The sequence below is a fragment of the Promicromonospora sp. NPDC059942 genome, from assembly GCF_042731755.1.
GTDB lineage: Bacteria > Actinomycetota > Actinomycetes > Actinomycetales > Cellulomonadaceae > Promicromonospora.
This window is the reverse complement of record NZ_JBHWLR010000011.1, coordinates 1-57,337: the sequence shown is the minus strand read 5'-3', so window position 1 is coordinate 57,337 and position 57,337 is coordinate 1. Positions and strand designations below refer to the sequence as shown.

Genomic DNA, 57,337 nt, shown 5'->3' with positions numbered 1-57,337 from the left:
CCTCACGGACGAGCTTGTCGGGCGCGCGCACCTCCTGGAGCAGCAGCACGTCGGGAGTGCGGGTGGCGATCCAGGACTCGATGCCGCGGCGGACGGCGGCACGGATCCCGTTGACATTGGCGGTGGCGACGATCAGGGGCACCGGGAGAGCCTAACGGCCACCTCTGACAGCGGCGGATCACGACACAGCCCTCGCCTTCTCATGCGACATGCAATATATTGCATTCACGATGCGTTACGCGGGGGGAGATCGAAGGCGCCAGACCTTCGACGCAGCAGGACCGATCCGAGAGCGAGCACATCATGAACACCACCGCCACGAAGCAGACCGTCGTCCTGGTCCACGGCGCGTACGCCGACTCGTCGAGCTGGAACGGCTCGATCACGGCGCTTCGGCAGGCCGGACACCGCGTGATCGCGGTCGCCAACCCGCTCCGCGAGCTGGAGCAGGACGCGCAGTACCTGCGTGACGTGCTCAAGACGATCGACGGGCCCGTCGTCATCGCCGGCCACTCCTACGGCGGGCACGTGATGAGCCACGCGGCCGAGGGCAACCCGGACGTGACCGCCCTGGTCTACGTCGCGAGCTTCCTCGCGGAGCCCGGGGAGAGCCTGGTCGACCTCGTCGAGAAGTTTCCCGGGGCCAAGCTCGGCGGCGCGGCGCAGCCGTTCCCGTACACCACGCCCGAGGGCAGGCAGGGCACGGACCTCTACATCGACCCGGCGCAGTTCCACGAGCTGTTCGCGGGTGACGTCGACGCGACCACGGCGGAGCACATGGCGGCCACCCAGCGTCCGCTCGGGCTCGCCGCGTTCGAGGCGCCGGCCAGCACCGCCGCGTGGAGGTCGATCCCGTCGTGGGTGCTCTCGGCCACGAAGGACCTCGCCGTCCCCGCCGAGCTCTCGCGCTTCATGGCCGAGCGCGCGGGCGCCACGCTCGTCGAGGTCGACGCCTCGCACGCCGTGACGGTCTCCCGGCCGGAGTCCGTGACGAACGTGATCCTCGAGGCCGCGCGGTCCACCGCGCGCTGACTTCGGCCCGCCGAGCACCACCATGGACACGATCGCCCTCTTCGGCATCCCCCTCTGGGCGGAGCTCGCGGCGGTGGCGCTGGGCGCGCTCCAGGGCGCGCTCTTCGCCGGCGCCCTGACCGACCGCCGCATCGACGTGCTGGGCACCGTGCTCGTCGGCATCGGGGTGGCGCTCGGCGGCAGCCTGCTGCGGGACATCCTGCTCGGCGAGCCGCCCACGGTGATCTACGGACCCTGGTACCTGCTCGTCGCGACGGTCACGGCGCTGGCCGGGCTGTCGCTGCAGCGGTTGTTCGCCCGCCTCGACCCCGTCATCCTGGCGCTCGACGCCGTCGTCATCGGCCTGTTCGGCGCGATCGGCACCTCGAAGGCCCTGGCGCTCGGGGTGCCCGCCTTCCCGGCGGTGTTCGTCGGCGCGGCGGCGGCCGTCGGCGGCTCCGTGCTCCGCGACGTGACCCTCAACCTGCCGGTCGCCCTGCTGCACGTCGGGTCGCTCTACGCGGTCGCGGCCGCGGGCGGCGCCGCACTGCTCGTGGCATTCGTGGCCCTGGGGGTCCCCCTCCTCTGGGCGGCAGTCGCCGGCGTGGTGCTCACCACGCTGGTGCGGCTGCTCGCCGTGCGGTACGGCTGGAGGTTCCCCGAGCAACAGGCCCTGACCGTGCGACGCCGGCCGCGCTGAGCGGGCTACGCGCCGTCGTGCGCCGCCTGCAGCGCGGCGACGTCGATCTTGCCCATCGTGAGCATCGCGTTCATCGTGGCGATCTCGGCCGGCGTCGCGTACGAGCCGCTGAGCCGTTCGAGCTCCTTGGGGATCACCTGCCACGACACCCCGAACTTGTCCGTGCACCAGCCGCACGCGCCGGGCTCGCCGCCGTCGGCCGTGAGCAGGTCCCAGTAGTGGTCGACCTCCTCCTGGCCCTCGACGGACAGGTAGAACGAGAACGCCTCGTCGAGGGTGCGGTGCGGCCCTGCGTTCAGCCCGATCACGGGCTGGCCGGCCACCGTGAACTCCACGACGAAGTCCGTTCCTGCCTCGGCTCCCGGAGCGTTCTCCGGCGCCTTCACCACGCGCTCGACCGACGAGCCCGGGATGTGCTCGGCGTAGAACGCGGCGGCCTCGCCGGCCTTGTTGTTCCCGAACCAGAGATGGGTCCGCACGCTCACCATGATGTCCTCCTGAGTCGCTCGGGGCCGCGGCGGCCCCGTCATCAACTCTTCAGACGCCGCGGCACCTCGCAACTCATCGGGTGAGACCAGGGTCAGTGCGTCAGCACCCCGCCGTGCGGCATCTCCCACGCCTCGGCGAGACGGGACGGCCGGATCGCCGACCCGGCGCCGAAGAACTCGCAGAACTTCATGATCAGCGGGTCCCAGCCCACCGGGTCGACGTGGTGGGTGCCCGGCAGGACGAGCTCCTCGGCGACATGACTGCGCAGCACGCGGACGTGGAACACGGTGGCCCCGGAACCGGAGGTACCCAGCGGGGACTCCTGCTCGACGGAGCACTCGAGCTGGACCGGGCACTCCGCGACCCGCGGCGGCCGGACCAGGTCGGACGGCAGCCCGCTCAGGCCGGCCCGGTCGAACTTGTCCGGGACGAACTCGTACCCCATCGCCGCCTTGCGCGGCGGCACGTCAGGTCTGCCGGTGGTGAGCGCCAGCCGGTCCACGGCGTCGACCAGGCCCGACGGCACCAGGTTCAGGACGCACTCGCGCTCGCGCCGGAGGTTCGCCGAGGTCTGGGCGGAGTCGCCGAGACCCAGCGCGCAGTGGTCGCCGAGCCACCAGGCGGACGACATGGGCGCGAGGTTGGCGGAACCGTCGGGGTTCCGCGTCGAGAGGAGCACGACGGGCGTGCCGAAGTACTTGACCTTGAGGTCGATGGTCCTGTGCATGACCTCAGCGTCTCCTCGCCCGGCCCGCCGGGTCTGGCGGCTTTCGGCCGTCGCGCCCCTCCATGACCACGCCGAACGTAGGAGTAGTCGCTCTCTCGGTGCTGAGAGAGCGACTACTCCTACGTTCGACGGCGGGCAGTCAGGCGAGCGTCACGCCAGCGAGCGCTCCGCCGACTCCACCACGTTCGCCAGCAGCATCGCCCGCGTCATGGGGCCGACGCCGCCCGGGTTGGGCGACACCCAGCCCGCGATCTCGGCGGCCTCGGGCGAGACGTCGCCGACGACCCGCGACTTGCCCGTCTCCGGGTTGATCTCGCGGGAGACGCCGACGTCGATGAGCACGGCGCCCGGCTTGACCATGTCGCCGGTCACGATGCCCTTGACGCCCGCGGCGGCCACGACGACGTCGGCCCGCCGCACCAGGGCGGCGAGGTCCTGCGTGCCCGTGTGCGTCAGGGTGACCGTCGCGTTGACGGCGCGCCGCGTGAGCAGCAGGCCGATCGGGCGGCCCACGGTGACGCCGCGGCCCAGGACCACGATCTCCTTGCCGGCGAGCTTGATGCCGTGCCGCTCCATCAGCTCGATGATGCCGTGCGGCGTGCAGGGCAGCGAGGACGTGACGTCCTCGTTGACCCGCAGCACCAGGCGCCCCAGGTTGGTGGGGTGCAGGCCGTCGGCGTCCTTGTCGGGGTCGACGAGCTCCAGCACGCGGTTGGTGTCGATGCCCTTCGGCAGCGGGAGCTGGACGATGTACCCGGTGCAGGCCGGGTCCTCGTTCAGCCGCCGGACCGCGGCCTCGATCTCCTCCTGCGTCGCGGTCTCCGGGAGGTCCTCCCGGATCGACGCGATGCCGACCTCGGCGCAGTCGCGGTGCTTGCCCGCCACGTACCACTGTGAGCCGGGGTCCTCGCCGACCAGCAGCGTGCCGAGCCCCGGCACGACGCCGCGCTCGCGCAGCGCCGTGACGCGGTCCTTGAGCTCCGCCTTGATGGCGGCCGCCGTGGCCTTCCCGTCCAGGATCTGTGCGGTCATCGGCTCAGAGCCCCGGGTAGAGCGGGAACGCGGCGGTGAGCTTCTCGACCCGCGCCGAGAGGGCGTCGACGTCGGTCGCGGCGCCGTCCTTCAGGGCCGTCGCGATGATGTCGGCGACCTCGGTGAACTCGGCGTCGCCGAACCCGCGGGTGGCGAGCGCCGGCGTGCCGATCCGCAGGCCCGAGGTGACGCGCGGGGGGCGCGGGTCGAACGGGACGGCGTTGCGGTTGACGGTGATCCCGGCGTCGTGCAGGAGGTCCTCGGCCTGCTGGCCGTCGAGCTGCGAGTTGCGCAGGTCCACGAGCACCAGGTGCACGTCGGTGCCGCCCGTCAGCACGGACGCGCCGGCCGCGGCGACGTCGGGCTGCGAGAGGCGCTCGGCGATGATCGACGCGCCGCGGAGCGTGCGCTCCTGGCGGTCCTTGAAGGACTCGGTCGCGGCGACCTTGAACGAGACGGCCTTGGCGGCGATCACGTGCATGAGCGGGCCGCCCTGCTGGCCCGGGAACACCGCGGAGTCGATCTTCTTGGCGTACTCCTGCTTGGACAGGATGAAGCCGGAGCGCGGCCCGCCGATCGTCTTGTGCACGGTCGAGGAGACGACGTCGGCGTGCGGCACCGGCGACGGGTGCAGCCCCGCGGCGACGAGCCCGGCGAAGTGCGCCATGTCGACCCAGAGCTTGGCGCCGACCTCGTCCGCGACCTCGCGGAACGCGGCGAAGTCGAGGTGGCGCGGGTAGGCCGACCAGCCGGCGATGATGACGTCGGGGCGGTGCTCCAGCGCCTTCTTGCGCACCTCGTCCATCTCGATGCGGTAGGACTGCGGGTCCACGCCGTAGGCGCCGACGTCGTACAGCTTGCCGCTGAAGTTGATCTTCATGCCGTGCGTGAGGTGGCCGCCGTGGGCCAGCTCGAGGCCGAGGATCTTGTCGCCCGCGTTGATCAGGGCGTGCAGCACCGCGGCGTTGGCCTGGGCGCCGGAGTGCGGCTGGACGTTGGCGTGCTCGGCGCCGAACAGGTCCTTGGCGCGGGCGATCGCCAGGTTCTCGGCGATGTCCACCTGCTCGCAGCCGCCGTAGTAGCGGCGGCCCGGGTAGCCCTCGGCGTACTTGTTGGTCAGGACCGAGCCCTGGGCCTCCAGGACGGCGCGCGGCACGAAGTTCTCGGACGCGATCATCTCGAGCGTGTCACGCTGGCGGGCCAGCTCTCCGTCCAGGACGGCGGCGATCTCGGGGTCGAGCTCGGCGAGCGGGGTGGCGAGCGGGTCGGGGGTCGATGCGCTCATGGCTCCTCGATTCATGCGGGACGGGGAATGGTCGGACGGCGGTGGAGGGCACACGCGCCGTGACACGACTGGCCCGGGCGTGCACCTCTCACAAGGTGACCCAGGGCCCAGGCGAACGACCCGTCGTCGGCATGACTCGTCGCTCCCCGGTGGTGATCCACCTGACGCCAGTCGCGACCCGAAGATCGTAGCAGCGGCGGCCGGAGCCCGTACCGTGCGGCCAGCACACGCCCGCCGCGTGCCCACAGCGCGCCCGCCCGACACCCGTCCGACACCCGGCCGCAGGCCAGGAACCGCAGGATTGCAGCGAAAGTACCTGAGACCCTTTTGCGATTCATCCCGACGTCGCTACTGTGCCGCCATGCCCTCCCCCGTGTCACCGGACGCAGGCGTTCCGGAGCACCAGCCAGACCCGCGCCGCAGCTCCGGCCAGTTCGAACCGGTCCAGCGTTCCAGTCAGTTCCAGCCCGCCCAGCGTTCCGGCCAGTTCCAGCCGCGGACCGGCCAGTTCCCGGCCCGGTCCGGCGCGACGCCGCTGCCGCCCGGCCGGACCCAGCCGCCCGGCCCGGACCTGCCGTCCGGCGGGACCGGCGAGGCCGACGGCAAGGGCGGCCGGCGCAAGGGCGGCGGGCGGCGGGACTGGATCTGGTCCGCCGTCGCCTTCCTCGTCGCCGTCGGCGTGATCATCGCCGTGGGCATCCACTTCTTCGGGCCGGACGGCACGGACGACGTCGCCGCCGCATGGGCGGTCGACGCGTGCGCCGGACCGAACCCCTCGCCCTCGGGCACGGACGGGGCCGACGCCTACCGCCCCCTGCCGTGCGACGACGCCGACGCCACGGTCTCGATCCTCGAGATCCAGGACGCCGTGTCGTTGGCGCAGCTGCACTGCCCGGCCGGCACCGACGTCGTCTTCCAGAAGGACGGCCAGGCCGGCGGCGAGACCCAGGCGGTGTGCGCGCGCAACCTGGCCGACGACCACCCCGGGGACCCGGGCAAGGGCGGCGGACAGCTCGTGAGCGGCGACTGCGTGGACGGCGACGGCGGCGAGCTCGCCTGCTCGTCGGACGGCGCGCGCAAGGTCACGGCCCTCATCGTCAGCGGGATGGAGTGCCCCGAGGGCACCCAGGACAAGCTCGAGCTCGGGTACGACGCGACCCGCAGCTTCGAGACGGTCTGCCTCGCCGGCTGACCTCTCACCTGCGGCGTCATCCAGCGCTCACCCAGCCGAAACCAGCATTCATCGGGCATTGGCTAGATTTGCGACATGGGGCACCGGCGGCAGACCGTCTTCGAGCGTAACGTTCCGGCCAGGTCTGTCGTCGACCATGCCCTGGCCAGGACACGGCAAGCCGTGTTCTGGCAGGACGACCTGGGCGAGCCCGTCGCCTACCCCGCGCTGTCGGCCCCGGTGCGGGCCGACGTCGCCGTCGTCGGCGCCGGGTACGCCGGCTTGTGGGCGGCGCTGCTGGCCAGGCAGCGGCACCCCGGGGCGCGCGTGGTGCTGATCGAGGGCAGGTCCGTCGGCTGGGCCGCGTCCGGCCGCGACGGCGGGTTCTGCGGGACGCGGCTCACGTACGGCGCCCGGCCCGACGCCGACGAGCGCGCCGCGCTGACCCGGCTCGGCCATGAGCACCTGGCGGCCGTCGGCTCCGCCGTGACGGGACTCGGCCTGGACTGCCCGTGGGAGCGCACCGGCGTGGTCGACCTGGCCGTCGAGCCCCACCACATCGACAGGCTGCAGGAGGCCGCGAGCGCCGCCGCCCGGATCGGCGCACCGCACACCTTCCTCGACCGGGCCAAGGTGCGTGCCGAGATCGCCAGCCCCACCTACGAGGCCGGCCTGGTCCGCCCCGACGACGTCGTGCTCACGCACCCCGCACGGCTGGCCGCCGGGCTGGCGCGGGCGGCGAGCGCGCTCGGCGTCGAGATCTTCGAGCAGACGCGGGTCACCCGGCTGGTACCGCCGGGGCGGGGCGGGGGCGGCGACGTCGTCCTGCGCACCACCTCGCCCGCGGGCGAGGCCGCCGTGCGCGCGGACCGCGTGGTGCTCGGGACGGGCGCGTTCCCGTCCCTGCTGCGGCGCTACCGCCGGCACACCGTGCCGGTGTACGAGTACGCGATAGCGACGGAGCCCCTGTCCGCCGAGCTGCTGGGCGCCATCGGCTGGCGCGGCCGGCAGGGGCTGCGGGACCTGGCCCGCCGGGCCCACCGCTACCGGCTCACGGCCGACGACCGGATCGTGTTCGGCGGGCACGACGTCGTCTACCACCCCGGCGGGCACCTGCGCCGCGCCTACGAGAACCGGCCCGAGGCCTCCCGGCGCCTCGCCGAGCATCTCCTGACGACGTTCCCCCAGCTCGAGGGCGTCCGTCTGACGCACCGGTGGGGCGGCGCGGCCGGTACCCCCAACGGGGCCGGACCGTTCCTCGGCCAGGCCGCCGGCGGCCGCGTGCAGCACGTGGCGGGACTCGCCGGGCTCGGCGTCGTCGCGACGCACTTCGCGGCGGAGCTCGCGCTGGACCGCTTCGACGTGCTCGACGGCGGGGCGGAGACCGAGCGCACCGCGCTCCGCACGCTGCGGCAGGTCCCGGCCCCGCACCCGCCGGAGCCGCTCCGGTCGCCGGCCGCACTTGGCCTGGGCCGCGATACCTGATTGGCTGCGGCGAACGCCCGACGTCGAAGGAGCACGAAGTGACCAAGCCCCCGGTCCCGGAGCACATCGCGAAGGTCCTCGAACGCCCGAACCACGCGGTCATGGCGACCGTCCGGCCCGACGGCGCGCCCGTGTCGGTGGCTACCTGGTACCTGTACGAGGACGGCCGGGTGCTGCTGAACCTCGACGGCACGCGCAAGCGCCTGGACCACCTGCGCGCGGACCCGAGGGTCTCGCTCACGGTGCTCGACGGCGAGAGCTGGTACCGGCACGTGAGCATCCAGGGCACCGTGACGATCACGCCCGACGAGGGCCTGGTCGGCATCGACCGGCTCTCCGTGCACTACGGCGGCAAGCCCTACCCGAACCGCGAGAACCCCAGGTTCGACGCGTGGATGGACATCGAGTCCTTCCACGCGTGGGGCTTCTGAGCTACTTCTCCTGCGGCACCGGCTGCGCGCCCGCGGCGCCCAGCACCCGGCGCAGGTAGGTGTAGGTCAGGTCGCCCGCGGCCTTGTCGTACTGCTCCTCGTACCCGTGCTTCGTGTACAGCGCGAGGTTCTGCTTGGAGTCCTTGCCGGTGAAGACCCAGATCTCCGTGGTCTGCTCCGGCAGGTACGGGAGCACGGCGAACAGCATCTCGGTGCCGATGCCGCGCGCCTGCTTGTCCGGGGCCACGGCGAGCCGGCCGAGGGTCGCCTTCTCGCCCTCGATCTCGACGCGCACCGAGCCGATCATCCGGTGGCCCTCCCACGCGCCGATCGTCACCACGTCGTCGCGCGCCAGGTCTTCCCGCAGCTCGGCGAGGGTCTGGGTCAGCGGGGGGATGTTCGGGTCGTCGTACAGCTGGGCCTCGGTGACGAACGCCGCGCGGCGCAGCGTGAGGAGCTCGCCCGCATGGTCGTCCTCGACCAGGGCGATCGTCGTGGTGGAGTTGCTCATGGGTCCATCGTGTCAGAGGTGACACGCCCGAGTCGACGGCGACCACGGTCCGGGCGGCCGTGTCGGTGACCCCGCGTAGGTTCGGGGTCATGGAGCGCATCGAGGTGCGGCCCGCCGTCGGGCGGTACGACGACTTCTACGAGGTGGTGGGCGTCAAGAAGCCCGGCGGCAAGGGCTGCTGGTGCATGGCCTACCGGGACAGCCGCGTGGCGCAGGAGGACCGGCCGGGCTACATGCGGGACCAGTGCGCCACCGAGCCCGGCCCGGGCGTCCTGGTGTACGTGGACGACGTCGTCGCGGGCTGGTGCTCGGTCGCGCCCCGGTCCACGTACCGGCGACTGATGAACACCCGCACCATCCCCTTCGTCGACGACCGCGACGCCTGGGTCGCGGTGTGCTTCGTGGTCCGGGCCGGGTACCGGAAGCGGGGGCTCATGCACCACCTGCTGGCCGGGGCCGTCGAGCACGCCCGGGCCCACGGCGCCGAGGTGGTCGAGGGCTACCCGGTCGACGTCGGCAAGGAGCGGGTCGACGTGATCAGCGGGTACGTCGGCACGGTGCGCATGTTCGAGGCGGCGGGCTTCGAGCGGGCGGCCGAGACGGGCGGGGTGAGCGGCGGCCGACGGCGCTGGGTGATGCGCCGCGAGCTCTCGCGGGACGGCATCCCGCCCGTGGCGCCGGCGGGTTAGCCTGACCGCGTGAACGACGCGACCGCTGCCACCCACTGGATCCTGACCCTGTCCTGCCCGGACCAGCCGGGAATCGTGCACGCGGTGGCCGGCATGCTCGCGGAGCACGGCGGCAACATCACGGAGTCGCAGCAGTTCGGCGACCCGGCGTCGGGCCTCTTCTTCATGCGCGTGCAGGTCGAGTCGACGGCGTCGCGCGAGGAGCTCACCGCAGCGATGACGCAGGTGGCGGGCCGGTTCCAGATGACGTGGACGCTCGACGTCGTGGGCCGGCGCATCCGCACGCTCGTCATGGTCTCCAAGGCCGCGCACTGCCTGGTGGATCTGCTGTACCGGGAGCGGTCGCAGCGCATGCCGATCGACGTGGTCGGCGTGGTCGGCAACCACCGCGACCTGGAGGACATCGCCGCGTTCTACGGCAAGCCCTTCCACCACGTGCCCGTCACCAAGGACACCAAGGCCGAGGCGGAGGCGACGCTCCGCGGTCTCGTCAAGGAGACCGACGCCGAGCTCGTGGTGCTGGCCCGGTACATGCAGATCCTGTCCGACGAGCTGTGCCGCGACCTCAGCGGGCAGGTCATCAACATCCACCACTCGTTCCTGCCGTCGTTCAAGGGCGCGGGGCCGTACCGGCAGGCGCACGACCGCGGCGTGAAGATCATCGGCGCCACGTCGCACTACGTGACCGGCGACCTCGACGAGGGCCCGATCATCGAGCAGGACGTCGAGCGCGTCGACCACTCCCGCACGGTCGAGGACCTGGTGGGCATCGGCGAGGACGTCGAGCGGCGCACCCTGGCCCGCGCCGTCCGCTGGCACGCGGAGCGCCGGGTGCTGCTGGACGGCCGCCGCACGGTCGTCTTCCGCTGACGAGCGGGGCCGCCGCCGCTGGCGGCCGCGGGCGGCTGCCGCCGCGGGCCCCATGGATCCACTGAACGCAGAGTTGGTCGCTCTATGAGCGCCCATAGAGCGACCAACTCTACGTTCGACACCCAGCCTGACGGCACAGGCGTGGGTGCGGCTAGTAGCGTCTTGGCGCCGTTGCGTATATGCAACAGTCGGTTGACGCGCGGTGGTCGCACTGGTGCACCAAGATTGCGGGATGCCCGCTGAACCAGCCATGCTCGATGCCGACGACTTCCGCCTCCATGCGTGGGTCGACGAGTCGATGCGCGCCGCGCGCGACGGTGCCGATGGCATCTATCTGATGGCAGCGGCCGTCGCAGACCCGACCGCGTGCGACGACGTGCGCGACAACCTGCGCGCAATGACGGAGAAGAAGGCCGAGCGACTCCACTGGCGCCATGAGACACCGGAACGCCAGGCCAAGATCGCGGCGGTCATCGGTAACCACGACATCGTCAACCTCGTGGTCGTCGGGATGCCCCTCGACGCGAGACGGCAGGAGCGAGCACGCGCGATCTGCGCCGAGCGCCTGCTGTACGAGCTGGACGATCTGGGAGTTGCGCACGTATGGCTGGAGACCCGGCACCAGGCCCTCAATCAGCGCGATCTGCGCCTGGTCAAGGCCCTTCGAGGCAAGCGGTCGATCAGCTCTTCGATCAGAGTCGAGTTCGCACGCCCGAAGGATGAGCCGATGCTGTGGATCCCCGACGCCGTCGCCGGTGCGGTCAACGGTGCACGGTCAGGTGCCGCCGACGTCCTCGACGATATGGGGCGGATCAGCATCATCGACATAGCCCTGCCCTAGAAATGCGCGATGCCGGGCTCCTGACGTCCATCAGGGGGTCCCGGCTTCACTTCCGACACTCCACACGGGAGGCGGCTGAGACCAGGGTACCCCGGTGTTCCCGGCTCGGGCGAGTGATCGGCAGATCGTCAGGTGATCGGCAGTCCGAGCTGCCGATCACCTGACAATCTGCCGATCACCCGAATCAACCGGCCGGAGCGCCGGCGTCAGCCCTTGACCGCGCCAGCCAGGGCGAAGGCCGAGCCCGAGATGCGGGTGACCAGCACGTACAGCCCCAGCACCGGCGCGGCGTAGAGCAGCGAGTACGCGGCGAGCTGCCCGTAGGCGACCGACCCGTACTGCCCGAAGAACGCGAAGATGCTCACGGCCGCCGGCTGCTTCTCCGGGGAGAGCAGCAGCACGAACGGGACGAAGAAGTTCCCCCACGCCTGCACGAACACGAAGATGAACACCACCGCGATGCCCGGCCGCATGAGCGGCAGCACCACGCGGCGCAGCGCCTGCATCGCGGACGCCCCCTCGGTCCACGCCGCCTCCTCCAGCGAGATCGGCACCGAGTCCATGAAGTTCTTGGTCATCCAGATCGCCATGGGCAGCGACGTCGCGGCCATGAAGAAGATGGTTCCCGGCAGCGAGTCGAGCAGGTTGAGCTGCACGAACAGCGCGTACACGGGGACCATGATCGCCGTGATCGGCAGGCAGGTGCCGAACAGCACCGAGTACAGGAAGTACTTGCCGAACCGCATGCGGTACCGCGACAGCGGGTAGGCCGCGAGCACCGCGACCACCACCGTGATGGCGCCCGACCCCGCGGACAGCACGAACGCGTTCCACAGCGGCACCCAGGTGAGCTCCGGCGTCATGATCGCCGCGAAGTTCGCGGTGGTCACGGCGTCGGGCAGCCCGAAGGAGAGCGTGGCCTGCGCGTCGAACGACGCGACGACCACCCACGCCATCGGGAGCACGAAGCACAGGGCGATCACCAGCAGCACCACGTTGGCGGCCACCTTGGTCGCCGTGCCGCGGGGCGCGGCCAGCGAGCCGGCCCCGCTCCGGGCCGGCGCGGCGGGCCTCGTCATCGTGTCCGTCATCAGTCCACCTCCGGTCGGAGCGCGCGGATGTAGATCACGGAGAAGATCCCGCCCACGATGATCATCACGGTCGCGATGGCCGTGCCGTAGCCGACCTGCGCGAACTTGAACGCCTCCTGGTAGGCCAGGATCGGCAGCGTCGAGCTGTCCGTGCCGGGTCCGCCGCCGGTCATCACGTAGATGAGCGTGAACACCGACAGCGTCTGCAGCGTGGTCAGCATCAGGTTCGTCGAGATGCTCCGCCGGATGACCGGGATCGTCACGAAGGCGAGCCGCTGCATCCCGTTGGCGCCGTCGAGCTGGGCGGCCTCGGTGAGCTCGGGCGGTACCTCCGCGAGCGCGGCCGAGTAGACCATCATCGAGAAGGCCGTGCCGCGCCAGATGTTGGCGAGGATCACCGCGAGCATCGGGGTCGAGTAGAGCCAGTCCGGCCCCGTGATCCCGATGCCGCCGAGCAGCGTGTTGAGCGTGCCCTCGGAGTGGAAGAACGCGTACGCGGCGAACGCGGCCACGATCTCGGGCAGCACCCACGCGGCCACGACGATGGTCGAGGCGATCGAGCGCACCGGCTTGACCGCGGAGCGGAGCAGGCCGGCCAGAGCGATGCCCATGATGTTCTGCCCCACCACGGCGGACAGGAACACGAACACGACGGTGAGCCACAGCGACTTGGGGAAGTCGGGGTCGCCGATCAGCGCCACGTAGTTGTCGAACCCGATCCACTCCGGGTTCAGGGCGCTGGGCCCGGTGAGCGCGGTGTTGGTGAACGAGCCGTAGAACGACCAGATCACGGGGCCGAGCATGAAGAGCGCGAGCAGGACGACGGCGGGCGCGAGCGGAACCACCCGCGCCACGCCGCGGGACGAGACGGCCATCAGGTCAGCCCTGGACCGTGTTCTCTTCGCCGACGATGCCCGTCACCGCTTCGTCGTACGCGGCGGCCGCCTCCTCCGGTGTCTGCTGGCCGGTCATCACGGCCTCCATCGCGACCATGATCTCGTTGGAGACCTTCGGGTAGTCCGACGTCGCGGGCCGGAAGTTGGTCACGTCGACGAGGCCGGTGAAGAACTCGGTGGTCGGGTTGGTCGCGGTGTACTCCGGGTCCTCGGCGACATCGGTCCGCACCGCGATCTGGCTGTTCGCGACGTCGAACCACAGGGAGTTCTCGCGGTTCAGCGCCATCGAGATGAACTCGAACGCGGCGTCCGGGTTCTTGGAGCCGGAGCCCATCGCGAGGGTCCAGCCGCCCGACATGCTCACGGCACCCGGGTCGGAGCCGTCCTGGGTGGGCATCGGGGCGGTGCCCATCTTCTCGGACCACTCGGGCCACGGCGCGACGCCGGACTCGAGCCAGTTGCCCGCCACCCAGGAGCCGTCGAGCGCGATGCCGACCTTGCCCTCGGGCAGCCACTCGGCCTGCACGGTGTTGCCGATGTTGGTGTCGAGCGCCTGCTGCGGCGTGGGCGCGAGCCCCTCGCCGAACACGGTGGTGATGAAGTCGAGGCTGTCGACGAAGCCCTGCGAGCCCAGCACCCACTTGCCGTCCTCGTAGAGGGTGTCGCCGGTGCCGTACAGCAGCATCTCGAAGCCCTGCATCACCGCGGCCTCACCCTGGGGCTTGCCGGAGTACATGTTGAACGGGACCACGTCGGGGTCGGACTCCTTGATGGCCCGGGCCGCCTCCAGCAGCTCGTCCCACGACTTCGGCGCCCAGTCCTCGGGCAGGCCCGCCTTGGCTAGCACGTCCTTGTTGAACCACAGGCCGCGCGTGTCGGTGCCCATGGAGACGCCGTAGGTCTTGCCGTCGTCGCCCGCGCCGGCCTCCTTGGCGCTGTCGACGAACTGCTCCCACTCGTCCCACTCGGCCAGGTAGTCGTCCAGCGGCGCGAGGTATCCGGCCTCGACGTCGGACTTGATCATGTACGTGTCCTCGTACATGACGTCCGGCGCGGTGCTGGGCGACCGGTTCATCAGGGCGAGCTTGGTGAAGTAGTCGTTCTGCTGCGCCTCGATGGGCACCAGCTCGACGGTGATGTCGGGGTTGGCCTTCTCGTAGTCGGCCTTGACGTCCTTGAACAGCTCGTCGGCCTGCGTGAAGTTGCCGAACTTCTGGTACGCGATCTTGATCGTGGAGGCGTCGGAGCCGCCTCCGCCGGAGCCGCAGGCACCGAGCGAGAGGGCGAGTGCCGCCGCGGTGACGGGTGCGATGAGGAATCGTGCCGTGCGCATGAAGCTCCCTTGCGTCGTGCGAACCCGGCAACGCCGCCGGGCCAACTGACGCACACGATTCACCCCTGGCGGGCCCTAGTCAAGATCCACCGCGGAACAATTGTCAGCGCTGTCACCCCCCGCTGCCCTGGGGAGACAGCTGAGCGGGTACTCAGCAGGCGGGGGGCTGCCGTAACTCCGCGAGTTACGGTCGCCGCCCGCCTGGTGAGCGGCCGCTCAGTGGTGCCTCAGTGACCTCAGCGGCCCCGGGGGTCCGTCAGGACCGCCACCGTGCGGGGCGGGACCGTGACCGTGCCCGCGGCCCGGTCCCAGGTGGTCGCCCGCACCACCGGGTCCGCGCCACGCGCCTGGATGCGCGAGAGCGCGTAGTCCCGGCCGGAGAGCTCGGGCACCTCGACCGTGGCCACGTCGGGTGACGCGTTGAACACCACCAGCACGCCGTCCAGCCTGCGGTCGACGTCGGTCCGGCCCGCGCGGTCGTCGATCGACATGGTGATCACGCCGGGGGTGGCGTCCGGCCCGGAGCCGGGGAACGTCACCTTCTGCTGGATCAGCTCGGCCGAGCCCAGGCGGAACAGCTCGGTCGAGTGCCGCAGCTCCAGCAGCTCGCGCGCCTGCGCGGCGGAGAACCCGATGTCGTCGGCGTCCGGCTTCAGCGCGGCGTCGGCGAGCAGGGGCTGCTGGTACGGCCACTTGTCCGCGTTGTCGGCGGCCATGGGCAGGCCGCGGCCGAACCCGTTGTCCTGCCCCGACCAGTCGATCGTGTTGAACCAGTCGCCGGAGTCGAACGAGTTGCGGTCCAGGGACTTGGAGCGCAGCAGGTCGGTGCCCGCGTGCCAGAACGAGGGCGACTGCGACAGCGCGGTCGTGGCCAGCGAGACCGTGTTCATCCGCACCCGGTCGGACATGGTGGTGTCCGCCGGCAGCTTGAGGGTGAGCAGGTCGAACAGCGTCTCGTTGTCGTGCGCGTCCACGTACGTGACGACCTCCTCGGGCGAGTCCGCGTAGCCCGCGGGCGCGCCCCGGTAGTCGAGCTCGTCGCCCCGGACCCGCTCCCCGGTCGAGGTCGTGACCTCGTAGGCGCGCAGGTTGCCGGCCAGCCCGAGCTTCACCAGGTCGGTCTGGTGCGCCAGGTCGGCCGCCTCGTCGGCGCCGCCGTCGTTGACCGACGCCGGGTCCTCCAGCCGCGCGTCCCGCCCGTTCGGGTCGGTGAACAGGCCGGTGCCGAAGCCCTGCGTGAACAGGGACGAGCCGTCGACGGGCGAGCCGCCGTGAACGGCGTCGCGCAGGCGGTCGCTGAAGGTGCCGATGCCGGTGCCGCCGAGCTGGCCCTGCGTGGCCTGCTCGAACCGGGCGTTGCCCGCGACCTCGCCGAAGTCCCAGCCCTCGCCGTACAGGTACACACTCTTGCCGTCGACCCCGTCGCGGCGCAGCGTGAGCGCGTCGAGGCCCGCCCGCACGGCCTCCATGTTCGCGCGGGAGTGGTGCCCCATCAGGTCGAACCGGAACCCGTCCACGTGGTAGTCGCGGGCCCAGGTGACCACGGAGTCCACCATCAGCTTCTGCGCCATGGCGTGCTCGGTGGCGATGTTCTGGCAGCAGGTGCTGGTCTCGACGGCGCCCGTCGTCGCGTTCTGCCGGTGGTAGTAGCCCGGCACCACGCGGTCCAGCACCGACTTCGGGTCCTGGCCCGACGCCGCCGTGTGGTTGAACACCTGGTCCAGCACCACCTGGAGCCCGGCGCCGTGCAGGTTGCCGACCATCGAGCGGAACTCGGCCACGCGCGCCCCGCCGTCGGCCTGCACCGCGTAGGAGCCCTCCGGCGCCATGAAGTGGAGCGGGTCGTAGCCCCAGTTGAAGGCGTCGCTCCCCTGCACCTCGGCGACGGCGGCCTGCTGCTCCGTGCCGTCGGCCGCGAACCCGGACAGGTCGCCCGTGGTGGCCTGGTCGGCCCGGTCCTCGGGGATCGTCGCGATGTCGAACGTGGGCAGCAGGTGCACGGTCGTGAGCCCGGCGTCGGCCAGCGAGCGCAGGTGCCTCATGCCGTCCGAGCCCTTGACCCCGAACGCGCCGTAGGTGCCGCGCAGGCGCGCGGGGACGGTCTCGTCGGAGCTGGAGAAGTCGCGCACGTGCAGCTCGTAGATCGTCTGGTCCACGGCTCGCTCCACCCGCGGCGCGGGCGTGCTGCGCCAGACCTTGGGCTGCCACGCCTTGTCGTCGAGATCGAGGGCGACCGAGTGGGTCGAGTCGAGCGTGAGGCCCACCGAGTAGGGGTCGGTCACCACGTTGGTCTCGACCTGGCCGGTGCTCGGCACGTACACCTCGACGGCGTAGCGGTACCGGGTGCCCTGCCAGTCGAGCCGGCGGTCGGCGCGGCCGCCGTCGAGCGTCCAGGCTCCGTCCCGCTGGCGGGTCATCGCGAAGGTGCGCGGCTCGGCGTCCAGCGCCCGGCCCGCGGGCCAGGCCTGCAGCGTCACCGTGCGGGCGGTGGGGGCCCACAGCGCGAACGCGGCCTTCTTGCTCCCCTGCCAGGTCACGCCCAGCGCGCGGTCGGTCGCGAACAGGTCGTCCAGCACGCCGGGGATCTGCACGCCGGTCGCGGCGGTCAGGGTCTCGCCGTCGTGCCGGGTCAGGCGCAGCGCCCCCTGCAGGGCCGACGTCGCCGCCGCGCGGCTCAGGCCCTCGACCTCCAGGGCGAGGTACCCGGCCAGGTGGGGGAAGTCCGCGGCGACGTCCGCGGGCACGTCGCCGGTGCCGCCCGCCGGGGTCAGGGCGTACGACGCCGTCTCCGTCTCCAGCGCCCAGGTGTCGCCACTGCCGAAGCTCGCGGCCGGGACCAGGACCAGCCCCTCCCGCACCCAGTGCGCGGCCTGCTGGCCCTCGCCGGGCGTGCCCGGGGTGCCGACCTCGACCGACGGCACCTTGGTCTCCGGGTCCCAGGTGAAGGTGACCGGGCCGCCGCCCGTCGAGTAGGCGACGTTGGCGCCGTCCCGCACGCCGTCGGCGCCGTAGTTCTCCGCCCAGGAGCCGTTGACCGCCACCTTGAACTCGTAGGACCCGGCGGGCAGCTCGAACGTGCCCGTGTACGTGCCGTCGTCGGCGAGGGTGAGGCGCGCGGCCTCGCAGTCCGGGGTCCAGTCGCCGGCGCACCCCATCTCGCTGTTGTGCGAGCCGGGCACGGTGACCAGGTCGATGTCGGGGTCCGTGGGGTCATCCACGACGCCGCTGACGTCCACGCCCACCGACGCGTACGAACTGGCGGCGGAGCGGTCGCCGTCGGCGTCGCGCGTGACCGCGCGGTACTCGACCAGCGTGCCCTCGGGCAGGTCTGCGCCGTTCGCCGACACGTCGTGGAAGACGCGCGGGGAGGTGTCCTCGGCGGTGCCGAGGTCGTGCCACTCGGCGGAGCCCACTGCGCGCCAGGCGAACGAGGTCTCGGCCCAGGCGTCGTCGATCCCGGCGGCCACGGGGGCCACGCCGGTCACCGCGGCACCCGGCCGGGCGCTCGTCCCGGGGACGACGGCGGCGACGCCGGTCGAGTCGGCGCCCACCGTGCGGTCCGCGACCAGCACGATCGCGGAGCGGGCCGGGACGGTCAGCGTGACCGTGCCGTCGGCGTCGGCCGTGACCTCGGTGCTGGTGCCGTACAGCGGGGCGAAGGTCGCGCCCGGCGTGAGCGAGTCGAAGGTGACGGTGCGCTGCTGCGCGGCGTTGTTGGCGGCGACGAGGTGCTCGACCCGCTCCTCGCGATCGACGCGGGAGAAGGCGTAGACACCTGCGCCGTCCTCGGCGTAGCGCTCGATCTGGGCGCCGGTGGCCAGGGCCGGGTGCTCCTCGCGGAGGTCGGCCAGGGCGGCGATGTGCTCGTAGAGCGGCGCGTCGGTGGCGTACCTGTCGGTGCTGCCGGCCTGCTCGCCGGTGACCAGCGGCTGGTCGGCGTACTCGTCGACCTGCGTGGCGAACAGGGTCTGCCGCGCGTCCTTGTCGCCGCCGGTGCCCGCGAAGCCCTGCTCGTCGCCGTAGTAGACCACCGGCTGGCCGCGCGTGAGGTACATGAGCTCGTGTGCCAGCTCGTCCCGCTCCAGCGGGTTCTCGGCGCCCGCCAGCATGTAGCCGACGCGGCCCATGTCGTGGTTGCCCAAGAACGTCGGCAGGGCGGACGCGCTGCTGTGCGGCGTCGTGTACAGGTCGTCGGAGGCATACAGGTCGGCGAGCCGCTGCGCGCTGTTGCCGCTGGCGAAGCTCGTGGCCGCCGACTGGAACGAGAAGTCGAGCACCGAGCTCATGTCGGTGCGGCGCACGTACGGGGAGGTCTTGGCGGCGTCGGCGTCGTACACCTCGCCGAACGTGAAGAACTCGTCCTTGCCCTGCGCGCGGGCGTAGTCCTGGATCTCGGTGGACCACTCCTCCCAGAACTCGAAGTTCACATGTTTGACCGTGTCGATGCGGAAGCCGTCGATGCCCAGGTCGATCCACGCCTTGTAGATCTCCTCGAAGCCGTCCACCACGCGCGGGTGCTCGGTCATGAGGTCGTCCAGGCCGCTGAAGTCACCGTACGTGACCGACTCGCCCTCCCACGTCGAGTTGCCCCGGTTGTGGTAGAGCGTGGGGTCGTTGAGCCAGGCCGGGACCTTGACGTCCTGGTCGGCCGGGTCGACGACGGGCGTGTACGGGAAGCTCGTGGCCGCGTCGAGCTCGGGGAAGTCGCCCGTGCCGGCGAGGTCCGCGGGGTCGAACGGGGTGCCGGCGGCGTCCCGGTACGGGGTGGTCGCCTGGTCCACGTAGTCGTAGGTGCCCTCGGCGTAGTCGACGACGTCGGCCGTGTGGTTGGTGATGATGTCGAAGTAGACCTTGAGCCCGCGGGCGTGGGCGTCGTCGATCAGCGCCGCCAGCTCCGCGTTGGTGCCCAGGTGCGGGTCGATCCGCGTGAAGTCGGTGATCCAGTAGCCGTGGTAGCCGGCGCTCACGTCGGCGCCCGAGCCCTGCACCGGGCGGTTGAGGAAGCTCGGGGTGAGCCAGATCGCGGTGGTGCCCAGGTCCTCGATGTAGTCGAGGTTCTGCCGCAGGCCCGCGAGGTCGCCGCCCTGGTAGAAGCCCTTGTCGGTCGGGTCGAAGCCGGTGGTGAGCCGGTCGCCGTCCAGGCCGCCCTCGTTGTTGGCCGGGTCGCCGTCGGCGAACCGGTCGGTCATCACGAAGTAGAAGCGCTCGTCGCTGCCCGGCTCACGCACGGGGTCGTGCACGAGGGCGTCGTCCGCCTCCGTCCAGTCCCCGGCCAGGGTGAGCGGCGTCAGGGCAGTGCGGTGGGTCGTGTCGTCGTAGGAGACGCGGACGCGCGCCGGTCCCTCCAGGTGGAGCGGGGCGTTCTCGGCGCCGCCGTCGCGCCCGTAGGACTCGTCCCACGCGTCGTCCAGGGCGACCTTGTACTCGTAGGTGCCCGCGGGGACCTCGAACTCGGCCACGAAGGTGCCGTCGCCCTGGGCCACGAGCTCCGTGTCCGCGCAGGCCGGGTCCCAGTCGGCGGCACAGCCGAGCTCGTCCTGGAGGCTGCCGACCAGGGCGGCCGTGCGGTCCTGCGTAGCCAGCGGCACGACGCCGGCCGCGGCGGCCGACGTCGAGGCCGCGAGCCCGAGCGAGGCCAGGAGGGCGACGGCAGCCAGCCCTGCCCCCGCACGCCGGCGCGCTGCGGGCCCACGGGCCGGGCGGGGATGAGCCGAGCGCGGGCGCGCGGTGCGAGACATGGATGACCCCTTCGTCGTCCGGAACCCAAGTGTCCGAGCGCGACTGTAACGCTTGCAGAACCTTGCAGCAAGCGTCCGGAGTGACCGATTCGTGCGGCCCGCGAAATGTCTGTCAGAGGGGGAGCTTGAAACCCTCGTGCGACTGCTCGTAGCCGAGGTTGCGGTAGAAGCGGTGGGCGTCGGGCCGCTGCTTGTCCGACGTCAGCTGGGCCAGCGCGCAGCCGCGCGCCCGGCCGCGCTCGTGGGCGTGCTCCATCATCAGGCGGCCGACGCCCTGCCCGCGCAGCGCCCGGTCCACCCGCACGGCCTCCACCAGGAGCCGGGACGCGCCGTTGCGGGAGATCCCGGGGATGAACGTGAGCTGCATGACGCCGATCACCTCGCCGTCGGACTCCGCGACGACCAGCTCGTTGTCCGGGCTCGCCGCGACGGCCTCGAACCCCGCGACGTGCGCCGCGCCGTAGGTGCCGGTCCGGGTGGCCGCGACGGCGTCGTCGGCGATGAGCTCGACGATCCGTTCGAGGTCGTCCCACTCGGCTTCACGAAAGGTCAGTTCCATGGCGCCACCCTAGGCTCTTGCCTGTGACCACCTCCCCGACCCCCGCGGCCCCGGACGACGCCTCCGGCGCACCCCCGCGCAGCTCCTGGCTCGCGCTCGCGGTGCTCATCCTCGGCGTCTCGATGGCCCTGCTCGACACGACGATCGTCAACGTCGCACTGCCGACCATCCGCCTCTCGCTCGACGCCTCGGAGGGCACGCTCTCCTGGATCATCTCCGGGTACGCGCTGGCCTACGGGCTCGCCCTGATCCCTGCGGGACGCGTGGGCGACCGGGTGGGCCACAAGTGGGTCTTCGTCGTGGGCCTGGCCGGGTTCACGCTCGCCAGCCTCTGGTGCGGCCTGGCCAACGGGGCCACCGAGCTCATCGTGGCCCGCGTGGTCCAGGGCCTGTGCGGCGGCATCTTCTTCCCGGCCGTGACGGCGCTGATCCAGCTCATGTTCACCGGCCGCACGCGCGGCAAGGCGTTCGCCGTGATGGGCGCGGCCATCGGGTTCTCGACCGCCCTCGGGCCGATCATCGGCGGCCTGCTCATCGAGGCGTTCGGCGAGAACGAGGGCTGGCGCTCCATCTTCTTCGTCAACCTGCCGTTCGGCGTGATCGCGGTGGTCGCGGCGATCATGCTGCTGCCGCGGATCGTCATCGGGGGCGCCGTGCGGGGCGTCGACGTCGTCGGCCTGCTGCTCGTCTCGGTGGCGCTCGTCGCGATCCTGGTGCCGCTCATCCAGGGCGAGGACGCCGGCTGGCCCTGGTGGACCTTCGCGTGCCTGGCGGGCGGCCTGCTGCTGCTCGTCGCGTTCGCGTTCTGGGAGCGCCGGGTCGCGGCGCGCAGCGGCAGCCCCCTGGTGCCGCCGCACCTGTTCTCGCACCCCGCCTTCACGGGCGGCGTGATCCTCGCGCTGGTCTACTTCGCGGCGTTCACCAGCATCTTCTTCACCATCTCGATCTTCTGGCAGTCCGGCCTGGGCCACTCCGCGCTGGCGTCGGGCCTGGTGTCGGTGCCGTTCGCGATCGGCTCGATCGCGGGCGCGTCGCAGAGCGAGCGGCTGTCCCACCGCCTGGGCCGGACCGTGCTCGTGATCGGCACCGGCATGGTCGCGGTGGGCCTGGTCTCCGTGTGGCTCGTGCTCTGGCTGGTCCCGACCGGCGACCTGACCCACTGGCACCTCGCGGGCCCGCTGCTGCTCGGCGGCATCGGCAGCGGCCTGTTCATCGCGCCCAACGCGCAGTTCATCGTCGCCACCGTGGACCGCGACGAGGCGGGCGCGGCGTCGGGCGTGATCGGCACCATGCAGCGGATCGGCTCGGCGGCAGGCATCGCCGTGGTCGGCTCGGTGCTGTTCGGGGCGCTCGACTTCCCGCCCGGCCGGCCGACCCCGGAGGTCGTCGCCGACGTCTTCGCGCACGGCGCGACCCTGGCGATGGCGACCAGCGCGGCGCTGTCCGTGGTGGCGTTCCTGCTGGTGTTCGTGCTGCCACACCGGGTGGAGGCGCCGCGCTGACGTCTGCCGCCCCCCGTCACTCCTCGGGGAGCTGGCCCACGGCCTCCTCGTAGCCTCCGGTCGGCGGGTTCGGGTCGGGCGCGTAGACCAGGTGCAGCAGGCCGGTGCGGAACGGCGTGGCCGACAGGAGCTTCATCGGCCGGCCGGGGTCGCCGTCCTGGAACAGCCGCAGGCCGCCGCCGGCCGTGGCCGGGTGCACGAACAGGTGCAGCTCGTCGACCAGCCCGGCGTCGAGGAGCTGGCGCACCACCGAGATCGACCCCGACAGCGCGATCTTCTCGATCGCCGGGTCGGTCTTCAGCGCGGTGACGGCCTCGACCAGGTCGCCCTGGAGCTGCTCGGAGTTGCGCCAGGTGAGGTCGAGCGGGCTGCGCGACGCGACGATCTTGCGGACGTCGCCGATGCGCCGGGCGAACCCGGCGTCCTCCCCGCCGGCCGCCTCGCGCTCGGGCCAGGCGCCGGCGAACGAGTCGTAGGTGACGCGTCCGAACAGGAAGACGTCCGCGGTGTGCGTCTCGTCGACCGCCGCGCCGAGCTCGTCGTTGAAGTACGGGAAGTGCCAGTTGCCCTTGTCCGGCTCGACGACGCCGTCAAGCGCCATGAACAGGCTGGACACGATCTTCGCCATGGGGGTTCTCCTCGTTCGTCGCCGGCCGGTCGCTCCGGCCCAGCGGCTCTCCCCCGGTCCGACGACCACGGCCGGGAGAACTCCTTGTTCGCCCGGCCGGCCGGTTCACGCCCTGCCCTCGCGAGTGCCCGGGCCTCGCGAGTGCCCAGGCCTCGCGAGTGCCCGGGCCTCGCGTGGATCAGCCCGCCAGGTGGCTCCAGCGCGGGGCCAGGCCCGACCACGGGCCGACGTCGGCCACCGCGCCGTCGACCAGCACGACCACGCGGTCCGCGCGGGCGAGCGCCGCGCGCTTGGAGGTCGCGCCGACCACCGTGGTGCCCCGCTCCCGCAGGGCGGCCCACAGCTCGATCTCGGTCGAGGCGTCCAGGGCGCTGGACACGTCGTCAGCAAGCAGGAGCTCTGTGTCGGCGGCGAGGGCGCGCGCGAGCGCGAGCCGCTGCACCTGACCGCCCGACAGCCGCACGCCGCGGTGCCCCACGAGGGCGTGCGGGCCGCCGGCGTCGCGCATGTCCTGCTCGAGGCGCGCGCCCTGGACAGGGCCGTCGATGTCGCGGGCGTGGTCGAGCTGCACGTTGTCGGAGAACGACCCGGACAGCACCCGCGGTACCTGCGCCACGTGCGCCACCTGGCCGGGGCGCAGGAACGCCTGGGCGTCCGTCACCTCGGTGCCGTTCCAGCGGACCTGACCGGTGTGCTCCATGAGCCCGGCCAGCGCGGAGAGCAGCGACGACTTGCCCGAGCCGACCTGACCGAGCAGCAGCACGAGCTCGCCCCGGCGCACCTCGAGGTCGACGTCGGAGACGCCGATCGTGCCGTCGTCGTGCACCGCGGTCAGGCGGCGCAGCTCCAGGCGGTCGAGCGGCTCGCGCGGCGTCGGCTCCGGGGCCGGGGCGACGCCCGTGACGAGGTCCACGCCCTGCTGGCGCGAGACCAGGTCGGTGCCGCCGGCGAACCGGGCGGTCGCGACCTGCCAGGCGCGGGTGCCGGGCGCCTCGGTGACCACGGCGCCCGCCACCACGCCGAACCAGGCGAACCCGGTCACGGCGTTGGCGACCAGCAGCGTCGTGGCCAGGTCCCACGTGCCGGTCAGCAGGAAGCCCCAGGCGACGACGACGCCGATGTAGAGGGTCACCAGCGGCACCGAGTCGAGCACGGCCTGCACCCGGTGCTCGAAGATCGCCGCCTTGACCCGCCCCGAGTCCACCTCGCCGAGGTGCCGGCGGACGTCTGGCGTGCGGGCGGCGAGCTTGACCGTGCGCGCCGAGTCGAGCGCCGAGACGAGGGCGCGGCCGAACCGCGCCCGGGCCGCGGAGGACCCGGCGGCGGAGCGGCCGGCGATCGGCCGGCCGACGGCCGAGGCCGCCGCGGAGACCACCATGACCGCGAGCAGCACGGCGCCGGCGGTCCAGGTGCCGCTGATCAGGGCCGTGACCGCCACGATGGCGAGGCCGTTGACGAAGTCGACCCAGCGGTCGGCGTACCGCACGAAGCGGTCGGCGTCCATGGACCGGGCCACGACCTCGCCGGGTGGCGTGGCGGGCAGCCGGTACTGCCGGGTCTGGCCGTGCATGACCGACATCCGGATGCGCAGCAGCACCTCGACCCACCAGCGCGGGTACACGCCCAGCGCGCGCGAGATGAACAGCGGCTGCAGGAGCAGCAGCACGGCGAACGTGACCAGCAGGCCGACGGGCAGCTCGCCGGTGCCGACGATCTCGACCGTGCGGCCCCAGAGGAACCCGCTGACCGCGCCCTGCGCCGCGACCAGGCTGGCCAGCAGGAACAGGACGGCGCCGAACAGGCCCCACCTCGGGCGGACGAACAGCGCGTGCAGCACGCCGCGCGCGAGGCTCGGCCCGTCCCCGGGCGGGGTCAGGTCGGGCGGGGTGCCCGCCCGTCGGCGGCCGCCGACGGCGTCGGGCTGGTCCGTGCCGTCGGCGGGCGCGGCGGTGGCGGTGTCCGCCTCGCCGTCCGCGGACGCCGCGACGGCCTGGGCGCGCACCCCGGCGGCGGCCGCCGCCGACTCGTCCAGCGAGCCGTCGCTCGCGCCGGCCTCCAGCAGCGAGCGGAACGGTCCGGGCGTGCGGGCGAGCGTCGCGCGGGGACCCTGCTGCACGACGCGGCCGTGGTCGAGGACCGCCACCAGGCCGGCGCGCTCGATGGTGCCGAGCCGGTGCGCGATGAGCACGCCGGTACGCCCGCTGAGCAGCCGGTCCGACGCGGCGACGACGCGCGCCTCTGTCAGCGGGTCCATCCGTGCGGTCGCCTCGTCGAGCACGACGAGCTGCACGTGCCGCACGAGCAGCCGTGCGAACGCGACGAGCTGCTCCTCCCCGGCCGACAGCGTGGTGCCGCCCGGGCCGAGGAGCGTGTCGATACCGTCGGGCAGGCCGGCCGTCCAGTCGGTGAGGCCGAGCTCGCGGACCGCGGCCTCGATGTCGGCGCGCGGCACGTCGGCGAACAGCGCGATGTTCTCCGCGAGCGTGCCCGCGATGATCTCCGTGCGCTGGGTGACCACGCCCACGGCGCCGCGCAGCTTCTGCAGGTCTAGGTCGCGCACGTCGGCGCCGCCGAGGAACACCGAACCCCGCTCCGGCTCGACGGCGCGCGACAGCAGCGCGGCCAGCGTCGACTTGCCGGAGCCCGTGCGCCCCACGAGGGCCACGGTCTCGCCGGCGGGGACCACCAGGTCCACGCCGCTCAGGGCGAACGTGCCCTCGTCGTAGGCGAAGGTCAGGTCGCGCAGCTCGAGACCCAGCGGACCCTCGGGGAGGTCGTCGCCGCCCTCGGGCTCGGGCTCGACCTCCAGCATCTGCCGGATGCGCAGCACCGCGCCGAGGCCCTCCTGGATGTCCGGCAGGTGGTGCACCAGGTTGTCCATCTGGCCCACGAACATCGCGGTGACCAGGAACAGCGTGACGAGCTGGTCCACGGACAGGCCGCCACCGGCGGCGACGACCGCGCAGACGACGACGGTCCCGGCCAGCAGCGCGTACATCACCAGACCGGCCCGCCGGAGCAGGCGCTCCTCGACCCGCACCACCTCGCGGAACTTGCGGTGCACGATCGCCGAGAGCTGCGCGACTCGGCGCACGGCGAACGCCTGGCCGAGGCTGGTGCGCAGGTCGTTCCGCGCGGCGACCGCCTCCTCGAAGGCGGCGGCGTGGTCGGTCCAGGCGGCCTCCTCGATCACCTTGCGGCGCGCGATCTCGCCGAGCAGCGGCCGGGTGAGCAGGGCGACGATGCCGCCCAGCACCGGGAACAGCAGCCAGGCCGGCCACCAGGTGATGCCCGCGATGATCCACATCGGGACGACGCCGACCACGGTGCGGCCGGCGCCCCAGAGCTGGCGGCGCACCAGGGTGCCGACGGCGTGTGTGTCGTCGTCGACCCGGTCGAGCACCTCGCCGACCGCCTGCTCCGAGAGCGTGGCGAGCGGCTGTCGCAGGGCCGCGCTGAGCAGGTCGCTGCGGAGCTTGCCCTCGGCGCGGTCCACGACGCTCGCCCAGGTCACCTGGCCGATGCCGTCGAACACCGCACCGCCGACGACGCACACGGCGAGCAGCACGAGCCCGAGAACGGTCGCGTCGGCGGCCAGCCGACCGGCCGCGACGGTGCCGAGCGCCAGGCCGACCGCGCCCGCGGTGAGCGCGAGCATGGCGACGACCGCGGCCGGGCCGCGCAGCCGGCGCCAGTCGAGTCGGCGCGCGGGGTCGGTCGGCGTCGTCGGCGCAGGACGAGGCGACGCCTCGGGAACGGGCGTGGTCTCAGGGGTGCGCGGTGCGTCGATCATCGTTTCCTGAGGCTACGACGAGACACCGACACTCCCCGCCTCTTTTTCCACAGGAGCGACCAAGGTCACGGCGCCGTGGCGCAGGCGTCGTCCTTCGGCGCGCAGATGGAGACCTGGTACAGGTAGGAGAAGGTTCCGCTGCTGCTGCCCGCTTCCCAGTCCACCTCGAATCCCTGGAGCGTGCGGCTCTGGTCGACCTCGCGTTCCAGCTCCACGAGGAGCGTCGACACACCGTCCAGCCCGGTACTGCCGCACCGGCTGCGCACCGCGTGCTGGGACACGTCATATCCGGAGCGCGTCAGCGAACCGCGGCCCGCCGCGTCGTCCGCCGCGCCCGGGACCACGCTGAACGAGGTCACCGTCACGTCGGCGGCGTCTACGGCCCGCACCTCCGTGACCTTCCCGTCGTCGGGTCCAGCCACGCAGATGCTCATGAGGCCCACGAACATCGGCTCAGCACGCCGCATGTCGCCCATCGCGCTCGACATGACTCCGTTCGAGTCCGGCTCGCCCGCGCGCCGGACCCCCACGGCGTCGGCCGAGCACGCGGCGGCGAGACAGAGCACCAGCCCGGCCGCGCCCACGGCGAGCCCGATCCTCGTCGGGCGCGCGAGAAGGGGGTGGGTGGGAACCCGGGTCCGGACTCCCATCCACCCCCTCCTCACTGCCGTTCAGCCCCGCAGTGCGTCAGAGCGAAGCGAGCGCCTCGTTGAAGGTCGCGCTCGGGCGCATCACCGCGGTGGCCTTGGCCTCGTCCGGGCGGTAGTAGCCGCCGATGTCGGCCGGCTTGCCCTGGACCGCAACGAGCTCGTCCACGATGGCCTGCTCGCCGGCGGCCAGCGCCTCGGCGAGCGGCTTGAACGTGGCGGCCAGCTCGGCGTCGTCCGACTGCGCGGCCAGCTCGCGGGCCCAGTACAGGGCCAGGTAGAAGTGCGAGCCGCGGTTGTCGATGGTGCCGAGGCGGCGACCCGGCGAACGGTCCTCGTTGAGGAACGTGCCGGTGGCGCGGTCGAGGGTGTCGGCCAGGACCTGGGCGCGGGCGTTGCCCTCGGTCACCGCGAGGTGCTCGAAGGACGCGGCCAGCGCGAAGAACTCGCCGAGCGAGTCCCAGCGCAGGTAGTCCTCTTCGACGAGCTGCTGCACGTGCTTCGGCGCGGAGCCGCCGGCACCGGTCTCGAACAGGCCGCCACCGTTCATCAGCGGCACGATCGAGAGCATCTTGGCCGACGTGCCGACCTCGAGGATCGGGAACAGGTCGGTGTTGTAGTCGCGCAGCACGTTGCCGGTCACCGAGATGGTGTCCAGGCCCTGGCGGATGCGCGCGAGCGAGAACGCCGTGGCCTCCGCCGGGTCCATGACGTGGATCTCGAGGCCCTCGGTGTCGTGCTCCGGCAGGTACTGCTCGATCTTGCGGATCAGGTTGGCGTCGTGCGCGCGGCGCGAGTTCAGCCAGAACACGGCGGGCGTCTCGGAGAGGCGGGCCCGCGTGACGGCCAGCTTGATCCAGTCGCGGATCGAGGCGTCCTTGGTCTGGCAGGCGCGCCAGATGTCGCCGGCGTGGACGGCGTGCTCGATGAGCACGACGCCGGAGCCGTCGACGACGCGGACGGTGCCGTCCGTCTCGATCTCGAACGTCTTGTCGTGCGAGCCGTACTCCTCGGCCGCCTTCGCCATGAGGCCGACGTTGGGCACGGAGCCCATCGTGGCCGGGTCGAGGGCGCCGTTGACGCGGCAGTCGTCGATGACGGTCTGGTAGATCCCGGCGTACGAGGAGTCGGGGATCACCGCGAGGGTGTCGGCCTCCTCGCCGTCCGGCCCCCACATGTGGCCGCCGATGCGGATCATGGCGGGCATCGAGGCGTCGACGATGACGTCGGACGGGACGTGCAGGTTGGTGATGCCCTTGTCGGAGTTCACCATGGCCATCTTCGGGCCGTCGGCCAGCGCGGCGTCGAACGCGGCGCGGATCTCGGCGCCGTTCGGCAGCGACTCCAGGCCGGCGAAGATGCCGCCCAGGCCGTCGTTCGCCGACAGCCCGGCGGCGGCCAGGTCCTGGCCGTACTTGTCGAAGACCGGCTTGAAGAACGCGCGGACCACGTGGCCGAAGATGATCGGGTCGGAAACCTTCATCATCGTGGCCTTGAGGTGCACGGAGAACAGCACGCCCTCGGCCTTGGCCCGCTCGATCGAATCGGCGAGGAACGCGTCCAGCGCGGCGGCGTCGAGGAACGTGCCGTCCACGACCTCCCCGGCCAGCACCGGCAGCGACTCCTTGAGCACGGTCACGGTGCCGTCGGCGGCGACGTGCTCGATGCGCAGCGTGTCGTCGGCCTCGACGATCACGGACTTCTCGTTGGAGAAGAAGTCGTCGTGGCCCATGGTGGCCACGTTGGTCTTCGAGTCGGCCGCCCACGCGCCCATGCGGTGCGGGTGCGCCTTCGCGTAGTTCTTGACCGAGGCGGGGGCGCGGCGGTCCGAGTTGCCCTGGCGCAGCACCGGGTTCACGGCGGAACCCATGACGCGGCCGTAGCGCTCGCGCGCGTCCTTCTGCTCGTCGGTCTCGACGCTCTCCGGGAAGTCCGGCAGGTCGTAGCCGAGGGCCTGCAGCTCGGCGATGGCCGCCTTGAGCTGCGGCACCGACGCCGAGATGTTCGGCAGCTTGATGATGTTGGCCGCCGGGTCGTTCGCCAGCTCGCCCAGCTCGGCGAGCGCGTCCGCCTGGCGCTGCTCCTCCGTGAGCCGCTCCGGGAACTGGGCGATGATCCGGCCGGCGAGCGAGATGTCGCGGGTCTCGACGTCCACACCGGCCTTGGCCGCGTACGCCGAGACGATCGGCAGGAACGAGTACGTCGCCAGAAGCGGGGCCTCGTCCGTGTGGGTATAGATGATCTTGGACATGGGTGTGGCTGACTCCCCGGGATGTTGGAATGTGCCGATCTCTCGATATCAAGATACCTGAGGGTCCTGCTCACTCCTGAATTGCGAGACGCACTTCACGCCCCGACGTGTCAGACGCTCCGGTCCCCCGAGGAACCTGGAGGTTTGGAACAGCAGTCCCGGCGGGCTCAATCAAGCCCCAGAGCCGGGAGGCGTCGCGCTCCTCCACGAGCTCGGCGACGCTCGCGTCGATCCGGCCGCGCGAGAACTCGTCGATCTCGAGGCCCTCGACGACCTTCCACTCGCCCGTGCCGTCGGACGTGACCGGGAACGACGAGACGAGCCCCTCCGGCACGCCGTACTCGCCGGAGGACCACAGGCCCGCGGAGGTCCAGTCGCCCTCGGGGGTGCCGAGCGTCCAGTCGCGCACGTGCGCGATCGCCGCGTTGGCCGCCGACGCCGCCGACGAGGCCCCGCGCGCCTGGATGATCGCGGCGCCGCGCTTGGCGACCGTCGGGATGAAGTCGTCGGTGAGCCAGGCGGTGTCGGCCGCGACGTCGGCGCCGGGGCGGCCGCCGACCTCCGCATGGAACAGGTCCGGGTACTGCGACGCGGAGTGGTTGCCCCAGATGGTGAGCCTGCGGATCTCGCTGACGGGGGTCCCGGTCTTGGCCGCGACCTGCGAGAGCGCCCGGTTGTGGTCGAGCCGCGTCATCGCGGTGAACCGCGTGGCCGGCACGTCGGGGGCGTTCGACGCCGCGATGAGGGCGTTGGTGTTGGCGGGGTTGCCGACCACGAGCACCCGCACGTCGTCCGCGGCGCCGTCGTTGATCGCCCGGCCCTGCGGGCCGAAGATGCCGCCGTTGGCCTCCAGCAGGTCGGCGCGCTCCATGCCCGCGCCGCGGGGGCGGGCGCCGACGAGAAGGGCGACGTTGACGCCGTCGAAGGCCTTGACCGGGTCGTCGAAGATCTCGACGCCGGCCAGGTTCGGGAAGGCGCAGTCGTCGAGCTCCATGGCGGTGCCCTCCGCGGCCGCGACGGCCTGCGGGATCTCGAGGAGTCGGAGCCGTACTGGCGTGTCCGCGCCGAGCATCTCGCCCGCGGCTATGCGGAAGAGGAGCGCATACCCGATCTGGCCAGCGGCTCCGGTGACGGTGACATTCACGGGTTCAGTCATGACCCCACTCTTGCATCGACCGACCCGCCTCGCCCAGCCCCTGGGCCGATCTGTGTCTTGCCTGGTACCAGTACCCGGGTACGGTGAAGAAAATACCCGCGCGTATTCAGGTTTTGCTCAGGCGGGTAATGGCAGGATGTGCGCGACATCGCACTGCACGCCGCCATGACGCGCACCGAATGGTGTGCCACCGAAAGGAACAGACTTCATGTCCCAGGACCTCGCCGCGACCAGCGGCGTCACCGAGGTCGAGGAGCGGTCGCCCAGCCTGCTCTCCCGCCTGCTCGCCGAGACCTTCGGCACGTTCCTGCTGACGCTCGTGATCGTGGGTGTGCTCGTCTACAGCCCGCTGAACACGGTCGGCGGGCTCGGCGTGGCGCTCGGTGGAGGCTTCGCCTACATCGCGGGTGCCGCAGCCGTCGGCCGCGTCTCCGGTGCGCACTTCAACCCGGCGATCTCGCTGGGCGCCTGGCTCAGCGGCCGCATCTCGGTCAGCAACATGTTCAGCTACTGGGGCGCACAGCTCGTGGGCGCGATCCTGGCCGCCGCCGTGCTGTTCGCCACCGTGCCGCAGCCGCTGCTCGCGCTGCTCGGCAAGGAGAACACCTCCGACGCGTTCGACTCGGCCGTCAACGGCTTCTCGCAGCACTCCCCGCTCTACCTGCAGACGCAGGGCCAGGCCCAGTTCGACTGGCTCCCGGCGCTGCTCGTCGAGGTCATCATCTCCGCGATCCTCGTCGGCGTGTACCTCGGCGTGCACGACCGCCGCAGCAAGATCGGCTACGCCCCCGTCGCCGTGGGCAGCGCCATCGCCGCGCTGACCCTGGTCTCGTGGTTCGTCACCAACACCGGCATGAACCCGGCCCGCTCCACGGCCGCCGCGCTCTTCGCGAACAACTGGGGCGGCGACGGCTCCGGCCGCCAGCTCTGGCTGTTCTGGCTCGCCCCGCTGGTCGGTGCCGCGCTCGCCGCGCTCTTCTACCGCGCGTTCGCGTCGGTCGAGCCCGAGGGGCTCGAGCTCGACGAGGAGGACGACGAGGACGAGGACGACGAGACGGCCGAGCCCGTCGCCGCGCCGTCCACCCCCGCGGCCGAGGTTTCGGAGGAGGAGACCTCCGAGACCCCGGAGAAGACCGCCGAGGGCGAGACCGAGCCGGAGAAGAAGGCCGACGACAAGGCCTGATCCCTCGCACCACCCGCACGACGCCGGGGCCGCACCTTCCGTACGGGAGGTGCGGCCCCGGCGTCGTACCGGGCCGGGCTCCCCCGCCCGACGGCGGCCGGGCACCCGGGGTGAAGTTGCCTCACGATCCGGTCACACCGGACAGATCTGGCCGCAGCGGCTGATAGACATCCCGCCGTGACCGCCCCACCCCCGATCCCGCCCCCGGAGCTGCCGGTACCCGTGCACCGCGGCTGGATCACCGCATCCATGATCCTGTTCTGGCCGCTGGCGATCGCCGCGGTGCTCGCCGCGAACCGTGCCGCCCGCGCCCACGGGGCCGGACACGTGCCGACCGCGCACCACGAGGCATACCGGGCACGGGCCCACGCGAGACTCGGCGTGCTGCTCGGCGGGATCGCGTGGACGTTCCTGCTCGTGTTCTACGGCAGCATCGCCCTGGTCCTCGTGCCGACGGCGCCGGACATCCTCAAGCAGGAGGGCATCGACACCGTGGCCGCGGAGCCCGCCCCCGACTCCTACCGGACGGCGGCCGCCCCGAAGCGCGAGCCGATCCCGGTCTACCCGCTCGAGCTCCTCACGGGTGACTGCTTCATGGCGCCCGACTGGGAGACGGCCTGGGGAGACCTCGACGTGATCCCGTGCAGCAGGCTGCACGACGCGCAGGTGATCGCCGTGACCGAGCTGGGCGACGGCGAGTACCCGGGCGCCCAGGAGATCTCCGACCGGACGTGGTACGACTGCGCGCCGCGCTACGAGGAGTTCTCCGGGACACGGCTCGGGGAGAGCTCGCCCGTCTGGACCTTCGAGCCGGACGCGGAGGACTGGGGATACGGGCTGCACGACGCCGTCTGCTTCGTCGAGGTGGACACCCCGATGCGTGGCGAGCTCTCGGACCACCCGCAGCTGTTCGAGACCGGAGCGACCTCATGACCCACGAGCTCCCGCCGCTGACTCCGCCCGGCGGACCCGGTCCCGCACCGGAACCCGCGCCGCGCCCGGCCACGTCGGATCCCTATGCGCCGGCGCAGTCGCCGTACCACGTGCCGACGTCGTACCAGCCACCGCCCCGGCCGCCGGCCGAGCCGTCCACGGGTGCGGGCTGGACCATCGTCGCGCTCCTCGCGTGGTGGCCGTTCGGGGCCGCCGCCTACCCGCACACCCAGCGGGCGACCGTCGCCCTCGGCGCCGGCGACCGGCGTACCGCGGAGACCGAGGGAGCACGGGCCCGGCGGATCGGCATCGCAGGCCTCGTCACCTACATCGTGCTGACCGTCGTGCTGATGGTCGGCGGCATCGGCGGCGCCGTCGCCCTGGGCTTCTGGTTCGAGGACGTGGAGCAGGCCGCGGACGCGGCGACGTCGACCCGCTACGTCGACGACGACCAGCCCGGTTCCGGCCCCGTCGACGGGACCCCCGTGCGGGAGCTGAACGAAGGGAGCTGCTACCTCGTCGACGGGCTGACCGACGTGGTGCGTACCGTCGCGGCCGTGAAGTGCGCGGAGCCGCACGGCGGCGAGCTCTACGAGCTCACGTACGTGGCGAGCGACGCGTTCGGAGCGACCGACGGCGTACCCGAGGCCGCCTACCCCGGGCCGGCGGTGATGGCCCGGTACGCCGAGGACGTCTGTCGCAAGGCGTTCGAGACCGCCACCGGAACCACCGCGCAGGAGTCCGGCCTGCACTTCTGGCACATGGCTTCCGACCCGTGGGACTGGCGCACGCAGAACCGGCGGATCGCCTGCTTCGCGGAGTCCGACGTCGACGACCTCACGGCTCGCGTCAGCGACCGCTGAGCGCCGTGCCCGGCCCTGGGCACCGGTTCCAGGGCTGGGCACGGTCACGCCGGACGACGGGTGGCTTTCGCCCGGAAACTCCGCACCGCTACGATCCCGGATCATGGCCGACACCACGCAGACCTCCCGCGGCGCGACGGAACCGGCCGAGACCGAACCAGGAGCCGTGGCCGAGGCGGAGGCCGCGGCTGAGGCCCCGGACGAGGACGCGAGCTCGGGCGCGAAGGCGGGCGGCGAGGCCCCGGACGACGGCGAGAAGGCCGACGAGGACGCGCCGTCCGACGAGAACGCTGACGCCGAGAAGGCCGACGGCGAGGAGTCGGACGACGACGAAGAGTCGGACGAGAAGTCGGACGACGACGTCGACTCTGCCGACCCCGCCGACGCTGAGGAGATCGGGGAGACCGCCGACCCGAACGAGCTGCCCTACCCGACCCGCGTGGGCTGGGTGGTCGCGGCGTTCCTGTTCTTCTGGCCGCTCGCGATCCCCGCGCTCGTGCAGTCGATGCGCACCGTCGAGGCGAACGGCACGGGCAACGTGCGTCGTGCGAAGAAGTCGTCGGTACGCACCCTCGACTTCTCCCTGGGCGCGGTCACCGTGGGCGTGCTCGGGATCGCGGGCCTGTGGATCGCGATCGCCGCGGCGCCCACCTACGCGTCGGCGCTCCCGCCGGGGTTCGTCGCGGCCGCCCGGGAGTTCGTCCCGCCGGCGCTGGCGGGCCCGCTCGGCATCGGGCAGCCCGACGACGGCCCCGCGCTCACGGAGCCGACGCCGTCCCCCACACCGACCGACGACCCGTACGCCACGGCCGACCCCTACGCCGAGGACCCGGACGCCGACCCGTACGCCGAGGACCCGGACGCGCTGCCCACGCCGGAGGCCGGCGGCGAGCTGGAGCCGACCGAGGCGCCGACGCCGGACGCCGACACCGAGGCGACCGCCGGGGCGGAGATCCCGGACCTGCAGGTGGGCGACTGCATCGACACGTCGGCGACGTCGGGCCAGACCACGCTGTACCGGATCCCGGTGGTGCCCTGCACCACGGCGCACGGCGGCGAGATCTACGCGGAGACGACGGCGGCCGACAGCCTCGCCGAGAACGGCGCGACCCCCACGCAGCAGGCTCTGTGGGACGCCGCGGACGCGTACTGCTACCCGGAGTTCACCAAGTACGTGGGCCTGCGGTGGGCCAAGTCGGAGCTGCTCTACTGGCCGATCGCGCCGTCGGAGGAGAGCTGGGCCGAGGGCGACCGCCGCATCCTCTGCGTCGTGGAGTCGGAGCAGCCGGTGACGGGCTCGCTCGAGGGCGCCGACCGCTAGGCGGCGCCGACCGCTGGGCCGGGCCGCCGGATCAGGTCCGGCGCCCGGTCAGCTGCCCGGCCGGTCAGATGCTCGGCGTCGCGACGGCGAGGGCGCCGATCAGCACGGCGGTCGCGCCGTACAGGATGATGTCGATGGTCCGGGTCCGGATGACGAGGCCGACGGGGCTGTCGAGCACCGCACGGAAGATCGCGCAGACCACGAGGACCACCCCGATGCCGATCGCCCCGGCGCGCGCGCCGGCGATCAGCCCGAGCAGCACGGAGATGCCGACACCCGCGAGGACGAGCCAGATCGCGAGGTTGCTCCGCTGCGGCTCGGCCGGACTCATGTCGGAGTCCTCGCCGCTGGCTGGCTCACTGCGGTCGAGCTCCTGGCTGGTCGTCGTGGTGGCCGTCATCAGGTCGGCCCGTCCGGTGCGTTCGAGCGTAGCCGTTCCGGCCGAGCCCGGCTCGAGGAGGCTCGTGGCGCCGGGGGCAGTCCGCATCTCACTGAGATCCACGGGACGAGGGTACAACCGAAACGTCTCGATTCTGCAGGACCGTGACCTGCTTGCAACCTGATGCAAAGCGCATTCCCAGGTTGGCGGCCTGCGAGCTACCGTGAGGTCCATGCCGTCGCCTTCAGGTCAGGTCCCCAGCAGCGTGGTCGTCGTGGGTGCGGGGCTAGCCGGCGCGCAGACCTCCGCCGCGCTGCGGAAGCACGGTTTCGAGGGGCACCTGACGGTGCTCGGCGCGGAGGGCCTGCCGCCCTACGACCGCCCGCCGCTGTCCAAGGAGCTGCTCAAGCGCACGGAGCCGGTCTGGCTCGCCGAAGACCTCGGGGTCGACCTCACCGCCCTCGCCGACGACCTGCGGCTCGCCGACCCGGCGACCCGCCTCGAGGTGGACCAGGAGCGGGTGGTGGTACGGACGGCGTCGGGCGACGACGTCGTGGCCGACGCCGTGGTGCTCGCCACCGGCAGCGCGCCCCTGCGCCCCGCGGGCTGGGACGCCGCGATGACCCTGCACACGGCCCCGGACGCCGAGCGGCTGCGCGCCGCCGTCGTGCCCGGGATGCGGCTCGTGGTGGTCGGCGCGGGCTGGATCGGCGCGGAGGTGGCCGGCGTCGCCGCCGGCGCCGGCGCCCGCGTCACGGTCGTGGAGGCGGGCCCGGTGCCGCTGGAGCGGCAGCTCGGCCGCAGGGTGGGCGGCCTGCTCGCCCCCTGGTACGACGACGCCGGGGTCACCCTGGTCACGGGCGTCGCCGTGGAGAAGGTGCTGCCCGGCCCGCCCGGCGGCGCGCCCGGTGCCGGCAGCGTCGTGCTCGCCGACGGCCGGGTGCTGGAGGCCGACCTGGTGCTGGCCGCCGTGGGGGCGCGTCCGGCGTCCGGCTGGCTCGCGGGCTCCCTGCCGCTGGAGGGGAACGGCGGGCTGCGGGTCAACCGCGCGGGCCGGTTCATGGGCATGCACTCCCCCACCGACCCGGCGGGGCGCCTGCACCTCGACGCGCTGCGCCGCATCTGGGCCGTGGGCGACATCGCGACCCGCGAGCACCCGGTGTTCGGGCCGGTGCCCGGCGGGCACTGGTCGGCCGCCCTGCACGATCCCGAGATCACCGTCCGGGCCCTGCTCGGGCTCGACGAGCGCGCCGCGGAGCCGGAGCACGTGCGCGAACGGCTCGGCCTCGCCCCGATCCACGCCCACGCGCCGTACGTGTTCTCGCAGCAGCTCGGGCACGACCTGGCGCTGTTCGGGGTGCCGTCCCCGTTCGACGACGTGGTGCTGCGCGGCGCCCCTGCGGCGTCGGGCGGCTGGGGTGCCCTCTACCTGGAGAACGCGCTCGACCGGCACCCGCGCCGCACCTCGGACGGCCACCGGGTGGCGACCGTCCGGGCGATGCTGCTGGTCGACTCGCCGCGCGAGGTGGGGCAGCTGCGCAAGCTGATGAACCGCGGGGTGCCGCTGGAGGTCGACCTGGACCGCGCGCTGGACCCGACGATCAAGCTCAAGGACTCCGTCGTCTGAGCCGCAGGTGCAGCGCAGGGTGGGGGCCGAGGAACGAGGCACCCGCCCGGAGCGGAACCGCAGGCTCAGACGACCAACAAGCAACGTCCGAGCCGTCGGGCATCCCCTTTGAGGCCAGGGTTTCTCCGCTCTCGACGGTCGCAAAGCGAAGAAACCCGGGCCTCAAAGGGGAGCTGCGGCGGCCCGGAAGCCGGGCCGGGCCCGGAGAGAACGTCAGTGCGCGAAGTGGCGCGTGCCCGTCAGGTACATCGTGACGCCGGCCGCCTCGGCGGCCTTGACGACCTCCTCGTCGCGGATCGACCCGCCCGGCTGCACGACGGCGGTGACCCCGGCGTCGAGCAGCACCTGGAGACCGTCGGCGAACGGGAAGAACGCGTCGGAGGCCGCGACGGCGCCGCGGGCGCGCTCGACGGGGCCGGACTCGCCCTCGGCCAGGGTGTTGGCGCGCTCGACCGAGAGGCGGCACGAGTCCACGCGGTTGACCTGACCCATGCCGATGCCGACCGCGGCCCCGTCGCGCGCCAGGAGGATCGCGTTCGACTTGGCGGCGCGCACGGCCTTCCAGGCGAACGCGAGGTCGGCGAGCACCTCGGGCGACGCCGCCTCGCCGGTCGCCAGCGTCCAGTTCTCGGGGGCGTCGCCGTCGGCCTGGAACCGGTCGGTGGCCTGCATGAGCAGCCCGCCCGAGATGGGCCGGGTCTCCACGGAGCCAGCCGGCGCCTCGGGGACCACGAGCAGCCGGATGTTCTTCTTGGCCTGGAGGATCTCCAGCGCCTCCGGCTCGAAGCCGGGGGCAACGACGACCTCGGTGAACACCGGGGCGATCTGCCGGGCGGCGTCGGCCGTGACGGTGCGGTTGGCGGCGATCACGCCGCCGTACGCGCTGACCGGGTCGGTCGCGTGCGCCCGGGCGTGCGCCTCGGCGATGTCGCCGCCGACGGCGATGCCGCACGGGTTGGCGTGCTTGATGATCGCGACGGCGGGACCCTCGTGGTCCCAGGCGGCGCGCCACGCGGCGTCGGCGTCGACGTAGTTGTTGTAGCTCATGGCCTTGCCGTGCAGCTGCTCGGCCTGGGCCAGGCCCGTGACGCCGTCGCCGCGGGTGTACAGGGCGGCGCGCTGGTGCGGGTTCTCGCCGTAGCGCAGCACGTCGGCGCGGTCCCAGGTGCCGCCGACCCACGCCGGGAAGCCGGTCGAGACCGGTCCGTCGGCACCGTCCACGGCGTCCGTCGGGGAGACGACGGAGCCCATCCAGGACGCCACCGCGACGTCGTACGTCGCGGTGTGCACGAACGCGGCGGCGGCGAGCGCCTTGCGCTGGGCGTAGGTGAAGCCGCCGGCCCGCACGGCCGTCACGACGTCGGCGTAGCGCGCCGGGTCCACGACGACGGCGACGGACGGGTGGTTCTTGGCCGCCGCGCGCACCATCGAAGGCCCGCCGATGTCGATCTGCTCGACGACGGCGTCCGGCCCGGCGCCCGACGCGACGGTGGCCGCGAACGGGTAGAGGTTGACGACGACGAGCTCGAACGGCGAGATCTCGAGCTGGGCGAGCTGGTCGAGGTGGTCCTGCTTGCGGGTGTCGGCCAGGATGCCGGCGTGCACGCGGGGGTGCAGCGTCTTGACGCGGCCCTCCAGGCACTCGGGGAAGCCGGTGAGCTCCTCGACCGGGGTGACGGGGATGCCCGCGTCGGCGATCTTCGACGCGGTGGACCCGGTCGAGACCAGCTCGACGCCGGCGTCGTGCAGCGCGGTGGCGAGCTCGATCAGGCCGGTCTTGTCGTAGACGCTCAGCAGCGCGCGCCGGACGGGGCGCTGCGAGTCGTCGGTGAGCTGGACGTCAGGGGTGGACGGGGCGCCGGACATGGCGGTTCTCCTCGGAAGTAGCCTCGTGGAAAACCCTGGCACCCAGGCGGGCGGCGCGCATCACGGGTCGGTCGGCCGCTCCCCGGTGGTGACCCACCCTCGCCAGTCACGGCCAGGTGCAGTCTAGCGGTGGCCGGGCCGTGCGGTTCCGGCCCCGGGGTCTTGCGGCCCTCCGGGGGCACGGGAGTAGGTTGTGCCCCAACCGGACAACGTCGTCCGGTAGGAGCCGGAGGGAGCTGCGATGACGCAGGAGGAAGTGGTCGACGTACTGGTGGCCGGGACGGGCGCGGCCGGGCTCGGCGCGGCGATCGCCGCGGCGGACGCCGGGGCGAAGGTGCTGGTCGTGGAGTCGGCGGACCGCTGGGGCGGCACCACGATGCGCAGCGGCGGCGGGCTGTGGCTGCCGGACAACCCGGTGATGCGGCGCGCGGGGATCGCCGACTCCCGCGAGGAGGCGCTGACGTACCTGAAGGCGGCGGTCGGCGACGTGGGCCCGGCGAGCTCGACCGCCCGCCGGGAGGCGTTCCTCGACACCGTGGACGAGCTGGTCACGACGCTGGAGCGGCACGGGGTGCGCTGGGCGGCCGCGAAGAAGTACCCCGACTACTACCCCGAGCGCCCCGGCGGCAAGATCGGCCGCTCCATCGAGCCCCGGCCGTACGACACGAGGCGGCTCGGCGACTGGATCGAGCGGTCCCGCGTCAAGGACGGCGTGCCGCTCGCCGTGATGAACGACGACTTCTACGAGCTGGGCCGGGCCTGGTCCACGCCGTCCGGCTTCGTCCGCGGGGCCCGGCTGGTGTTCCGGGTGCTGGGCGGCCTGCTCACCGGCAAGAAGCAGGTGGGCATGGGTGCGGCCCTGGCCTGCTCCCTGATGGAGGTCGTGCGGGCGCAGGGCACGGAGGTGCGGCTCGGCACCCCGCTGACGGAGCTGCTGGTGGAGGACGGCGCCGTGGTCGGGGCCGTCGTCGGCCCGCCGGAGGATCGCCGCACCGTGCGCGCACAGGGCGGCGTCGTGCTCGGCGCGGGCGGGTTCGCCCACCGGACCGCATGGCGCCAGGAGCACCACGGCGTGCCCGGCTGGAGCGCCGCCTCCCGGGACGACCAGGGCACGGCCATCGAGGCCGGGGCCGACGCCGGTGGCGCGCTCGCGCTCATGGACGACGCCTGGTGGGGCGCCGGCGTGGACAACGGCGACGAGGGGATGCACGGCTTCGTGCTGTCCGAGCGGTCCATGCCGTACTCGATCGTGGTGGACTCCTCGGGAGCCCGGTTCGTCAACGAGTCCACGAGCTACATCGACTTCGGCCACGCGATGCTGGAGCGGGACGAGGAGGTGCCGGCGATCCCGTCGTGGCTGGTCATGGACGTCCGCGCGCGACGGCGCTACCTCAACACGTCGCTGCTGGGCGGCCGCAGGCGCTACGTGGAGGACGGCACGCTCGTGTACGCGGACACGCTCGCGGAGCTGGCGGACAAGCTCGGGCTCGACCCCGCGGCGTTCCGGGACACCGTCACGCGGTTCAACGAGTTCGCCCGGACCGGCAAGGACACGGACTTCGGCCGCGGGGACTCCGCGTACGACCGGTACTACTCGGACCCGACGGTGCGGCCCAACCCGAACCTCGGCCCGATCGAGCGCGGCCCCTTCTCCGCCCTCAAGATCGTGCCCGGCGACCTGGGCACCAAGGGCGGGCTGCTCACCGACGAGCGCGCCCGCGTGCTGCGGACCGACGGCACTGCCATCCCCGGCCTGTACGCGGCCGGCAACACGACGGCGTCGGTGATGGGGCGCACCTACCCCGGGCCGGGCTCGACGATCGGCCCGGCAGCCGTGTTCGGCTGGATCGGCGGGCAGCAGGCGGCGGCGCGGCGCGGCTAGACGGCGTCCGGGACCCGGACCTCGAAGCCCAGCAGCTCCCAGGCCCGGCGCGCCCGGCGCTCCCGGTCCTCGCCCTCGGCCTGCGACAGCCCGCCGGCCATCATGGCCACCGCGAGCAGCAGGTCGTCCGGCGTCGTCCCCGCCGGGACGTCACCCGACTCGATCGCGCCCGCCAGCCGGGTGCCCAGCGCGACGGCGACCCGCTCCCCCAGGGCGACGACCCGCTCGTCCGCGGGCACCCGCGAGCGCACCAGGTCCACGAACCCGACCGAGTCGACGGCGTGCCGCGTCACCAGGCCGAGCAGGTCGGCCAGGTCGGCGTCGGGGGTCGCGGCGCGCTCCTCGACGGCGACGACCTGCTCGTCGAAGACGGCGACGACGAGGTCCATGCGGTCCGGGAAGTGCCGGTAGAGGCTCCCCTGCCCGACGCCGGCGCGCTTGGCGACCGCGCTCAGCGGCGCGCCGGTCCCGGCGGAACCGAAGACCTCGCGGGCCGCGGCCAGCAGCGCCGCCCGGTTGCCCGCCGCGGCGCGCGGACCGAGGTTGGGTGCCCCGCCGCGGCGCTTCGTGCCGTGCGGAAGGGCGCCGGGTCGGGGGTCGCGAAGTACACCGGTCATAGCGGTATTCTAGATACCGGACAGTGTTGTCCGGTACCAACCCCGTTCGAGGAGCACACCATGGCACTGACCGTCCGTTCCACCGTCGGCGACTGGCTCGACCACCCCGTCGGCGGCCGCGTCCTCGCGGCCTTCCTCGCCCAGGGCGGGGCGACGCCGGACTCGCTCGCCCCCGCCCGCGGCCTGCCGCTGGAGCAGCTCGTGGCGCTGTCCGGCGGCAAGTTCCCGGCCGAGGCGCTCGACGCGCTGGTCGCGGCATACCGGGAGGCGGCACCGGAGGAGGCTGCCGAGGCCGACGCGGCGGCCGCCGGAGAAGCGCAGACCGCGGCTGGCTGGGCCGAGCAGATCACCCCCGGCCGCTTCGCCGGACAGACCGTCGTGGTCACGGGTGCGGCGTCCGGCATCGGCCGGGCCGTCGCCTCGCGCGTGGCGCGCGAGGGCGGCCGCGTGATCGCCGCCGACATCTCCGCGGAGAAGCTCGACGAGCTCGCCGCCACGCTGACCGGCCTCCCGGCCGGCGCCGAGATCGTCCCCGTCGCGGGCGACATCTCCGCCCAGGACGACGTCGACCGCATCGTGGCCGCCGCGGGCGACCGCGTGGACGCGCTGGCCAACGTCGCCGGGATCATGGACGACATGTCGGCCGTCCACGAGGTGAGCGACGCCCTCTGGGAGCGGGTGCTGCGCGTGAACCTGGAGGGCACCATGCGGCTCACCCGCGCCGTCGTGCCCGGGATGCTGGCCGCGAAGGAGGGGCGCATCGTCAACGTCGCCTCCGAGGCGGGGCTGCGCGGTTCGGCCGCCGGCGTCGCCTACACGGCGTCCAAGCACGCGGTGGTCGGCCTGACCAAGTCCAACGCCGTGATGTACGCGAAGAGCGGCATCCGCACCAACGCCGTCGCGCCCGGCGGCGTGGCCACGGGCATCCCGGTACCCGGCCAGGCCGAGTTCGGCGCGCCGGTGCTGCGGCCCCACCAGGTCAACATCCTCAGCCTCGCCATGGCCGAGGAGCTGGCCGCGACCATCACCTTCCTGCTGTCCAAGGACTCGGTGAACCTGAACGGCGCGATCATCGCGGCGGACGGCGGCTGGTCCGCCGTCTGACGGGTCAGGTGGCCGACGGCGCGCGCGTCGTCGGCCACTCGACGACGTCGGCCGCCCAGGTGCCCGGCAGGCCGATGCGCCACAGCGGACGCACCAGGAACATGGCCAGGAACAGCACGGCCCACGCGGCAGCGAACAGCCACATCGCGGGACCGATCCCGAGGCTCGCGAGGAGCACGCTGCCGACGAGCGGCGCCGCCGGTCCGGCCACCAGCCCGGTGAGCCCCATCGTGGCGGCCATGCGCCCCTGCATCTGCCCTGGCGTGATCGCCGTGGCGTACGAGAGCATCCCGGCGTTGAGCGCGGGCGCGAAGAACATCATCCCCGTCAGCGCGGCGACGAACCCCCAGTAGGTCGGGAACACCGCCATCAGCACGACGGCGACGCCGGAGACGCCGAGCGTCAGCACCGTGAGGACGCCCACGCGCACCCGCTGGACGAGCACACCCGCGAGGACCGAGCCCAGGAGCACCCCCACCCCGACCGCGGTGTTGATCAGGCCGATGAGCGCGGGCGCCGTCCCGGTGCTCACCAGGTGCAGGTTGATCGCCACCATCATGCCGTTCAGGACCACGTTGACCAGCATGAACAGCCAGAGCGACGCGCGGAGCAGGGGCACGCCGAACACGTAGCGCAGCCCCTCCCGCAGCGCCGCCACGGGATGCTCGGCGCGCGCCGCGTCGAGGTCGCCGTTGAGCGGCTCCCGCACCAGGGACGTGGCGGCCACGGAGACCAGCCGGCCCGCCGCGGACACCGCGAAGGGCAGCACCGTGCTCATGCCGTAGAGCAGCCCGCCGAGCGGCCCTTGGAGCAGGGTGGCCGCGGCGTCGCGCCCCTGCGCGACCGACATGGCCTGTCCGAGCTGCTCGGTGCGGACGACGGCGTGCAGGGCGGCCGTGCCCGCGGGGTCCATGAGCGCACCGACCGCGGACGACACGAACAGCGCCCCGGCCAGGTGCGGGGCGGTGACCGAGAGGCCGTCCACCAGGCCGGCGACCACCACGCTGGCCCAGGCGAGCGCCGCGACCGCGCTGCCGACCATGATGAGCCGACGGCGGTCCACCCGGTCCACGATGACGCCGGCCGGCAGCGTCAGGAGCACCGAGCCGAGCTGGCCGACGAACGCGATCACGCCGGCCTGCACCACGGACCCCGTGACCGCGTAGGCGAGCAGCGGCACCGCGAAGGCGCCGACCGCCGCGCCCACGTCCTCCGCCGTCGCGCCCGTGAGGAGCAGCCGGTAGGAGCGGTTGCGCCAGAGGGGCGCCGTCCTCTCGCTCTTGGGCGTCGTTCCCGTCGCCGCCTCGCCCGCCGCGCGGGCCTCGTCCGTCGTCATGCGGACACCGTAAAGTCCGCAACGGTAATTGCGCAATGATAGTTGCGCATCTGTTGTTGCGGGATCTTGCTAGCCTGGCCCGATGGCATCGAAGGAACCCCTCCAGATCACCGACCCGGAGACGCTGCGCGCCATGGCGCACCCGGTGCGGCAGCGGATCCTGATCGAGCTCAACGTCCGCGAGCACGCGCGCGCCGCCGACCTCGCCCGGACGCTGGACGTGCCGGCGAACTCGATCAGCTTCCACCTGCGGGTGCTGGCCAGGCACCACTTCATCGAGGAGGCGCCGGAGCTCGCCCGGGACAAGCGGGACCGGGTGTGGCGGCCCGTGGTGGAGCAGTTCATCGTGGACCGCAACCTCGCAGGTGCGGAGAACGCCATCGACCCCTACCTGCGCTGGCTGCGGGCCATGTTCCTGCGCGACCGCGAGGCCCCCGGCGCCCGGGAGGACTTCCACGAGGGCATGGCCAGCGGGGCCTTCTTCACGCGCGACGAGGCGGAGGAGATGACCGCCGAGGTGCTCGCCGTCATGGAGAAGTGGTGGGACCGGACGGGAGCCGCCAAGAAGGCCGAGCCCGACGACCCGGAGCGGAAGTTCTACCAGATCCTCTACGCCCTCGGGCCGCGGGACCTGGCGAGCGAACCCGTCCCGGAGACCTGAGCGGCCCCGCTGGATCCCGGCTACTCCAGCGCGTCGGCCGCCCACGTGTCCGGGCGGCCGATGCGCATCAGCGGGCGGGTGAGCCGGAGCGCCACGAGCACCGCCACCATGGCGCCCACCATCACCCACAACGTGACGCCGATGCCCCAGCCCTCCAGGAGCGCACTGCCCAGCACGGGTGCGGCCGGGGCGGCGATCAGGCCGGTCAGCCCGAGCAGGGACGTGGCCCGGCCCATCATGCGGTCCGGGACGATCACCGTGAGGTAGCCGGTGAAGCCCGCGTTGAGCGCCGGGTAGAGGAAGACGCCGACGGCCAGCATCGCCACGAACACCCAGTACGCCGGGGCCAGCGCCATCACGACCAACGCGCCGGCGAGCACGCCGACGGCCAGGATCCCCAGCCGGCCGACGCGGGTGCGCCGCACGATCGGCCCGGCGACGATCGCGCCGGCCAGCATGCTGACGCCGGCGCACGCGTCGACGAGCCCGATGAGCCGCGGGTCCGTGCCGGTGCGGACCAGCTCCAGGTTGATCGCCACGACCAGCGCGATCGACGTCAGGTTGAGCAGCGTGATGAGCACAAGCACCGCGCGGAACAGCGGCACGGCGCCGACGAAGGCCAGGCCCTCGCGCAGGTCGGCGAGCGGGTGGTTCTGCTGGGTCCGCTCGCCGTTCAAGGGCTTGCGGACGAACGACACCGCGACCACCTCGATCAGATGCCCCACCACCGACGCGAAGAACGGCAGCACGTGCGCCATGCCGTACAGGAACCCGCCAACCGGTCCCGCGAACAGCGCGACCGCCGCCATTCGCCCCTGGTTCACGGCCATCGCGTTCGCCATCTGGGCGGGCGGGACGACGGCGCGCAATGCGCCGCCCGACGCCGGGTTCACGAACGCGCTCACCATCGACGAGCCGAACAGCACCGCTGCCAGGTGCCACGCGCCGAGCGTCCCGGCCAGCCCGGCGGCGACGACCGTGGCCCACAGGGCGGTACCCGTCGCCGCGGCGGCGACGAGGAGCACGCGCCGGTTGACCCGGTCGGCCACGACGCCCGCCGGGAGCGTGGCCAGCAGCGCCCCTGCCTGGCCGATGCCGCTGATCAGGCCCGCCTGGCCCACCGACCCCGTGACCTCGAACGCGAGCAGCGGGACCGCGAACGTGCCGACGCCGGCGCCGATCGCCTGCGCGAACCGCCCGGTCGTGAGCAGCAGGTACGCGACGTTCCGCCGCAGCGGCGGTTCGGGGCTCGTCGGATCCGGGCTCGTCGGGTCCGGGCTCGTCGGGTCCGGGCTCGTCGGGCCCGAGCTCGTCGGGTTCGGGCTCGTCAGGTCCGGGCTCACGGTTGCCGCGCTTCCCAGGTCAGCCGGCCCCGCCGTCGTCGTCTCCCCAGTCACGCCGCACAACGTACCGGGTGAAATGTCCGCCTCATGACGCCGGCAGCGTGGGCGCCGTCGCCCACTCCCCTTTGAGGCCCGGGTTTCTTGTCTTTGGGCGGCCGCAAAGAGAAGAAACCCGGGCCTCAAAGGCGATCCGTCGGAGCGGTTATCGACGGGGCGGCGAGCGGAGCGGTCGTCGACGCGGTGAGCGGAGCGGTTATCGACGCGGTGAGCGGGGCGGCGAGCGGAGCGGTCGTCGACGCGGTGAGCGGAGCGGTTATCGACGCGGAGAGCGGAGCGGTTATCGACGCGGAGAGCGGAGCGGTTATCGACGCGGAGAGCGCGGCGAGAGCGGGACGGCGGCCGGAGCGCCCACGGTGACCGGGACGCCGACGTCGTCGTAGTTGCCGGGCGTCCAGCCGGCCTCGCGCAGCAACGCGGACAGGACCTCCGGCATGCGGACCCGGAGGTCCTTCGCCGTGAACCGCAGCAGGCGCGAGCCGCCCGCCGACGCCAGCGCGTTCTGCCGCGTGCGGTCCCGGAACACCGCGGCCGGCGCGCCGTGCACCTCGACGCCGTCGATCTCGACGAGCAGCCAGGTGCCGTCCGGCAGCCGCCAGGCGAGGTCGACCCGGCCGAGGTGGTCGCCGTCGGGCCCCAGGAGCACGAGCTGCAGGGTGTCCGGCGGGATCCCCGAGTCGAGACAGGCCAGCCGCGCGACGGACTCGAGGGGCGACTCCGACCGGCCGTCCGCCAGGCGCCACCAGGGATGCGTCGCCTCGACGGTGCGATGCCCGCGCGCCAGGTCGTGGGCCCGGGCCAGGTCGTCCGCCGTGGCCGACCGCGTGTGCAGCAGGTCGTCCATCGCGGCCACGGCGTCGTCCCGGCGCATCTTCCCGACGCCGAGGGCGAGCGCGTCCGCGACGCTCGCGATCCGGAAGTCGCCGGCGAACCGGCCGGTCACCATGTCGCCGCGCTTGTGGAACGTGATGCCGTCCCGCCCGGGCCGCCAGTGCCCGTCGGGCGCGACCACCTCGGAGAGGATGGTGCGCGGCAGCCCCTTGACCTTGTACAGCGCGAGGGCGGACAGGCCGACGGCGGTCGATCCCGGGCCGGCGGCCAGCAGGCCGAGCCACGCGGGACGACGTCGGAGGTGGTCCAGCAGGTCCGGACGTGACCGGTCGGCGGGCGGTACGACGTCGGTGTCGTACACGCCCTGCGTGACACGGATCAGCCGGCACTGCCGGACGAGCCGGTACCGCCACTGGGCGTCGACGCCGATGCCGTCGAGCTGTGCGGCGGAGATCAGCCCCTCCTGCCGGTCGGCGATGAGCTCCAGCTGCGAGGGCAGGGGCTTGAGTGGTCGCATGACTCAATATCAGCACGCAACAACCATCAAAGCTGGTGAAACACAGTCAGCCTGTGGATAACCGGCGTCCGCCACTCACCTTTGAGGCCCAGGTTTCTTCGCTTTGGGCGGTCGCAAAGCGAAGAAACCTGGGCCTCAAAGGAAAGGAGCCAGTGCGGGCGGACGGACGGGCGGCGGCCCGACGGCGGAGCCCCGGCTGCGGGCGGGCGGCGGCCCGGCGGCGGAGCCCCGGCGGTCAGCGGCCGATCGCGGCCTTGCGGCCCGTGACGTGCAGGCCCTCACGCGCCAGGCGGCCGACGGTCTCGACCAGGAGCGCGCGCTCGGCGACCTTGATCCGCTCGGTCAGGGTGGGCTCGTCGTCGCCATCCTGCACCGGGACGGCGGTCTGGGCGACGATCGGGCCGGTGTCGACGCCGTCGTCCACCAGGTGCACGGTGCACCCGGTGATCTTGACGCCGTGGGCGAGCGTGTCGCGCACGGGGTGCGCGCCCGGGAAGCTGGGCAGCAGGGCCGGGTGCGTGTTGATCATCCGGCCCTCGAACTTGCGCACGACGCCCGGCGCCAGGATGCGCATGAACCCGGCCAGGATCACGTAGTCGGGCTGGAACACCGAGATGGCCTCGAGCACGCCGTCGTTCCAGGCGGCACGGTCCTCGAAGTCCTTCAGCGCGACGACGGCGGAGGCCACCCCGGCGTCCCGCGCCAGGTCGAGCGCTCCCGCCGTCGGCCGGTCCGTGACGACGCCGACCACGCGCGCGCCGTACGCGGCGTCGTCGTGTGCTGCGAGAAGCGCGGCGAGGTTGGACCCGCCGCCCGAGGCGAGCACCACCAGGCGCTTGGCGGATGTGGACTCGACGGGGTGACCGGTGGGCGTCTGCACGGGCCCCAGCCTACTTTCCCGGGCCCGCCTCGCGAGCCTCGTCGCCACCGTCCGGACCGGCCACCGGCTCGGTGTCCGGTTCGGGTGCCGTGTCCGGTTCGGGGTCCGGTTCAGGGTCCGAGACGGCGTACGCCGCGACCCTCGCCCAGTCGCCGGACGGGGCCGCCTTCTCGACGGGTGTGCCGGCGCCCTCGACGGGCGTGCCCGCGTCCTCGTCGCTCTCGCGCGGCGGGTCCCCGAACCCGAGCTCCGCCGCGAGGTCCGGATCGTCGGACCGGCCCTCGCCCTCTGCCGCCCCGCCGCCCCGCACCACGCCGTCCGAGGACTCCTCGCGCGAGACACCGCCCACCGGAGCCGGCCGCCGCAGCCACGCCACCAGGTCCTCCCCGATCTCGCCGCGCCGCGCCACCACGTCCAGCTTGGCGCCCAGCAGCACGGCCATCGCTCCCCCGCCGACCTCGGCGGCCACGAGGCCCGCGGTCACGAGCGGGTCTGCGCCCACCTCGGCGAGCCGGCCCGGGCCGGCCGCGCCCGCGGCCGCCAGCTGGCCCAGCAGCACGAGCACCCCGGGCACGACGACGATGCCGCCGAGCACCCAGCCGACGTCCGACCAGCGGACCAGCGACGGCTCCAGCCGGCGCCACACGAACAGGGCCGCCACGATGCCGCACGCGACCACGAGCAGGGGCGCCCAGGCGCTGACCGGGTTGGCCCAGTCCTCCCCCGGCAGCGCCCCGAGCAGCGGCACCGCGGGCAGCGGCCCGGAGACCGTGCCGAACACCGTGAAGCTCGTCCCCTCACCCACGGCGAAGCCCGGCCCCGCGAGCCAGGAGACCGCCCACAGCAGCAGGTTGGGCAGCAGCGCGAGCTGCGCCACGGCGAAGACGATCCCGCCGGTCCAGCCCGGTTCCAGGGCGGTGACGATGTCCGACGACGTGGCCCGGCCCGCCAGCGCCCACGCCACGACCAGGAGCGCGGCCGCGCCCGTCAGCAGCGCGACCACCACCGCGCCGCCGCGCAGCCCGAGCCGCAGCGTGGCGGGGACCAGGTCGAAGCCGGTGAGCCGCTGGGCGACCACCTCGGCCCGTTCGCCGAGCTCGGCCGGTGTCGGCGCGTCCGGCCGCGCCAGGATGCCCAGCGCCATGCCGAGCCCGCCCATGACCAGGCCGGCCGGCAGTGCCAGAGCGAGCGACCAGCCCGGGGCACTGCCCGCGAGGGCGGCGACCGCCGTCGTGCACAGGCCGTAGGTGACGGTGCCCGCCGCCCAGGCGGGGACCGAGGTCGCGGCGAACCGCTTGGCCGAGGCGTAGACGGCGAAGAGCGCGAGGGCCGCGATGCCGAGCGGGGCGAGGGTGATCGTCACGTCGTCGGCGGTCAGCGGGACGCCGTGCCCCAGCAGCCAGAGCCCGGTGGCGACATCGATGGCGGAGCGGACCTGGACGCCGTCGTCCGGGGTGTCCGTCGCGGAGGTGAGCGTGGCCGTGCCCACGAGGTAGGCGACCACCGCCGGGAGCACCACGACGGCGAGGGACAGGACGAGGGCCTGGGCGGCCGAGAGCACGCCGGCGACGACGTGGGAGAGGGCGAACGACCCCTGCTCGGGAGCGGGCGGCTCGACCAGGCGGCCGCGGCGGGCCGTCGGACGGTTGCCCGCCGGGCGGGACGTACGGGCGCCGGAGGTACGGCTGGCGGTGCTCGGGCGGGGTGGTGCGCTCACCCGGCAATCTTCACCCGCGCCCGGGCATCAGCCCGGGGACATCCCTCGGCGTGGCCCGGGTGAACTTCGGGAGATATTACGGCCGGGTATGGAGTTCACCGGGGGAACTGGTGTAGGAACGCCCCTTTTGCGAACCAGCACTCAGGAGCGACGACCTCGCGGCCGCAGAAGAAAGGGCCCAGCCCGCTCGGTCGCAAGCATGCGTCACACCTCCGGACGTGACGACGACGGCGGTTCCCCCGCAAGAGGGAACCGCCGTCGTCAATCAGGCGTCAGAGACCCTGCAGGATCTCCCGCATGAGGTCGGCGGTCTCGGACGGCGTCTTGCCGACCTTCACGCCGACGGCCTCGAGGGCCTCCTTCTTGGCGGCCGCGGTGCCGGCCGAGCCGGACACGATCGCGCCGGCGTGGCCCATCGTCTTGCCCTCGGGGGCGGTGAAGCCCGCGACGTAGCCGACGACCGGCTTGGTGACGTGCGCCTTGATGTACTCGGCGGCACGCTCCTCGGCGTCGCCGCCGATCTCGCCGATCATCACGATCGCCTTGGTCTCCGGGTCGTTCTCGAAGGCCTCGAGCGCGTCGATGTGCGTGGTGCCGACGATCGGGTCGCCGCCGATGCCGATGGCGGTCGAGAAGCCGAAGTCCTTCAGCTCGTACATCATCTGGTAGGTCAGCGTGCCCGACTTCGACACGAGACCGATCGGGCCCTTGCCCGTGATGGTGTGCGGGGTGATGCCGGCGAGCGACTCGCCCGGGGTGATGATGCCGGGGCAGTTCGGCCCGATCATCCGGGTCTCCTTGCCCTGCAGGTACGACCACACCTCGGCGGTGTCCTGCACCGGCACGCCCTCGGTGATGACCACGAGCAGGCCGATGCCCGCGTCGATGGCCTCGATGGCCGCGTCCTTGGTGAAGGCCGGCGGCACGAAGACGACGGAGACGTCCGCGCCGGTCTCGGCCATGGCCTCCTTGACGGTGCCGAACACCGGGAGGGTCACGTCGGCCCCGTCGGCGTCCTTGTGGGTCACCGTGGTGCCGGCCTTGCGGGCGTTCACGCCGCCGACGATCGTCGCGCCGGAGTCCAGCATCAGGGCGGTGTGCTTGGCACCCATGCCACCCGTGATGCCCTGGACGATGATCTTCGAGTCCTGGTTCAGGTAGATCGACATTGTCTTCTTGTCTCTGCTTTCGAAGTCTTCAGCGGGCGATCAGGCGGCGGCAGCCTTGGCGGCGGCGAGGTCGGCGCCACCGTCCATGGTGTCGGCGAGGGTGACGAGCGGGTGGTTGCGCTCGTTCAGGATCTGGCGGCCGAGCTCGACGTTGTTGCCGTCGAGGCGGACGACCAGCGGCTTGGACGCCTCGTCGCCGAGGATGTCCAGCGCGCCCACGATGCCGTTGGCGACCTCGTCGCAGGCGGTGATGCCGCCGAAGACGTTCACGAAGACCGACTTGACCTGCGCGTCGTTCAGGATCACGTCGAGGCCGTTGGCCATGACCTGCGCGTTGGCGCCGCCACCGATGTCGAGGAAGTTGGCGGGCTTGACGCCGCCGTGCTTCTCGCCCGCGTAGGCGACGACGTCGAGGGTGGACATGACCAGGCCCGCGCCGTTGCCGATGATGCCGACCTCGCCGTCGAGCTTCACGTAGTTGAGGTCGTTCTCCTTGGCCTTCGCCTCCAGCGGGTCGGCCGCGGCGGAGTCCTCGAGCTCGGCGTGGTCCGCGTGGCGGAAGCCGGCGTTCTCGTCGAGCGTGACCTTGCCGTCGAGGGCGACGATCTCGCCGTCCTCCGTCTTGACCAGCGGGTTCACCTCGACCAGCGTGGCGTCCTCGGCCTTGAACACGGTCCACAGGCCCTGGATGACCTCGGCGACCTTGCCCTTGATGTCCTCGGCGAAGCCGGCGGCGTCCACGATCTCGGCGGCCTTGGCCTCGTCGATGCCCACGGCGGGGTCGACGGCGATGCGGGCCAGCGCCTCGGGGCGCTCGACGGCGAGCTGCTCGATCTCCATGCCGCCCTCGACGGAGCACATGGCGAGGTAGTTGCGGTTGGACCGGTCCAGCAGCACCGAGAAGTAGAACTCCTCGGCGATCTTGGCGCCCTGGGCGATCATCACGCGGTGCACGGTGTGACCCTTGATGTCCATGCCGAGGATCTCGCCGGCCTTCTCGGCGGCCTCTTCCGGCGAGTGGGCCAGCTTGACGCCGCCCGCCTTGCCGCGACCACCGGTCTTGACCTGGGCCTTCACGACGACAGTGCCGCCGCCCAGCTTCTCGGCGCCTTCGCGAGCCTCCTCGGGGGTCGTCGCGACAACCCCGCCCAGCACGGGAACGCCGTGCTTCTCGAAGATGTCGCGCGCCTGGTATTCGAACAGGTCCACCCTGCTGCGTCCTTCCATCGGGATGCGGCCCTCGGACGTCGTAGTCGCCCGGAGCCCGGCTGAAGCGATGTCTCGACGTCAAGACATCCCCGTACAGGGTAGCCCTGGATCGCTTGTGGTTCCGAACGAAACCGGCGGTATTCCGGGGCTCTTCGGCACAGGCGTGTGGTACACGTCTCGTTCGGCAAATTCTGTCAACCAGGGTTGACATCCGGCGACCGTGTCAACCATAGTTGACACATGACCCAGCAAGCACTCGCCGCGTCCGCCGCCGGCGACGACCCCGCCGAAGGACTGCGCGCCGTCCGCGCGATGCGCGAGCTGGCCGACCGCCTCGAGACGCTCCAGGTAGAGCGTGCGCGGCGCCTCGGCTGGTCGTGGCAGGAGATCGCCGACGCCCTCGGCGTCACCCGGCAGGCCGTCCACAAGAAGCACAACAGGAGGATCTGATGTTCGAGAGGTTCACGAAGGACGCTCGCTCCGCCGTCGTCGACGCCCAGCAGGTCGCCCGCGACGCGCACAGCGACCAGATCGACAGCCGCCACCTGCTCGTCGCCCTCGCCGAGAGCGCCGGCCCGGCCCGCACCGCCCTCGCGGACGGCGGGGTGGACACCGCCGCCCTGGTCGAGGGAGCCCGCGCCCGGATCGCCGCGGGCGACGCGCTCGACCCGGCCGCGCTGGCCGCCGTCGGCATCGACCTCGACGAGGTGACGCGTGCCACCGAGGCCACCTTCGGCGAGGGCGCGCTGGCCCGCGCGGGACGCACCGTGCGCGGGCGCCGCAAGCACATCCCGTTCACCCCGGACGCCAAGAAGTCGCTGGAGCTCGCGCTCCGCGAGGCGATCCGGCTCGGGTCCAAGGAGATCCACGGCGGGCACCTCCTGCTCGGCCTCACCCGGGCCGAGTCCCCGGCCCGCGGCATCCTGTCCGACGCCGGAGCGGATCTCGACCGGGTCCGGCACCTGGCGGAGGGGTCGGGCAGGGCGGCCTGACCGGCAGTCAGCAACACGCCCCGCGCCCGGGAACGGGCGCGGGGCGTGTCCGCTCTCTGCCATCTGTCCGGAGTAGGTCATGAAAGGGCATGGCCGTTACACAGGCGAAACCCAGCACCCCGTTTCCGACGGTTAGGAAAGGGCACACCACTGTCGAAAGGGACACCTGTGTTCACCATCTCCACCCGCGCCGGGGCGTTCGTCGCCGCCGGCGTGGCCGCGGCCCTGGCCGTCGGGTCCGCGACGGCGTCCGCCGCGGTCCCCGCGAGCCCCGCCGGCCCGGTCCCACCGGGCGGCACCGCCGCCGCGCTCCCGCCATCGGCGGCGGGATCCCGCAGCGTCACCCTCATCACCGGTGACACGGTCACCATCACCACGGCGGCGGACGGCACGAGCGTCACCAACGTCACCGGCCCCGGCGGGACGACGTCGTCCTTCCACCGCACCGAGCGCGACGGCAGCACCTTCGTCTACCCCGACGCGGCGCTGCCCTACGTGACGGCCGGCACCCTCGACGACCGCCTGTTCGACGTCACGCAGCTCCTCGCGAACGGCTACGACGACGCGAGCACCGACAGCCTGCCGCTGATCGTCCGCTACACGGACGCCGTGGCCCGGTCACGGGGCACCGAGCCCCTGGACGGGTCCGACGTCGTGCGCGCGCTGCCCAGCGTGGACGGCGCCGCCGTGACGCAGGACCGCGACGAGGCGGCCGACTTCTGGGCCGACCTGACCGGCGACCCGGCGACGGCCGGGGGTCGCGACACCGCCCGCACCACCGGCGGCGCCCCCGCGTTCGCCGGCGGCATCGAGAAGATCTGGCTCGACGGCCCCGTCACCGCCGACCTCGCCGAGTCGACCGCCCAGATCGGCGCGCCCGACGTCTGGGCCGACGGCAACACCGGCGAGGGCGTGGACGTCGCGGTGCTCGACACGGGCTTCGACCCGACGCACCCCGACCTCGCCGACCAGGTCGTGGCCAGCGCGACGTTCGTCGACACCGAGGACTACGTCGAGGACTACCAGGGGCACGGCACGCACGTCGCCTCGACGATCGCCGGTACCGGCGCGGCCTCCGACGGGCTGGAGCGGGGCGTCGCGCCCGGCGCCCGGCTGCACGTGGGCAAGGTGCTCAACAGCAACGGGCAGGGCCAGGAGTCCTGGATCATCGCCGGCATGGAGTGGGCCGCCCGCGACCAGGACGCCCGCATCGTCAGCATGAGCCTGGGCGGCGCGCCCGCCGGCGCGGACGACCCGATGGCGACGGCCGTGGACGAGCTCACCGCCGAGACGGGCGCGCTGTTCGTGACCGCCGCCGGCAACGGCGGCCCGCACACCATCAGCACGCCCGCCCTGGCGGACTCGGCCCTCGCCGTGGGCGCCGTCGACGCGACCGACACCCTGGCGGACTTCTCCAGCACCGGCCCCGCGCTCGACGGCGGTATCAAGCCCGAGATCACCGCCCCCGGCGTCGACGTGCTCGCGGCCCGCTCGCAGCTCGTGCGCGGCTCCGGCATGTACACGACGATGAGCGGCACCTCGATGGCGACCCCGCACGTGGCGGGCACCGCGGCGCTCGTCGCGGCGGCCCACCCGGACTGGACGGCGGAGCAGATCAAGGAGGCGATCGTCAGCACGGCTGTGCCGACCCCCGCCTACACCCCCTACGAGGCCGGCAGCGGCCGCCTCGACGCGCCCGCGGCCGTGGCCGCGACCGTGTTCGGCACCGCGAGCGCCGGGTTCGGCTTCCACACGTTCGACGACGGCACGGACGAGCCGACGTCGAAGCCGATCACGTACACGAACCTGGGCGACACCCCGGTCGACCTGCACCTCGCGGTCGACGGCGCGGTGCCTGCGGGCTTCCTCACGGTGTCGTCGGACACGGTGACCGTGCCCGCGCAGGGCACGGCGTCGGTGGATCTCGTCGCCGACCTCTCGCTCCTGCCGGCGGAGGCCGACCTGAGCGCCACGGTCGTGGCGACGGACGACACCGGGGCCGTGCGGGCCCGCACCCTGACGGGCGGGACCCGCGAGGGGCAGCGCCAGAAGCTGACGCTCACGGTGACCGGCGACGACGGTCACCCCGCGGTCGGCAAGGTGCTGGTGACGTCGGACGAGATCTTCGCCGGGGCGGACCTGGACGAGAACGGCACCGCCGTGCTGCGGATGCCGGTGGGCAGCTACAGCGGCTGGCTGTCGGTCGACGTCGAGGGCGCGAACGGGCCGGGCTCGCTCGGCACGGCGCTGCTGAGCTTCGTGGACGTGGACCTGAGCCAGGACCGGTCGGTCGTGCTGGACGCCCGCAAGGCGGTCCAGGTCCGGGCCGAGGTGCCGCAGGACACGGACCCGGCGTCGATGCGCCTGGACGTGATCCGGCAGTTCCCGAACGGCGGCTACACGGCGAGCTCCATGTTCCCGGGGGGTGAGTACGACAGCCTGTGGGCGCTGCCCACGGGGAAGAAGGTCACCGAGGGCCTGTTCGAGTTCGGGGCGCAGTTCCGGCTGGAGCAGCCGGCCCTCACGGTGCTCGCGGGCCGGGGCGGCTTCGACGGCCTGGACGACCTGCGGGTCAAGCGGGCCGCGACGCCGCAGCCGGCGGGGAAGCGCACGCTGCGGGTGGTCGAGGCCGAGGGCGCGTCCGACCTGTCCGGCCTGGCCCGGCACGGGGACGGGCACGGCCTGAAGGACACCGCCGTCGTCGTGCATGCCACCGACACGGACGAGATCGCGGCGCTGGCGCAGGCCGCGGCCGACGCCGGGGCGCGGGTGCTGTTCGTGGTGCACGACGGCGCCGGGCGGTTGGCGCCGTGGGACGAGTCGCCGTGGATCCCGGGCGAGCCCGCGCCGCTGACGGTCGCGACGCTCACGTCCGGCCAGGGCGCGGAGCTGCTGCGGTCGCTGGACGCCCGCCGGCCGGAGGTCACGGTCTCGTCGGAGCCCACGACGGAGTACACCTACGACGTGGTGCACCACTGGACCGGCGCCGTGCCGGCCCGGCCCACGTGGACCTCGACCAAGGGCGACCTGGCGCGGGTGGACACGTCGTTCCGCAACTACCGCCAGGGTCCCGCGATGGAGGCCCGGTTCGACGTCTGGCACGGCTGGACGGCGGGCAACCAGCTCGCCGCCCCCGCGCAGGGCGAACGGACCGACTGGGTCGCCGCCGACGTGCCGTGGACGCAGAGCGCGCACATCGCCGGCGAGATGGGGCAGTCGAACGTCGACGTGCTGCTGTACAAGGCCCGCACGACCAGCGACGTGACGTGGTTCGGGCCGGTGCTGCGCCCGCGCATGTCGGCGCTGGGCTACCAGCCCATCCGCTACCTGGACCAGATGTACGTGCCGGTCCCGGGCTGGGGCGACTCGGGCAGCGGGCACGTCGGTGCCACGGGCGGCGGCAACTTCGACGTCCGCAACCGGGCGACGCTCTACCAGGGCGACACCGAGCTCCTGTGGGGCAACGCCGAGTTCCTGCCCGTCAACGGCGGGCTGCCCGCCGAGCGGCTGCCGTACCGCGTGGTGGCCGACAACGACCGCGCCGACTGGGCGGGGCCGTACTCGACGCACACGCACACCGAGTGGGACTTCACGTCGGAGGCGAGCGGGCCGGACGCCGTCGTGCCGCTGCCGCTGATCCAGCTCGACTACGGCGTGGACACCGACCTGGCGGGACGCGCCGCGCGCACGGCCCGGCTGACGGTGACGCCGTCGCACCTGTCCGGGATCGAGGCCCGGGTGGGCCGGCCCACGGTCGAGGTGTCGTACGACGACGGGGCGACCTGGAAGCGGCTCGACCTGAGCAGGGACCGGCTGACGGACGGTCCGGACGCCTGGTCGGCCCGGCTGTCGGCGCCGCGGGGCGCGCAGTTCGCGACCCTGCGCACCAGCGTCGAGGACAGCGACGGCAACACGGTGTCGCAGACGCTGACCCGGGCGTTCGGCCTGCGCTGACGCCCGTCCGGCCCTGATCGGCTCCCCTTCGAGGCCGGGGTTTCTTCGCTCTCAGCAGGC

At 72.8% G+C, this 57,337-nt stretch carries 45 protein-coding genes, 1 pseudogene and 1 riboswitch (1 of these 47 cut by a window edge); of the genes and pseudogenes, 20 read left to right on the top strand and 26 right to left on the bottom strand.

Annotation, left to right across the window (positions count from 1 at the left end):
- On the bottom strand, positions 1-142 hold the 5' end (the start) of the coding sequence (locus ACFV9Q_RS18355) for an exodeoxyribonuclease III (protein WP_377235560.1). The gene continues 683 nt to the left of window position 1, outside the view; 142 of the gene's 825 nt are visible here — the first part of the coding sequence; its start codon is at positions 140-142; its stop codon lies beyond the left edge, outside the window.
- Between the two features lie 161 nt (positions 143-303).
- Here ACFV9Q_RS18355 and ACFV9Q_RS18350 point away from each other — a divergent pair, with 161 nt between their 5' ends.
- Together ACFV9Q_RS18350 and ACFV9Q_RS18345 are read left to right on the top strand one after the other, a co-directional pair.
- Positions 304-1,032 carry an alpha/beta fold hydrolase gene (locus tag ACFV9Q_RS18350; protein WP_377235559.1) on the top strand — a complete coding sequence of 243 codons (729 nt, stop codon included), beginning with the start codon at positions 304-306 and terminating at the stop codon, positions 1,030-1,032.
- A gap of 22 nt (positions 1,033-1,054) precedes the next feature.
- Complete coding sequence (locus tag ACFV9Q_RS18345) at positions 1,055-1,711, top strand: trimeric intracellular cation channel family protein (protein WP_377235558.1); 657 nt, start codon at positions 1,055-1,057, stop codon at positions 1,709-1,711.
- Positions 1,712-1,716: 5 nt separating this feature from the next.
- Here the strand turns inward: ACFV9Q_RS18345 and ACFV9Q_RS18340 are convergent, their stop codons facing one another.
- From ACFV9Q_RS18340 to glyA, 4 genes are all read right to left on the bottom strand, one after another.
- Positions 1,717-2,199 carry a VOC family protein gene (locus tag ACFV9Q_RS18340; RefSeq protein ID WP_377230855.1) on the bottom strand — a complete coding sequence of 161 codons (483 nt, stop codon included), beginning with the start codon at positions 2,197-2,199 and terminating at the stop codon, positions 1,717-1,719.
- Positions 2,200-2,291: 92 nt separating this feature from the next.
- Positions 2,292-2,927 carry a flavin reductase family protein gene (locus ACFV9Q_RS18335; protein ID WP_377235557.1) on the bottom strand — a complete coding sequence of 212 codons (636 nt, stop codon included), beginning with the start codon at positions 2,925-2,927 and terminating at the stop codon, positions 2,292-2,294.
- A 150-nt stretch (positions 2,928-3,077) separates the two neighbouring features.
- Positions 3,078-3,959, bottom strand: a complete 882-nt coding sequence (locus ACFV9Q_RS18330; protein ID WP_377235556.1) for a bifunctional methylenetetrahydrofolate dehydrogenase/methenyltetrahydrofolate cyclohydrolase — start codon at positions 3,957-3,959, stop codon at positions 3,078-3,080.
- Between the two features lie 4 nt (positions 3,960-3,963).
- Positions 3,964-5,244 (bottom strand): serine hydroxymethyltransferase, encoded by a 1,281-nt coding sequence (gene glyA, locus ACFV9Q_RS18325; RefSeq protein ID WP_377231399.1) that lies wholly within the window; start codon positions 5,242-5,244, stop codon positions 3,964-3,966.
- A 98-nt stretch (positions 5,245-5,342) separates the two neighbouring features.
- Positions 5,343-5,429: riboswitch (ZMP/ZTP riboswitch) on the bottom strand.
- Positions 5,430-5,605: 176 nt separating this feature from the next.
- Between glyA and ACFV9Q_RS18320 the strand changes: the two genes are divergently transcribed.
- The 3 genes from ACFV9Q_RS18320 to ACFV9Q_RS18310 all read left to right on the top strand — a co-directional run bounded on the left by ACFV9Q_RS18320 (position 5,606) and on the right by ACFV9Q_RS18310 (position 8,331).
- Positions 5,606-6,436, top strand: a complete 831-nt coding sequence (locus tag ACFV9Q_RS18320; protein ID WP_377235555.1) for a hypothetical protein — start codon at positions 5,606-5,608, stop codon at positions 6,434-6,436.
- 162 nt (positions 6,437-6,598) lie between these two features.
- Complete coding sequence (locus ACFV9Q_RS18315; protein WP_377235554.1) at positions 6,599-7,900, top strand: NAD(P)/FAD-dependent oxidoreductase; 1,302 nt, start codon at positions 6,599-6,601, stop codon at positions 7,898-7,900.
- A gap of 38 nt (positions 7,901-7,938) precedes the next feature.
- The gene (locus ACFV9Q_RS18310) at positions 7,939-8,331 is read left to right on the top strand and encodes a PPOX class F420-dependent oxidoreductase (protein WP_377235553.1); all 393 of its coding nucleotides are present in this window, start codon (positions 7,939-7,941) and stop codon (positions 8,329-8,331) included.
- Position 8,332: 1 nt separating this feature from the next.
- On the opposite strand, the gene ACFV9Q_RS18305 is transcribed toward ACFV9Q_RS18310, so the two are convergent.
- Entirely contained in the window at positions 8,333-8,842 is a 510-nt protein-coding gene (locus ACFV9Q_RS18305) for a GNAT family N-acetyltransferase (protein WP_285103188.1), read from the bottom strand.
- Between the two features lie 89 nt (positions 8,843-8,931).
- On the opposite strand from ACFV9Q_RS18305, the gene ACFV9Q_RS18300 reads away from it, so the two are divergent.
- The 3 genes from ACFV9Q_RS18300 to ACFV9Q_RS18290 all read left to right on the top strand — a co-directional run bounded on the left by ACFV9Q_RS18300 (position 8,932) and on the right by ACFV9Q_RS18290 (position 11,242).
- A complete protein-coding gene (locus tag ACFV9Q_RS18300; protein ID WP_377235552.1) occupies positions 8,932-9,531 on the top strand; it encodes a GNAT family N-acetyltransferase in 600 nt (199 codons plus the stop codon).
- A gap of 9 nt (positions 9,532-9,540) precedes the next feature.
- Positions 9,541-10,401 carry a formyltetrahydrofolate deformylase gene (gene purU / locus ACFV9Q_RS18295; protein ID WP_377231404.1) on the top strand — a complete coding sequence of 287 codons (861 nt, stop codon included), beginning with the start codon at positions 9,541-9,543 and terminating at the stop codon, positions 10,399-10,401.
- Between the two features lie 232 nt (positions 10,402-10,633).
- The gene (locus tag ACFV9Q_RS18290; protein ID WP_377235551.1) at positions 10,634-11,242 is read left to right on the top strand and encodes a hypothetical protein; all 609 of its coding nucleotides are present in this window, start codon (positions 10,634-10,636) and stop codon (positions 11,240-11,242) included.
- A 206-nt stretch (positions 11,243-11,448) separates the two neighbouring features.
- Here the strand turns inward: ACFV9Q_RS18290 and ACFV9Q_RS18285 are convergent, their stop codons facing one another.
- From ACFV9Q_RS18285 to ACFV9Q_RS18265, 5 genes are all read right to left on the bottom strand, one after another.
- Positions 11,449-12,333 (bottom strand): carbohydrate ABC transporter permease, encoded by an 885-nt coding sequence (locus ACFV9Q_RS18285; RefSeq protein WP_377235550.1) that lies wholly within the window; start codon positions 12,331-12,333, stop codon positions 11,449-11,451.
- Complete coding sequence (locus tag ACFV9Q_RS18280; RefSeq protein ID WP_377231406.1) at positions 12,333-13,208, bottom strand: carbohydrate ABC transporter permease; 876 nt, start codon at positions 13,206-13,208, stop codon at positions 12,333-12,335. Before ACFV9Q_RS18280 ends, ACFV9Q_RS18285 begins: the two co-directional genes overlap by 1 nt.
- Before the next feature lie 4 nt (positions 13,209-13,212).
- Positions 13,213-14,562 carry an extracellular solute-binding protein gene (locus ACFV9Q_RS18275; RefSeq protein ID WP_377231407.1) on the bottom strand — a complete coding sequence of 450 codons (1,350 nt, stop codon included), beginning with the start codon at positions 14,560-14,562 and terminating at the stop codon, positions 13,213-13,215.
- A gap of 236 nt (positions 14,563-14,798) precedes the next feature.
- Positions 14,799-20,300 (bottom strand): pullulanase-type alpha-1,6-glucosidase, encoded by a 5,502-nt coding sequence (gene pulA, locus ACFV9Q_RS18270; protein WP_377235549.1) that lies wholly within the window; start codon positions 20,298-20,300, stop codon positions 14,799-14,801.
- Between the two features lie 112 nt (positions 20,301-20,412).
- Positions 20,413-20,859: a GNAT family N-acetyltransferase gene (locus ACFV9Q_RS18265; protein ID WP_377235548.1), complete on the bottom strand. Its 447-nt coding sequence runs from the start codon at positions 20,857-20,859 to the stop codon at positions 20,413-20,415.
- 23 nt (positions 20,860-20,882) lie between these two features.
- Here ACFV9Q_RS18265 and ACFV9Q_RS18260 point away from each other — a divergent pair, with 23 nt between their 5' ends.
- A complete protein-coding gene (locus tag ACFV9Q_RS18260) occupies positions 20,883-22,361 on the top strand; it encodes an MFS transporter (protein ID WP_377235547.1) in 1,479 nt (492 codons plus the stop codon).
- 16 nt (positions 22,362-22,377) lie between these two features.
- Here ACFV9Q_RS18260 and ACFV9Q_RS18255 read toward each other — a convergent pair whose 3' ends face one another.
- From ACFV9Q_RS18255 to ACFV9Q_RS18235, 5 genes and pseudogenes are all read right to left on the bottom strand, one after another.
- Complete coding sequence (locus ACFV9Q_RS18255) at positions 22,378-22,989, bottom strand: dihydrofolate reductase family protein (RefSeq protein ID WP_377235546.1); 612 nt, start codon at positions 22,987-22,989, stop codon at positions 22,378-22,380.
- 178 nt (positions 22,990-23,167) lie between these two features.
- Positions 23,168-26,782 (bottom strand): ATP-binding cassette domain-containing protein, encoded by a 3,615-nt coding sequence (locus ACFV9Q_RS18250; protein WP_377235545.1) that lies wholly within the window; start codon positions 26,780-26,782, stop codon positions 23,168-23,170.
- A gap of 65 nt (positions 26,783-26,847) precedes the next feature.
- Positions 26,848-27,432, bottom strand: a complete 585-nt coding sequence (locus tag ACFV9Q_RS18245; protein WP_377235544.1) for a hypothetical protein — start codon at positions 27,430-27,432, stop codon at positions 26,848-26,850.
- 37 nt (positions 27,433-27,469) lie between these two features.
- On the bottom strand, positions 27,470-29,680 hold the full coding sequence (locus ACFV9Q_RS18240) for an NADP-dependent isocitrate dehydrogenase (RefSeq protein WP_377235543.1): 2,211 nt from the start codon (positions 29,678-29,680) through the stop codon (positions 27,470-27,472).
- A gap of 169 nt (positions 29,681-29,849) precedes the next feature.
- Positions 29,850-30,836 (bottom strand): annotated as a pseudogene (locus tag ACFV9Q_RS18235) (malate dehydrogenase); the annotation flags it as partial.
- Positions 30,837-31,044: 208 nt separating this feature from the next.
- Here ACFV9Q_RS18235 and ACFV9Q_RS18230 point away from each other — a divergent pair.
- The 4 genes from ACFV9Q_RS18230 (at position 31,045) to ACFV9Q_RS18215 (ending at position 35,136) form a co-directional block, all read left to right on the top strand.
- The gene (locus tag ACFV9Q_RS18230) at positions 31,045-32,019 is read left to right on the top strand and encodes an MIP/aquaporin family protein (protein WP_377235542.1); all 975 of its coding nucleotides are present in this window, start codon (positions 31,045-31,047) and stop codon (positions 32,017-32,019) included.
- 177 nt (positions 32,020-32,196) lie between these two features.
- A complete protein-coding gene (locus ACFV9Q_RS18225; RefSeq protein ID WP_377235541.1) occupies positions 32,197-32,952 on the top strand; it encodes a septum formation family protein in 756 nt (251 codons plus the stop codon).
- Positions 32,949-33,815, top strand: a complete 867-nt coding sequence (locus ACFV9Q_RS18220; RefSeq protein WP_377235540.1) for a hypothetical protein — start codon at positions 32,949-32,951, stop codon at positions 33,813-33,815. The genes ACFV9Q_RS18225 and ACFV9Q_RS18220 overlap by 4 nt, the downstream gene beginning before the upstream one ends.
- Before the next feature lie 103 nt (positions 33,816-33,918).
- Positions 33,919-35,136 (top strand): septum formation family protein, encoded by a 1,218-nt coding sequence (locus ACFV9Q_RS18215; RefSeq protein WP_377235539.1) that lies wholly within the window; start codon positions 33,919-33,921, stop codon positions 35,134-35,136.
- 64 nt (positions 35,137-35,200) lie between these two features.
- Here the strand turns inward: ACFV9Q_RS18215 and ACFV9Q_RS18210 are convergent, their stop codons facing one another.
- Positions 35,201-35,638 (bottom strand): DUF3017 domain-containing protein, encoded by a 438-nt coding sequence (locus ACFV9Q_RS18210; protein WP_377230660.1) that lies wholly within the window; start codon positions 35,636-35,638, stop codon positions 35,201-35,203.
- 109 nt (positions 35,639-35,747) lie between these two features.
- Between ACFV9Q_RS18210 and ACFV9Q_RS18205 the strand changes: the two genes are divergently transcribed.
- Positions 35,748-37,142, top strand: a complete 1,395-nt coding sequence (locus ACFV9Q_RS18205) for an NAD(P)/FAD-dependent oxidoreductase (protein WP_377235538.1) — start codon at positions 35,748-35,750, stop codon at positions 37,140-37,142.
- 213 nt (positions 37,143-37,355) lie between these two features.
- Here the strand turns inward: ACFV9Q_RS18205 and purH are convergent, their stop codons facing one another.
- Positions 37,356-39,008, bottom strand: coding sequence for a bifunctional phosphoribosylaminoimidazolecarboxamide formyltransferase/IMP cyclohydrolase (gene purH, locus ACFV9Q_RS18200; protein ID WP_377235537.1), 1,653 nt, complete (start codon positions 39,006-39,008; stop codon positions 37,356-37,358).
- A gap of 241 nt (positions 39,009-39,249) precedes the next feature.
- Between purH and ACFV9Q_RS18195 the strand changes: the two genes are divergently transcribed.
- Positions 39,250-40,890, top strand: a complete 1,641-nt coding sequence (locus ACFV9Q_RS18195; RefSeq protein ID WP_377235536.1) for an FAD-dependent oxidoreductase — start codon at positions 39,250-39,252, stop codon at positions 40,888-40,890.
- Here ACFV9Q_RS18195 and ACFV9Q_RS18190 read toward each other — a convergent pair.
- Positions 40,887-41,507, bottom strand: a complete 621-nt coding sequence (locus ACFV9Q_RS18190) for a TetR/AcrR family transcriptional regulator (RefSeq protein WP_377235535.1) — start codon at positions 41,505-41,507, stop codon at positions 40,887-40,889. The genes ACFV9Q_RS18195 and ACFV9Q_RS18190 overlap by 4 nt on opposite strands.
- A gap of 60 nt (positions 41,508-41,567) precedes the next feature.
- On the opposite strand from ACFV9Q_RS18190, the gene ACFV9Q_RS18185 reads away from it, so the two are divergent.
- Positions 41,568-42,611 carry an SDR family NAD(P)-dependent oxidoreductase gene (locus ACFV9Q_RS18185; protein ID WP_377235534.1) on the top strand — a complete coding sequence of 348 codons (1,044 nt, stop codon included), beginning with the start codon at positions 41,568-41,570 and terminating at the stop codon, positions 42,609-42,611.
- Positions 42,612-42,615: 4 nt separating this feature from the next.
- Here the strand turns inward: ACFV9Q_RS18185 and ACFV9Q_RS18180 are convergent, their stop codons facing one another.
- The gene (locus ACFV9Q_RS18180; RefSeq protein ID WP_377235533.1) at positions 42,616-43,947 is read right to left on the bottom strand and encodes an MFS transporter; all 1,332 of its coding nucleotides are present in this window, start codon (positions 43,945-43,947) and stop codon (positions 42,616-42,618) included.
- A gap of 82 nt (positions 43,948-44,029) precedes the next feature.
- On the opposite strand from ACFV9Q_RS18180, the gene ACFV9Q_RS18175 reads away from it, so the two are divergent.
- Positions 44,030-44,608: a winged helix-turn-helix domain-containing protein gene (locus ACFV9Q_RS18175; protein WP_377235532.1), complete on the top strand. Its 579-nt coding sequence runs from the start codon at positions 44,030-44,032 to the stop codon at positions 44,606-44,608.
- 20 nt (positions 44,609-44,628) lie between these two features.
- On the opposite strand, the gene ACFV9Q_RS18170 is transcribed toward ACFV9Q_RS18175, so the two are convergent.
- From ACFV9Q_RS18170 to sucC, 6 genes are all read right to left on the bottom strand, one after another.
- Complete coding sequence (locus ACFV9Q_RS18170) at positions 44,629-46,005, bottom strand: MFS transporter (RefSeq protein WP_377235531.1); 1,377 nt, start codon at positions 46,003-46,005, stop codon at positions 44,629-44,631.
- A 307-nt stretch (positions 46,006-46,312) separates the two neighbouring features.
- Positions 46,313-47,356 (bottom strand): hypothetical protein, encoded by a 1,044-nt coding sequence (locus ACFV9Q_RS18165; protein WP_377235530.1) that lies wholly within the window; start codon positions 47,354-47,356, stop codon positions 46,313-46,315.
- Positions 47,357-47,591: 235 nt separating this feature from the next.
- A complete protein-coding gene (gene purN / locus ACFV9Q_RS18160) occupies positions 47,592-48,236 on the bottom strand; it encodes a phosphoribosylglycinamide formyltransferase (RefSeq protein WP_377235529.1) in 645 nt (214 codons plus the stop codon).
- Positions 48,237-48,246: 10 nt separating this feature from the next.
- Positions 48,247-49,953, bottom strand: a complete 1,707-nt coding sequence (locus ACFV9Q_RS18155; protein WP_377235528.1) for a DUF6350 family protein — start codon at positions 49,951-49,953, stop codon at positions 48,247-48,249.
- Between the two features lie 272 nt (positions 49,954-50,225).
- On the bottom strand, positions 50,226-51,122 hold the full coding sequence (gene sucD / locus ACFV9Q_RS18150; RefSeq protein ID WP_377235527.1) for a succinate--CoA ligase subunit alpha: 897 nt from the start codon (positions 51,120-51,122) through the stop codon (positions 50,226-50,228).
- 39 nt (positions 51,123-51,161) lie between these two features.
- The gene (gene sucC / locus ACFV9Q_RS18145; RefSeq protein ID WP_377235526.1) at positions 51,162-52,331 is read right to left on the bottom strand and encodes an ADP-forming succinate--CoA ligase subunit beta; all 1,170 of its coding nucleotides are present in this window, start codon (positions 52,329-52,331) and stop codon (positions 51,162-51,164) included.
- A 240-nt stretch (positions 52,332-52,571) separates the two neighbouring features.
- Here sucC and ACFV9Q_RS18140 point away from each other — a divergent pair, with 240 nt between their 5' ends.
- The 3 genes from ACFV9Q_RS18140 to ACFV9Q_RS18130 all read left to right on the top strand — a co-directional run bounded on the left by ACFV9Q_RS18140 (position 52,572) and on the right by ACFV9Q_RS18130 (position 57,277).
- Positions 52,572-52,781, top strand: a complete 210-nt coding sequence (locus ACFV9Q_RS18140; protein ID WP_377231499.1) for an RNA polymerase subunit sigma-70 — start codon at positions 52,572-52,574, stop codon at positions 52,779-52,781.
- Positions 52,781-53,323: a Clp protease N-terminal domain-containing protein gene (locus tag ACFV9Q_RS18135; RefSeq protein WP_377235525.1), complete on the top strand. Its 543-nt coding sequence runs from the start codon at positions 52,781-52,783 to the stop codon at positions 53,321-53,323. Before ACFV9Q_RS18140 ends, ACFV9Q_RS18135 begins: the two co-directional genes overlap by 1 nt.
- Positions 53,324-53,491: 168 nt before the next feature.
- Positions 53,492-57,277, top strand: coding sequence for a S8 family serine peptidase (locus tag ACFV9Q_RS18130; protein WP_377235524.1), 3,786 nt, complete (start codon positions 53,492-53,494; stop codon positions 57,275-57,277).
- The last annotated feature ends 60 nt before the right edge of the window (positions 57,278-57,337 follow it).

Bases quoted from the DNA above. Each gene is read 5' to 3' on its own strand.
- ACFV9Q_RS18250 (WP_377235545.1), bottom strand. From the start codon at position 26,782: ATGATCGACGCACCGCGCACCCCTGAGACCACGCCCGTTCCCGAGGCG.
- ACFV9Q_RS18140 (WP_377231499.1), top strand. From the start codon at position 52,572: ATGACCCAGCAAGCACTCGCCGCGTCCGCCGCCGGCGACGACCCCGCC.
- ACFV9Q_RS18320 (WP_377235555.1), top strand. From the start codon at position 5,606: ATGCCCTCCCCCGTGTCACCGGACGCAGGCGTTCCGGAGCACCAGCCA.
- ACFV9Q_RS18175 (WP_377235532.1), top strand. From the start codon at position 44,030: ATGGCATCGAAGGAACCCCTCCAGATCACCGACCCGGAGACGCTGCGC.
- ACFV9Q_RS18255 (WP_377235546.1), bottom strand. From the start codon at position 22,989: ATGGCGAAGATCGTGTCCAGCCTGTTCATGGCGCTTGACGGCGTCGTC.
- ACFV9Q_RS18265 (WP_377235548.1), bottom strand. From the start codon at position 20,859: ATGGAACTGACCTTTCGTGAAGCCGAGTGGGACGACCTCGAACGGATC.
- ACFV9Q_RS18340 (WP_377230855.1), bottom strand. From the start codon at position 2,199: ATGGTGAGCGTGCGGACCCATCTCTGGTTCGGGAACAACAAGGCCGGC.
- ACFV9Q_RS18205 (WP_377235538.1), top strand. From the start codon at position 35,748: ATGCCGTCGCCTTCAGGTCAGGTCCCCAGCAGCGTGGTCGTCGTGGGT.
- ACFV9Q_RS18300 (WP_377235552.1), top strand. From the start codon at position 8,932: ATGGAGCGCATCGAGGTGCGGCCCGCCGTCGGGCGGTACGACGACTTC.
- ACFV9Q_RS18215 (WP_377235539.1), top strand. From the start codon at position 33,919: ATGGCCGACACCACGCAGACCTCCCGCGGCGCGACGGAACCGGCCGAG.
- ACFV9Q_RS18165 (WP_377235530.1), bottom strand. From the start codon at position 47,356: ATGCGACCACTCAAGCCCCTGCCCTCGCAGCTGGAGCTCATCGCCGAC.
- ACFV9Q_RS18190 (WP_377235535.1), bottom strand. From the start codon at position 41,507: ATGACCGGTGTACTTCGCGACCCCCGACCCGGCGCCCTTCCGCACGGC.
- purH (WP_377235537.1), bottom strand. From the start codon at position 39,008: ATGTCCGGCGCCCCGTCCACCCCTGACGTCCAGCTCACCGACGACTCG.
- ACFV9Q_RS18180 (WP_377235533.1), bottom strand. From the start codon at position 43,947: ATGACGACGGACGAGGCCCGCGCGGCGGGCGAGGCGGCGACGGGAACG.
- ACFV9Q_RS18245 (WP_377235544.1), bottom strand. From the start codon at position 27,432: ATGGGAGTCCGGACCCGGGTTCCCACCCACCCCCTTCTCGCGCGCCCG.
- glyA (WP_377231399.1), bottom strand. From the start codon at position 5,244: ATGAGCGCATCGACCCCCGACCCGCTCGCCACCCCGCTCGCCGAGCTC.
- ACFV9Q_RS18290 (WP_377235551.1), top strand. From the start codon at position 10,634: ATGCCCGCTGAACCAGCCATGCTCGATGCCGACGACTTCCGCCTCCAT.
- sucD (WP_377235527.1), bottom strand. From the start codon at position 51,122: ATGTCGATCTACCTGAACCAGGACTCGAAGATCATCGTCCAGGGCATC.
- ACFV9Q_RS18135 (WP_377235525.1), top strand. From the start codon at position 52,781: ATGTTCGAGAGGTTCACGAAGGACGCTCGCTCCGCCGTCGTCGACGCC.
- ACFV9Q_RS18240 (WP_377235543.1), bottom strand. From the start codon at position 29,680: ATGTCCAAGATCATCTATACCCACACGGACGAGGCCCCGCTTCTGGCG.
- ACFV9Q_RS18275 (WP_377231407.1), bottom strand. From the start codon at position 14,562: ATGCGCACGGCACGATTCCTCATCGCACCCGTCACCGCGGCGGCACTC.
- ACFV9Q_RS18350 (WP_377235559.1), top strand. From the start codon at position 304: ATGAACACCACCGCCACGAAGCAGACCGTCGTCCTGGTCCACGGCGCG.
- ACFV9Q_RS18185 (WP_377235534.1), top strand. From the start codon at position 41,568: ATGGCACTGACCGTCCGTTCCACCGTCGGCGACTGGCTCGACCACCCC.
- ACFV9Q_RS18280 (WP_377231406.1), bottom strand. From the start codon at position 13,208: ATGGCCGTCTCGTCCCGCGGCGTGGCGCGGGTGGTTCCGCTCGCGCCC.
- ACFV9Q_RS18195 (WP_377235536.1), top strand. From the start codon at position 39,250: ATGACGCAGGAGGAAGTGGTCGACGTACTGGTGGCCGGGACGGGCGCG.
- ACFV9Q_RS18330 (WP_377235556.1), bottom strand. From the start codon at position 3,959: ATGACCGCACAGATCCTGGACGGGAAGGCCACGGCGGCCGCCATCAAG.
- ACFV9Q_RS18335 (WP_377235557.1), bottom strand. From the start codon at position 2,927: ATGCACAGGACCATCGACCTCAAGGTCAAGTACTTCGGCACGCCCGTC.
- ACFV9Q_RS18220 (WP_377235540.1), top strand. From the start codon at position 32,949: ATGACCCACGAGCTCCCGCCGCTGACTCCGCCCGGCGGACCCGGTCCC.
- ACFV9Q_RS18230 (WP_377235542.1), top strand. From the start codon at position 31,045: ATGTCCCAGGACCTCGCCGCGACCAGCGGCGTCACCGAGGTCGAGGAG.
- pulA (WP_377235549.1), bottom strand. From the start codon at position 20,300: ATGTCTCGCACCGCGCGCCCGCGCTCGGCTCATCCCCGCCCGGCCCGT.
- ACFV9Q_RS18305 (WP_285103188.1), bottom strand. From the start codon at position 8,842: ATGAGCAACTCCACCACGACGATCGCCCTGGTCGAGGACGACCATGCG.
- ACFV9Q_RS18285 (WP_377235550.1), bottom strand. From the start codon at position 12,333: ATGACGGACACGATGACGAGGCCCGCCGCGCCGGCCCGGAGCGGGGCC.
- ACFV9Q_RS18345 (WP_377235558.1), top strand. From the start codon at position 1,055: ATGGACACGATCGCCCTCTTCGGCATCCCCCTCTGGGCGGAGCTCGCG.